51 protein-coding genes (1 of these 51 running past the window's edge) are annotated in these 57,671 nt (G+C 42.5%); 19 read left to right on the top strand and 32 right to left on the bottom strand.

Annotated elements, in window-relative coordinates; genetic code table 11:
• The 4 genes in view from EZJ28_RS00255 to EZJ28_RS00240 are tightly spaced (at most 6 nt apart) and all read right to left on the bottom strand, a layout consistent with a single transcriptional unit that may run on beyond the window.
• A protein-coding gene (locus tag EZJ28_RS00255; protein ID WP_131393686.1) for a proton-conducting transporter membrane subunit crosses the window boundary here: on the bottom strand, positions 1 to 615 show its start. 900 nt of this gene lie to the left of the window's left edge; the window shows 615 of its 1,515 coding nt (coding positions 1–615); it begins with the start codon at positions 613 to 615; the stop codon falls past the left edge of the window.
• Positions 612 to 965 carry a Na+/H+ antiporter subunit C gene (locus EZJ28_RS00250; protein ID WP_131393684.1) on the bottom strand — a complete coding sequence of 118 codons (354 nt, stop codon included), beginning with the start codon at positions 963 to 965 and terminating at the stop codon, positions 612 to 614. The genes EZJ28_RS00255 and EZJ28_RS00250 overlap by 4 nt, the downstream gene beginning before the upstream one ends.
• 1 nt (position 966) lies before the next feature.
• Positions 967 to 1,383 (bottom strand): Na+/H+ antiporter subunit B, encoded by a 417-nt coding sequence (locus EZJ28_RS00245; RefSeq protein WP_131393682.1) that lies wholly within the window; start codon positions 1,381 to 1,383, stop codon positions 967 to 969.
• A 6-nt stretch (positions 1,384 to 1,389) separates the two neighbouring features.
• Positions 1,390 to 3,717, bottom strand: a complete 2,328-nt coding sequence (locus EZJ28_RS00240) for a putative monovalent cation/H+ antiporter subunit A (RefSeq protein WP_131393680.1) — start codon at positions 3,715 to 3,717, stop codon at positions 1,390 to 1,392.
• A 237-nt stretch (positions 3,718 to 3,954) separates the two neighbouring features.
• Here EZJ28_RS00240 and EZJ28_RS00235 point away from each other — a divergent pair, with 237 nt between their 5' ends.
• The 3 genes from EZJ28_RS00235 to EZJ28_RS00225 all read left to right on the top strand — a co-directional run bounded on the left by EZJ28_RS00235 (position 3,955) and on the right by EZJ28_RS00225 (position 6,506).
• Complete coding sequence (locus EZJ28_RS00235; RefSeq protein ID WP_131393678.1) at positions 3,955 to 4,464, top strand: DUF2975 domain-containing protein; 510 nt, start codon at positions 3,955 to 3,957, stop codon at positions 4,462 to 4,464.
• A 2-nt stretch (positions 4,465 to 4,466) separates the two neighbouring features.
• The gene (locus tag EZJ28_RS00230) at positions 4,467 to 4,670 is read left to right on the top strand and encodes a helix-turn-helix transcriptional regulator (RefSeq protein ID WP_131393676.1); all 204 of its coding nucleotides are present in this window, start codon (positions 4,467 to 4,469) and stop codon (positions 4,668 to 4,670) included.
• 63 nt (positions 4,671 to 4,733) lie between these two features.
• Entirely contained in the window at positions 4,734 to 6,506 is a 1,773-nt protein-coding gene (locus EZJ28_RS00225; protein WP_131393674.1) for a M61 family metallopeptidase, read from the top strand.
• A gap of 101 nt (positions 6,507 to 6,607) precedes the next feature.
• On the opposite strand, the gene EZJ28_RS00220 is transcribed toward EZJ28_RS00225, so the two are convergent.
• The 5 genes from EZJ28_RS00220 to EZJ28_RS00200 form a co-directional block, all read right to left on the bottom strand.
• Positions 6,608 to 6,898 (bottom strand): F0F1 ATP synthase subunit epsilon, encoded by a 291-nt coding sequence (locus EZJ28_RS00220; RefSeq protein ID WP_131393672.1) that lies wholly within the window; start codon positions 6,896 to 6,898, stop codon positions 6,608 to 6,610.
• A gap of 10 nt (positions 6,899 to 6,908) precedes the next feature.
• Positions 6,909 to 8,420, bottom strand: coding sequence for a F0F1 ATP synthase subunit beta (gene atpD, locus EZJ28_RS00215; protein WP_131393670.1), 1,512 nt, complete (start codon positions 8,418 to 8,420; stop codon positions 6,909 to 6,911).
• Between the two features lie 267 nt (positions 8,421 to 8,687).
• Positions 8,688 to 10,535 (bottom strand): glutamine--fructose-6-phosphate transaminase (isomerizing), encoded by a 1,848-nt coding sequence (gene glmS / locus EZJ28_RS00210; RefSeq protein ID WP_131393668.1) that lies wholly within the window; start codon positions 10,533 to 10,535, stop codon positions 8,688 to 8,690.
• 12 nt (positions 10,536 to 10,547) lie between these two features.
• The gene (locus tag EZJ28_RS00205; RefSeq protein ID WP_131393666.1) at positions 10,548 to 12,077 is read right to left on the bottom strand and encodes a DUF4270 domain-containing protein; all 1,530 of its coding nucleotides are present in this window, start codon (positions 12,075 to 12,077) and stop codon (positions 10,548 to 10,550) included.
• Positions 12,078 to 12,093: 16 nt separating this feature from the next.
• Entirely contained in the window at positions 12,094 to 12,906 is an 813-nt protein-coding gene (locus EZJ28_RS00200) for a glycogen/starch synthase (protein ID WP_131393663.1), read from the bottom strand.
• 110 nt (positions 12,907 to 13,016) lie between these two features.
• Here EZJ28_RS00200 and panC point away from each other — a divergent pair, with 110 nt between their 5' ends.
• From panC to EZJ28_RS00170, 6 genes are read left to right on the top strand one after another with little or no spacing between them, the layout of a single operon-like run.
• The gene (panC, locus tag EZJ28_RS00195; RefSeq protein WP_131393661.1) at positions 13,017 to 13,868 is read left to right on the top strand and encodes a pantoate--beta-alanine ligase; all 852 of its coding nucleotides are present in this window, start codon (positions 13,017 to 13,019) and stop codon (positions 13,866 to 13,868) included.
• Between the two features lie 8 nt (positions 13,869 to 13,876).
• Positions 13,877 to 14,227 carry an aspartate 1-decarboxylase gene (panD, locus tag EZJ28_RS00190; protein ID WP_131393659.1) on the top strand — a complete coding sequence of 117 codons (351 nt, stop codon included), beginning with the start codon at positions 13,877 to 13,879 and terminating at the stop codon, positions 14,225 to 14,227.
• Positions 14,228 to 14,232: 5 nt separating this feature from the next.
• On the top strand, positions 14,233 to 15,198 hold the full coding sequence (locus EZJ28_RS00185) for a lysylphosphatidylglycerol synthase transmembrane domain-containing protein (RefSeq protein ID WP_131393657.1): 966 nt from the start codon (positions 14,233 to 14,235) through the stop codon (positions 15,196 to 15,198).
• Positions 15,199 to 15,232: 34 nt separating this feature from the next.
• The gene (locus tag EZJ28_RS00180; protein ID WP_131393655.1) at positions 15,233 to 16,378 is read left to right on the top strand and encodes an alpha/beta hydrolase; all 1,146 of its coding nucleotides are present in this window, start codon (positions 15,233 to 15,235) and stop codon (positions 16,376 to 16,378) included.
• A gap of 20 nt (positions 16,379 to 16,398) precedes the next feature.
• The gene (radA, locus tag EZJ28_RS00175; RefSeq protein WP_131393653.1) at positions 16,399 to 17,763 is read left to right on the top strand and encodes a DNA repair protein RadA; all 1,365 of its coding nucleotides are present in this window, start codon (positions 16,399 to 16,401) and stop codon (positions 17,761 to 17,763) included.
• Positions 17,764 to 17,807: 44 nt separating this feature from the next.
• A complete protein-coding gene (locus EZJ28_RS00170) occupies positions 17,808 to 18,944 on the top strand; it encodes a M23 family metallopeptidase (protein WP_131393651.1) in 1,137 nt (378 codons plus the stop codon).
• Here EZJ28_RS00170 and EZJ28_RS00165 read toward each other — a convergent pair.
• The 6 genes from EZJ28_RS00165 to EZJ28_RS00140 all read right to left on the bottom strand — a co-directional run bounded on the left by EZJ28_RS00165 (position 18,941) and on the right by EZJ28_RS00140 (position 27,401).
• Positions 18,941 to 19,975, bottom strand: coding sequence for an NADP(H)-dependent aldo-keto reductase (locus EZJ28_RS00165; protein ID WP_131393649.1), 1,035 nt, complete (start codon positions 19,973 to 19,975; stop codon positions 18,941 to 18,943). The genes EZJ28_RS00170 and EZJ28_RS00165 overlap by 4 nt on opposite strands.
• 3 nt (positions 19,976 to 19,978) lie before the next feature.
• Complete coding sequence (locus EZJ28_RS00160) at positions 19,979 to 20,941, bottom strand: OmpA family protein (RefSeq protein ID WP_131393647.1); 963 nt, start codon at positions 20,939 to 20,941, stop codon at positions 19,979 to 19,981.
• Between the two features lie 9 nt (positions 20,942 to 20,950).
• Positions 20,951 to 21,715 carry an exodeoxyribonuclease III gene (locus EZJ28_RS00155; RefSeq protein WP_131393645.1) on the bottom strand — a complete coding sequence of 255 codons (765 nt, stop codon included), beginning with the start codon at positions 21,713 to 21,715 and terminating at the stop codon, positions 20,951 to 20,953.
• A gap of 97 nt (positions 21,716 to 21,812) precedes the next feature.
• The gene (locus EZJ28_RS00150) at positions 21,813 to 24,785 is read right to left on the bottom strand and encodes a T9SS type A sorting domain-containing protein (protein ID WP_131393643.1); all 2,973 of its coding nucleotides are present in this window, start codon (positions 24,783 to 24,785) and stop codon (positions 21,813 to 21,815) included.
• Between the two features lie 122 nt (positions 24,786 to 24,907).
• On the bottom strand, positions 24,908 to 26,452 hold the full coding sequence (locus EZJ28_RS00145) for a glycine--tRNA ligase (protein ID WP_131393641.1): 1,545 nt from the start codon (positions 26,450 to 26,452) through the stop codon (positions 24,908 to 24,910).
• Between the two features lie 64 nt (positions 26,453 to 26,516).
• A complete protein-coding gene (locus EZJ28_RS00140; RefSeq protein ID WP_131393639.1) occupies positions 26,517 to 27,401 on the bottom strand; it encodes a hypothetical protein in 885 nt (294 codons plus the stop codon).
• A 69-nt stretch (positions 27,402 to 27,470) separates the two neighbouring features.
• On the opposite strand from EZJ28_RS00140, the gene EZJ28_RS00135 reads away from it, so the two are divergent.
• Together EZJ28_RS00135 and EZJ28_RS00130 are read left to right on the top strand one after the other, a co-directional pair.
• The gene (locus EZJ28_RS00135; protein WP_131393637.1) at positions 27,471 to 28,151 is read left to right on the top strand and encodes a ComF family protein; all 681 of its coding nucleotides are present in this window, start codon (positions 27,471 to 27,473) and stop codon (positions 28,149 to 28,151) included.
• A 54-nt stretch (positions 28,152 to 28,205) separates the two neighbouring features.
• On the top strand, positions 28,206 to 29,810 hold the full coding sequence (locus EZJ28_RS00130) for an Ig-like domain-containing protein (protein WP_131393635.1): 1,605 nt from the start codon (positions 28,206 to 28,208) through the stop codon (positions 29,808 to 29,810).
• On the opposite strand, the gene EZJ28_RS00125 is transcribed toward EZJ28_RS00130, so the two are convergent.
• Complete coding sequence (locus EZJ28_RS00125; RefSeq protein WP_131393633.1) at positions 29,794 to 30,576, bottom strand: amidohydrolase; 783 nt, start codon at positions 30,574 to 30,576, stop codon at positions 29,794 to 29,796. The two genes, EZJ28_RS00130 and EZJ28_RS00125, sit on opposite strands and share 17 nt — an antisense overlap.
• A gap of 103 nt (positions 30,577 to 30,679) precedes the next feature.
• Between EZJ28_RS00125 and EZJ28_RS00120 the strand changes: the two genes are divergently transcribed.
• Complete coding sequence (locus EZJ28_RS00120) at positions 30,680 to 31,183, top strand: DUF1440 domain-containing protein (protein ID WP_131393631.1); 504 nt, start codon at positions 30,680 to 30,682, stop codon at positions 31,181 to 31,183.
• Here the strand turns inward: EZJ28_RS00120 and EZJ28_RS00115 are convergent, their stop codons facing one another.
• The 3 genes from EZJ28_RS00115 to EZJ28_RS00105 form a co-directional block, all read right to left on the bottom strand.
• A complete protein-coding gene (locus EZJ28_RS00115) occupies positions 31,184 to 33,652 on the bottom strand; it encodes a ligase-associated DNA damage response DEXH box helicase (protein ID WP_131393629.1) in 2,469 nt (822 codons plus the stop codon).
• Positions 33,653 to 33,718: 66 nt separating this feature from the next.
• The gene (locus EZJ28_RS00110; protein WP_131393627.1) at positions 33,719 to 35,311 is read right to left on the bottom strand and encodes an ATP-dependent DNA ligase; all 1,593 of its coding nucleotides are present in this window, start codon (positions 35,309 to 35,311) and stop codon (positions 33,719 to 33,721) included.
• Entirely contained in the window at positions 35,308 to 36,330 is a 1,023-nt protein-coding gene (locus EZJ28_RS00105; protein ID WP_131393625.1) for a ligase-associated DNA damage response exonuclease, read from the bottom strand. The genes EZJ28_RS00110 and EZJ28_RS00105 overlap by 4 nt, the downstream gene beginning before the upstream one ends.
• A 153-nt stretch (positions 36,331 to 36,483) precedes the next feature.
• Between EZJ28_RS00105 and EZJ28_RS00100 the strand changes: the two genes are divergently transcribed.
• Positions 36,484 to 36,915, top strand: a complete 432-nt coding sequence (locus EZJ28_RS00100) for a TerB family tellurite resistance protein (RefSeq protein ID WP_131393623.1) — start codon at positions 36,484 to 36,486, stop codon at positions 36,913 to 36,915.
• On the opposite strand, the gene fbp is transcribed toward EZJ28_RS00100, so the two are convergent.
• Positions 36,888 to 37,934, bottom strand: coding sequence for a class 1 fructose-bisphosphatase (fbp, locus tag EZJ28_RS00095; protein ID WP_131393621.1), 1,047 nt, complete (start codon positions 37,932 to 37,934; stop codon positions 36,888 to 36,890). The two genes, EZJ28_RS00100 and fbp, sit on opposite strands and share 28 nt — an antisense overlap.
• Before the next feature lie 175 nt (positions 37,935 to 38,109).
• On the opposite strand from fbp, the gene EZJ28_RS00090 reads away from it, so the two are divergent.
• The 5 genes from EZJ28_RS00090 to EZJ28_RS00070 all read left to right on the top strand — a co-directional run bounded on the left by EZJ28_RS00090 (position 38,110) and on the right by EZJ28_RS00070 (position 43,086).
• Positions 38,110 to 38,598, top strand: a complete 489-nt coding sequence (locus tag EZJ28_RS00090) for a GNAT family N-acetyltransferase (protein ID WP_207388415.1) — start codon at positions 38,110 to 38,112, stop codon at positions 38,596 to 38,598.
• Positions 38,599 to 38,735: 137 nt separating this feature from the next.
• Positions 38,736 to 39,212 carry a GNAT family N-acetyltransferase gene (locus tag EZJ28_RS00085; protein WP_131393619.1) on the top strand — a complete coding sequence of 159 codons (477 nt, stop codon included), beginning with the start codon at positions 38,736 to 38,738 and terminating at the stop codon, positions 39,210 to 39,212.
• Positions 39,212 to 40,462 (top strand): aspartate kinase, encoded by a 1,251-nt coding sequence (locus EZJ28_RS00080; RefSeq protein WP_131394814.1) that lies wholly within the window; start codon positions 39,212 to 39,214, stop codon positions 40,460 to 40,462. Before EZJ28_RS00085 ends, EZJ28_RS00080 begins: the two co-directional genes overlap by 1 nt.
• A gap of 41 nt (positions 40,463 to 40,503) precedes the next feature.
• Positions 40,504 to 42,312, top strand: coding sequence for a lysophospholipid acyltransferase family protein (locus EZJ28_RS00075; RefSeq protein WP_131393617.1), 1,809 nt, complete (start codon positions 40,504 to 40,506; stop codon positions 42,310 to 42,312).
• Positions 42,313 to 42,438: 126 nt separating this feature from the next.
• Positions 42,439 to 43,086, top strand: a complete 648-nt coding sequence (locus EZJ28_RS00070; RefSeq protein ID WP_131393615.1) for an SDR family oxidoreductase — start codon at positions 42,439 to 42,441, stop codon at positions 43,084 to 43,086.
• Between the two features lie 6 nt (positions 43,087 to 43,092).
• Here the strand turns inward: EZJ28_RS00070 and EZJ28_RS00065 are convergent, their stop codons facing one another.
• From EZJ28_RS00065 to EZJ28_RS00015, 11 genes are all read right to left on the bottom strand, one after another.
• Positions 43,093 to 43,479 (bottom strand): VOC family protein, encoded by a 387-nt coding sequence (locus EZJ28_RS00065; protein WP_131393613.1) that lies wholly within the window; start codon positions 43,477 to 43,479, stop codon positions 43,093 to 43,095.
• Positions 43,480 to 43,484: 5 nt separating this feature from the next.
• Entirely contained in the window at positions 43,485 to 44,471 is a 987-nt protein-coding gene (locus tag EZJ28_RS00060) for a 2-hydroxyacid dehydrogenase (protein WP_131393611.1), read from the bottom strand.
• Between the two features lie 123 nt (positions 44,472 to 44,594).
• Complete coding sequence (gene mgtE / locus EZJ28_RS00055) at positions 44,595 to 45,944, bottom strand: magnesium transporter (protein WP_131393609.1); 1,350 nt, start codon at positions 45,942 to 45,944, stop codon at positions 44,595 to 44,597.
• The gene (gene rsmA, locus EZJ28_RS00050) at positions 45,925 to 46,746 is read right to left on the bottom strand and encodes a 16S rRNA (adenine(1518)-N(6)/adenine(1519)-N(6))-dimethyltransferase RsmA (RefSeq protein ID WP_131393607.1); all 822 of its coding nucleotides are present in this window, start codon (positions 46,744 to 46,746) and stop codon (positions 45,925 to 45,927) included. The genes mgtE and rsmA overlap by 20 nt, the downstream gene beginning before the upstream one ends.
• A gap of 44 nt (positions 46,747 to 46,790) precedes the next feature.
• Positions 46,791 to 47,099 carry a DUF4286 family protein gene (locus tag EZJ28_RS00045; protein ID WP_131393605.1) on the bottom strand — a complete coding sequence of 103 codons (309 nt, stop codon included), beginning with the start codon at positions 47,097 to 47,099 and terminating at the stop codon, positions 46,791 to 46,793.
• Positions 47,100 to 47,123: 24 nt separating this feature from the next.
• Entirely contained in the window at positions 47,124 to 48,908 is a 1,785-nt protein-coding gene (locus EZJ28_RS00040; RefSeq protein WP_131393603.1) for a tetratricopeptide repeat protein, read from the bottom strand.
• A gap of 72 nt (positions 48,909 to 48,980) precedes the next feature.
• Positions 48,981 to 50,252 carry a serine--tRNA ligase gene (serS, locus tag EZJ28_RS00035; RefSeq protein WP_131393601.1) on the bottom strand — a complete coding sequence of 424 codons (1,272 nt, stop codon included), beginning with the start codon at positions 50,250 to 50,252 and terminating at the stop codon, positions 48,981 to 48,983.
• Positions 50,253 to 50,322: 70 nt separating this feature from the next.
• On the bottom strand, positions 50,323 to 51,642 hold the full coding sequence (locus EZJ28_RS00030; protein ID WP_131393599.1) for an HTTM domain-containing protein: 1,320 nt from the start codon (positions 51,640 to 51,642) through the stop codon (positions 50,323 to 50,325).
• A complete protein-coding gene (locus EZJ28_RS00025) occupies positions 51,632 to 52,570 on the bottom strand; it encodes a bifunctional riboflavin kinase/FAD synthetase (protein WP_131393597.1) in 939 nt (312 codons plus the stop codon). The genes EZJ28_RS00030 and EZJ28_RS00025 overlap by 11 nt, the downstream gene beginning before the upstream one ends.
• Positions 52,571 to 52,651: 81 nt before the next feature.
• Positions 52,652 to 53,278, bottom strand: coding sequence for an aminoacyl-tRNA hydrolase (gene pth, locus EZJ28_RS00020; RefSeq protein WP_131393595.1), 627 nt, complete (start codon positions 53,276 to 53,278; stop codon positions 52,652 to 52,654).
• Between the two features lie 147 nt (positions 53,279 to 53,425).
• Positions 53,426 to 54,085, bottom strand: a complete 660-nt coding sequence (locus EZJ28_RS00015) for a 50S ribosomal protein L25/general stress protein Ctc (protein ID WP_131393593.1) — start codon at positions 54,083 to 54,085, stop codon at positions 53,426 to 53,428.
• Between the two features lie 312 nt (positions 54,086 to 54,397).
• Between EZJ28_RS00015 and EZJ28_RS00010 the strand changes: the two genes are divergently transcribed.
• Positions 54,398 to 55,996: a Ppx/GppA phosphatase family protein gene (locus EZJ28_RS00010; protein WP_131393591.1), complete on the top strand. Its 1,599-nt coding sequence runs from the start codon at positions 54,398 to 54,400 to the stop codon at positions 55,994 to 55,996.
• Between the two features lie 189 nt (positions 55,997 to 56,185).
• On the opposite strand, the gene EZJ28_RS00005 is transcribed toward EZJ28_RS00010, so the two are convergent.
• Positions 56,186 to 57,124 (bottom strand): ribose-phosphate pyrophosphokinase, encoded by a 939-nt coding sequence (locus EZJ28_RS00005; protein ID WP_131393589.1) that lies wholly within the window; start codon positions 57,122 to 57,124, stop codon positions 56,186 to 56,188.
• Positions 57,125 to 57,671: the final 547 nt, after the last annotated feature.

Raw genomic sequence — 57,671 nt, 5'->3', positions numbered from 1 at the left:
AAGCCCCCTGTTCTCAATCGCCGCGATCTTCCCTGCCAGATCAGCCATATTCAAACTTCCCGTCAAACCATACAGAACGGCTATAGCCGTAAGGAAGATCATGGATGCCAGAATATTAAGGGTAAAATACTTTACAGCCCCTTCCAGCTGTGCTTTTTCTCCTCCTATAGTAATAAGTACGAAGGAGCTAATAATGATAATTTCAAACCATACGTAAAGGTTAAAGATATCTCCCGTAAGGAATGCGCCATTTAGTCCCAATAGTAAAAAATGAAAAATAGGAAAATAGCCAAACCTTAACCTGTCCTTAAGCACAGAACCGGCTGAAAATATGGAAACCGCGAGTCCGGCTATCGAGGTTAAAAGTACTAGGGTAGCCGCCAGGGTATCAGCGACAAAGGTGATCCCAAAAGGAGCAGCCCAGTTCCCTGACTGAATGGTTTGAGTTCCATAATTCCAGATGTAGTAGAATAGCCAGCATGAAAGCCCAACACTAACAACACTTCCCAGAATACTGAAAATTTTCTGAAACTTTATTTTAGACCACGCAAATAGCAGGATAATACCTATGCCGATCTGAAGGAAAAGAGGATATAAAATTAATTGTTGTGTCATGAATCTTCGTCGGTTGCGTTCATTTCATCAAGATCATCAGTCCTTACCACGGTATGCGCACGTTTTACAAGAACAATGGCAAAAGACTGAAGACCAAAACTTATAACAATGGCTGTTAGAATCAGGGCCTGGGGTACCGGATCAGCGAAAGCTTCAGTGAATACCTTCGCATCGCCAGGAATGATTGGCGGTGCCCCCTTAGTTATTCTTCCAAGAAAGAATATTAAAAGGTTAGCACCATTTCCTAATAATATTATTCCTATGATAAGCTTAACAAGGCTACGCCTCAGCATCATGTATATGCCAGAAGCGTATAAAAAACCTATCATTATTGCTATGAGTATTTCCATATCAGGCCGATTCAGAAATTGTAAATATTATAGTAAGGGTAACCCCAACCACCACCAGATAGACTCCAATATCAAAAAATAATGCCGAACCTATATTTCCCAGAATAGCCACAGGATCGTGGGACCATAACCCGGTCATAAAAGGCAGGTCAAATAAAGCTACCGGAACGAGTCCGCTCAAAAATGATATTGCCAGCCCGGTTGGTATAAGATACCCAGGATGCATCATTAATAACTCCTTGGTTTTCTTAAGGCCATTGGCAAAAGAATGTAGTATAAAAGCAATAGCTGCTACCAGTCCCCCTACAAATCCTCCTCCTGGCAAGTAATGCCCCCGTAGTAGTATAAAAACGGAAAACAACAGCAATACCGGCAAGAGGTAGTTAGAAGCTGTCTTTAAAATTATAGTAGTTCGCATAGCTTTTTATTTTTGACTGTCCTGATATCTTTTTCTATCGGCCATCTTCAACCTCAATTTCATCAGTCCAAAAACCCCCACGGCTGCTATAGACAGTACCGATATTTCAATCAGGGTATCTACCCCTCTGAAATCCACCAGGATCACGTTCACCACATTCTTTCCGTGAGCTTCAAGATAGGCATTCTGGGCGTAGTATTCCCCTATCTCCTTATTCACCGGTTCTGCAATAACCTGCAGGGCCAGTGTGGCTACTAAAAGTCCAAATACCGCCGAGAGAATACCATCTCGCAGCCTCGTCTTATAATCTGACAGTTTTAGGTATTTTGGCAATTTATATAAAACCAGCACAAACAGGATCACAGTTAAAGTATCTATAGAGAACTGCGTCATTGCGAGATCTGGCGCACTGTAAAACACAAAGATCAAACATATAGCCAGACCTACAACACCCATGGCTACCACTGCCGCCAATCGTGACTGGGTAAACACAGTATAAAAGATACCAGCGATCAATATAAGAGTGGCAGTGATCTCATAGACCGTAATCCTTGACAGGGAATGATAATCTATCACAAAGTTTGTACTTCCAATCAGAATATAACCTACCAGCACCACCAGGAAAAGGATAATGATAGATATATAATTTCGCAAATAACCATTCTGAAAGAAATCTGTCCAGAAATTAGAAACATCAATAAAAATCCTGTTGAAACGTTCATACAGTGATTCGGGAGAAATAAATTCAAATCTGCCTGCCGCAGCCTCAAGTTTTTCTGAAGGTTTAATAATGAAATAAAGGGCTGTACCAATTCCAATGGTTATGAGACTAAGAATAAAAACTGTATTGAAGCCATGCCATAAAGCAAGATGAATTTCACTGGCATCGGCTCCCATGGCCTCCACAACCGGTTTTATGATCGGGGTGTCAATAATAAATGGTGCCACCCCAAATACAAGGCCTAAAATTGCAAGTAATAAAGGAGGAGTCCACAGAACAAAATCAGGACTTTTTACCTGAGCATGCTCTTCAGGTAATTTCCCAATAAAAGGTTTTATTCCGGCAACAAAACCGGCATACAATAAGAATATCTTAGTAAGTACGATCGCTACCATTAGCAGGATCATAAGGGTTTCAGAATGAAACGAAGCTTCGTATGTAAGTTCCTTACCCACGAAGCCAATGGTTGGCGGGATACCGGCGCTTGAAATGGCTGCAAGTATACCGGCAATTCCAACCGGTAACATAACTTTATTCAAACCGGCGAGACGGGTTACATCCCTTGTATGGGTCTGATGATCTATTATTCCCGTCACAAGGAATAAGGTAGCCTTATAAAGCGCGTGTACTATAATGAATACCGCCGCGGCAAGAAAGGCTTCCCGGGTACCAAGGCCCGTTAGAAAAACGAGTATTCCAAGTGCCGAAATGGTAGAATAAGCAAGAATACCTTTCAAGTCGGTTCTGAAGATTGTGTGTACAGCCGAATAAAGCATGGTAATCCCACCTACAACCAATAAACTTGTGTTCCAAATATTATCTCCTCCAAGCACAGGAGTAAATCTCATTAAGAGATAAACACCTGCTTTTACCATCGTGGCAGAATGCAGATAAGTAGACACCGGAGTTGGGGCTTTCATTGCGCCGGGTAGCCAGAAATGAAAAGGAAACTGGGCAGATTTGGTAAAAGCAGCACCAAAGATAAGCAGGACCACGGTCAGATAGTGTTCGTGATCACCAATCGCCTCACTCATACTTAACATTTCTGAAATACTGTAGGTTCCGCTTATATTATTAAGAAGAAGTGCTCCGGCAAGCAGCAACAGTCCTCCTATCCCGGTGATCCCAAGCGCAGTGAGTGCTGATCTTCGGGAAGCTCCACTTGTATTATTGAATCCGATAAGGAAAAATGAAGTAATACTGGTAAGTTCCCAGAATACAAATAAGGTGATCATATTATCTGAAAGAACAAGCCCTAGCATGGCTCCCATGAAAGATGCCAGATAACCATAAAATCTGTCCAGATACTGATGCCCTTTTAAATAGGAAGAAGTATAGAAAAAGACCAGAAATCCAATTCCGCTTATTAAAAGCGAGAATAGTAAAGACAGGCCATCCAGTTTAAAGCCAAGATCCACTCCGAAAGACGGAATCCACTGGTAAGATCGCATGATCACCTCGCCATTGGAAACAGGTCCAATGAATTGAAAGAAGTAGATAAACAGTCCAAGAGGGATCAGAGAAGCCAGAAGAGACAGCTTACCTTTAAAAAATCTCCCGGCAAAAACCAGGAAAATAGAAAACAAAAACCCTGTAAGGATAGCGGTAAGCATAGGTAGTTAATTCTGTTTCCCGCAAATATAAGAGTTATTATTGAAGATTAAGAAGAGGTAAACTATCACTCGAATAGTTTGAGATATTTTTTAATGGCCAGGGAAAGCAGGTATAAAGATTCATTTAGAAATTTATTGAGATAACATATCGTAAATTGAAATAGCAGTGCGTAAATAAAATTATTGTTTTTCAATAATTTATGTATATTTATTATTGATAAACAATAATTATTAAAAATGAAATCATCAGTTCTTCTAAGAAATATTATTAGTCTGGCATATTATTCATTCATCATCGTAGGCGTTGCTGTTTTTGGAATTTTAATTTTCACACTTATCTGGGATGAAAATATGGCTCTGGAAATATTTAAGAATTCTGATGATTTTAAGATCACCTCGGTCCGGGCTCTTATTAGCCTTTTAACTTATTCCTTAATATCTTTTGGATTCTGGATCTATCTTTTTCGATTGATCAGAAATTTAATGGACAGCCTAACATCCAAATCAATTTTTACAAAATTTCAAATAAGCAGTTTCAAGATCATAGGCCAGTTACTTATCCTGGTTACAGTAATAGATACCCTGTTTTCGTTCATATTTGAAATCATTTTTACCGATCAGGTACATATTAAAACTGGTTTTATGAATTTCTGGTTATTAATTGTCCTGGGATTGTTTTTCATTTTTATTTCCCAAATCTTTAACAAAGCAAGACTCTATAAAGAAGAAAACGAACTAACGATTTAGCCATGCCGATAATCATAAACCTCGATAAGGTTCTCGAAGAAAGGAACATGAAAAGCAACGAGCTGGCAGACATTGTCGGGATCACAACCGCTAATCTCTCTATTCTTAAAACTGGAAAAGCGAAGGCTGTTCGTTTTTCCACCCTGGAAGCTATCTGTGAAGCTCTGGAATGCCAGCCGGGCGATATCCTTGAATATCAACCTTAATAAATTCGTAGCTCTCTCAATCCTATAAAATTTTTACTTTAGGCCAAATCTCAAAAATCAACTATGCGAAAAATTCTAATTGCATTTCTATTAATAAGTTTCATGGGAAATGCACAGACCAACTCCTATAAAATTTCATTTGAAAATGCCGTTCACCATGAAGCAAGGATCAATATCACATTTCCTGAAATTAAAACAAGCTCATTAAATATAAGGATGAGTCGCACCTCTCCCGGACGCTATGCCTTGCACGAATTCGCCAAGAACGTTTACGGATTTAAGGCCACCAACAGCCAGGGCAAAACAATTAAGGTGGTAAGGCCCGATCCCTATTCGTGGAAAGTAAGCGGCCATGACGGAACCATAAATATCGAATATACCCTTTTTGCCAATCGTGGTGACGGCACCTATTCACAGATAGATGAAACCCATGCTCACCTCAATATTCCGGCTACATTTATGTACGCAGAAGATCTTGAGCATCGCCCTGTTTTAGTGAATTTTGATGTTAGAGAAGACCTTGACTGGAAAATTGCCACACAGCTGAAGGAGGAAGCGGGCACCACCTACTCTGCTCCCGATCTTTATTATTTTATGGACAGCCCAACCGAAATAAGCAATTTTTCTATGAAGGAGTTCGATCTTGACGGGCAGGAAATAAGATTCGTATTACATCACCAGGGTACGGAAGAGGAATTCAGTGAATATTTTGATCAGGTAAAACGCATTGTGGAACAGGAAAAAGCCGTCTATGGGGAACTTCCCGATTTCGACTATGGAAAATATACATTTCTGGCCTGCTATATGCCTAATGCTTCAGGTGACGGGATGGAACATAGAAACAGCACTATTCTCACCAGTACGAGAAGCCTTGCTGAAGGCGGAATGAAAGGCAATATAGGTACAGTCGCACATGAATTCTTTCATGCATGGAACGTTGAAAGATTAAGGCCTGATGAGCTGGAGCCATTCGATTTCGCCGAAGCTAACATGACCGGCTCTCTCTGGTTTGCTGAAGGCTTTACCAGTTATTATACAGGGCTTATGCTCTGCAGAGCTAATGTAATTAGCCAGGAAGATTATATAAATGGCCTTTCAGGAACTTTTAATTACGTCTGGAATTCACCTGCTCTTGAGTATTTTAATCCTATTGAAATGAGCTACCAGGCTCCTTTTGTAGATGCCGCAACCTCAGTGGACCCGGTTAATCGGGAAAATACTTTTATTTCCTATTATTCCTATGGAAGCGTTCTGGGATTGGCTCTGGATCTATCCCTGAGGCAGCACGAGCTTAACCTTGATGATTTTATGGAATTGATGTGGAAGAAATATGGTAAAAGTGAAGTGGCATATAAAGTGGAAGACATCGAGGAAACCCTTAAGGAATATGCCGGCAAGCAATTCGCTTCAGAGTTCTTCAAAGCCCATATATACAGCAGCAAAAGACCTGATTATCAGAAATTGTTCGAATCGGTAGGGGTGAAAATTGAGCAAAAGACCAATAAGGATTATTTCGGAGCTTCCTTAAGACCTTCTGAAGAAGGATTGGAAATAATCAGGAATACCTTCAAAGGCAGTCCGGCCTATAAATCAGGACTGGATTCAGGAGATATCATCCTCAGTATAGATGGAAATGAGGTAAATACGATTGACGATTTTCAATCTGCTATCCAGACCAATGCATCCGGAAATATAAAGCTTGTTTTTAAGAGATTCGGAAAAGAGCAGGAAACTGCGCTGAGCTTGGAGACTAATCCAGCCTATTCCATTAGCCTGGACGAAGAAGCTCCAAAAAAAGCTTTAAAGAACAGAAAAAACTGGCTTGAACCTAAATAAATTAAAGCCCCAGCAGGTTTCCGAAATCTGTAGGTATAATAAAACATAAAAAAAGGCCTTTCTAATGAAAGGCCTTTTAATTTATATAATGATTTCTGAAGTTAATCGGCTAAAATGATCGCCTTATTATCCTTCATTTCAAGAACTCCTCCCTTGATAGTGTAATATAGAACGTTAGGTTCAGAACCAGATTTAAACGGACTCTCTTTGAATTTCACCTCATTCTGACTTCCGGCTGCAAGATTGATCTTAACATCACCTTCTGTTAAGGTAGAAACGATGGGAGCGTGATTGTTCAGCATCTGGAATTCACCATCGTGCCCTGGAACTTTTACCGCATCCACTTCAGCTCTAAATACTACTGCTTCAGGAGTTACTATCTCTAAATACATCTAAATTATTTTAAGATTCAGCAAGCATTTTCTCACCGGCTTCGATAGCCTCTTCAATTGTTCCTTTAAGGTTGAAGGCAGCTTCCGGGAGGTGATCCAATTCACCGTCCATGATCATATTGAAACCTTTGATAGTATCCTTGATATCTACAAGCACTCCTTTAAGACCAGTAAACTGCTCGGCAACGTGGAATGGCTGAGAAAGGAAACGCTGAACACGTCTTGCACGCGATACCGCAAGTTTATCTTCTTCAGAAAGTTCCTCCATACCAAGAATGGCAATAATATCCTGAAGTTCCTTATATCTTTGAAGTAACTCTTTTACTCTCTGAGCACAATCGTAATGCTCTTTCCCAAGAATGTCTGGAGTAAGAATCCTTGAAGTAGAATCCAAAGGATCCACCGCAGGATAAATACCAAGCTCGGCAATCTTACGTGAAAGTACAGTTGTTGCATCAAGGTGAGCAAAAGTTGTAGCCGGTGCAGGGTCGGTCAAGTCATCCGCAGGTACATAAACCGCCTGTACAGATGTAATAGACCCATTCTTTGTAGAAGTAATACGCTCCTGCATCGCACCCATCTCGGTTGCAAGTGTTGGCTGATAACCTACCGCTGAAGGCATACGTCCAAGAAGTGCAGACACCTCAGAACCTGCCTGGGTAAATCGGAAAATGTTATCTACGAAGAAAAGAACGTCTTTCCCCTGACCTTCTCCAGCACCATCACGGAAGAATTCCGCAATTGTAAGACCAGAAAGAGCCACACGAGCACGTGCTCCTGGAGGTTCGTTCATCTGTCCGAATACGAAGGTAGCCTTAGACTCCTTCATAGCCGATTTATCAACTTTCTTAAGATCCCATCCACCTTCTTCCATAGAGTGCATGAAATCATCACCGTATTTTATAATTCCAGATTCCAACATCTCTCTAAGAAGGTCGTTCCCCTCACGAGTACGTTCACCAACTCCTGCAAATACAGAAAGTCCACCGTGACCTTTCGCGATGTTGTTAATCAATTCCTGGATAAGTACTGTTTTACCAACTCCGGCACCTCCAAAAAGACCAATCTTACCACCTTTTGCATAAGGCTCAATAAGGTCAATTACTTTAATACCTGTAAAAAGTACTTCTGTAGACACAGATAGATCCTCAAATTTTGGTGCTTCACGGTGAATTGGAAGTCCGTCTTCTCCTGCTTTGGGAAGATTTCCTAATCCATCGATCGCATCTCCCACTACATTGAATAATCGCCCGTAAATATCTTTACCAATTGGCATTTGAATAGGGTTTCCGGTAGCAAGAACCTCAACTCCACGGCTAAGACCGTCGGTAGAATCCATAGAAACTGTTCTTACAACATCCTCACCAATGTGCGACTGCACCTCAAGGACCAAAGTAGAACCATCTTTTCTGGTAATTTCCAAAGAATCGTAGATCTTTGGCAGTTCAGCATTTTCTGAGTCGAACACAACGTCAACTACAGGACCAATAATCTGGGCAACTTTACCTGTGACTTTAGACATTTATCTAATTCTTTAATTTTTAATAAAATTCAAAAACCTATTTCCCTGATTTAAAATTTCCTAAACAAGAAACAGGTCATTTTCAGGCTGCAAAGATAAATTTTTCTGGCAAAAAACATATTGAAATTTTGAGAAGTTTTGATTGTTTCCCGATTCAGCTAAAAAGCTGATTTAAAAGCATCCAAAATTATAGATTCCTGCCCTTCAGAAATAAAAAAGCCTTCCCGGAATCGCAGGAAGGCCATATATATTGAACAACTTTAAGTTCTATTCTACAGTAACCGATTTTGCCAGGTTTCGTGGCTGATCCACATTCTTACCAAGCATAACAGCTATATGGTAAGAGAGCAATTGTAACGGTATAGTAGTCAACAAAGGAGTTAATGCTTCAATAGTTTCAGGCACTTCGATCACGTAATCTGCAAGCTCCCGAACTTCTTCGTCACCTTTAGTAACTACGGCGATAATCTTTCCTTTTCTTGATTTGATCTCCTGGATGTTACTCACAACTTTTTCATAATGACCTTTTTTAGTGGCAATTACCACAACCGGCATCTGCTCATCAATAAGAGCAATAGGACCATGCTTCATTTCGGCCGCAGGATAACCTTCAGCATGGATATAAGATATCTCCTTAAGTTTCAGAGCTCCTTCAAGAGCCACAGGGAAGTTATACCCTCTACCTAAATAAAGACAGTTAGGAGCATATCTATATTTATATGCGATCTCCTGGATCAAATTATCAGACTTCAACGCCTCCTTTACCTTTTCAGGAATTCTTTCCATTTCCTGTAAATGGAACTGAAAATCACTTTGAGAAATAGTTCCTTTGAATTTACCAAGTTTCAACGCGATAAGGGTTAAAACCGTGATCTGCGTGGTAAAAGCCTTGGTGGACGCCACCCCAATTTCGGGTCCGGCGTGAGTATATGCGCCCGCATTTGTCTCCCTTGAAATAGAAGAACCTACAACGTTACATACTCCAAAAGCGAAAGCGCCTTTTTCTTTGGCAAGTTTTATAGCCGCCATGGTATCAGCCGTCTCTCCACTCTGAGAGATGGCGATCACAACATCATTTTCTGAGATGATCGGGTTCCTGTAACGAAATTCAGAAGCATATTCAACTTCCACGGGAATCCGCGCAATGTCTTCGAAGATATATTCAGCAACAAGCCCTGCATGCCATGAAGTTCCACAAGCAACGATAATTATACGCTTTGCATTGGCAATACGCTCCATATTATCATCAACTCCGGCCATCCTGATAATACCTTTATCTGCCAGCATCCTGCCACGGTAGGTATCGCTTATCGCATTAGGCTGTTCATGTATTTCTTTCAACATGAAATGCTCGTAACCTCCTTTTTCTATCTGCTCAAGGTTCAGCTGAAGTTCCTGAACATAAGGATCTACCAGCGAATCATCCTTTATCTTTCTTACCCTTACATCCTTGTGTCTACGAACAACCGCCATTTCACCGTCTTCCAGGTAAATGGCATTGTTGGTAAATTCTATAAAAGGAGAAGCATCAGAAGCGACAAAGAATTCATCTTCTCCAACCCCAATAGCCAATGGACTTCCCAGTCTGGCTACTACGATCTCATCTGGCTTAGATTTATTGAAAACAGCTATGGCATAAGCGCCAACCGTTTGGTTCAATGCAATCTGAACAGCTTTTCCAAGCTTCACATTCTCTTTCTTGATAACATCCTCAATAAGATTCACCAAAACTTCGGTATCGGTATCACTCTTAAAAGTATATCCTCTTTTCTTAAGTTCCTTCTTAAGGGCATCGTAATTTTCAATAATTCCGTTATGGATAATTACAAGTTCCCCCGAATTAGAATAATGAGGATGAGAATTCACATCATTTGGCTCACCATGAGTGGCCCATCGCGTATGCCCTAGGCCCACTGTACCATCGGTGGAAATTTCACTTTCCAGGCGAGCCTTCAAATCGGCCACCTTGCCTTTGGTTTTACTCATTTTAAGGTCACTCCCATCAAAAAGTGCTATTCCCGCACTGTCATAACCTCTGTACTCCAGTCTCTGAAGTCCTTTTAAAACTATGGGATAGGCTTCCCTATGCCCAATATATCCAACAATTCCACACATAAATCCTTCTTATTAATAGTCGGTATAATAAATTCTCAATTTCAATCTTTTTTCTTCATCGGCGGCTTCATCTCCATACAGAATCGTGCCATAAGGACTCTGGGTAGTAGCACGAGGCACTCTTTCCAGATCTTCTATTCCTCTAACAGCCGAGGAGCCAGCATCATTAATATTCCCTGTCACCACCAGTCCAAGCTTAACATTTTCAGAATCCTCACTTAAAATGGACGCAACATGCTGGGTAATTCGTATTTTGTAAAAAACACCTCTTTCATCTTCACCTCTCTCCAGAGGAGCAGAGAAGATCGTCCTGGATAATTCAGGGTTGCTCTCATTGAAGGATGCGTCATTTTGATAATCTGCCAGAATAGAATTATTTTCAAGGTCATAGAGATATAATCTCTCCGGCTCAATGGCATCTCCCATCTCATCCTGGTTCACATAAAAAATAAGGTTAGCTTCATTAACGAGCCAGTCGTTCTGCCGTAGCTCTTCTAATACTGTAGGATCGGGGAAGATATCTATAATAGCCATACTTCCTTCCTGACCCATCAAATAAAGATTATCGGCTTCAGCTGGAGTTTCGATTGCTTCTAAAATTTCCTGCGGAAATTCACCTGAATAGGTATTAAACCTGTTACCTCCGGAAAAATTAAGGTCTAAACTACCTCTTCTTTGCACTGTTTCACCCTCATCATCTATCTCATAACTATAATAAAGAGTTATTTTGGCATCACTATTAGAAAGATTAAAGAGAATCTGCGATCCTTCAGTCCCATTGTCTTCAGCCTTAATAAAAAGACTCCTGAAATAATTCTTGAAATTATTATTATTTAAAAGCTCATCGCTCCCCTCTTTATCTATGATCTTTCGCTGAAAATAACTTACCGGAAGCTTAATATACAGGGCCGGAGCATTTGTAATAGTATCACTAGCACCGGAATCGGCAACCTCGTAGGTCTCAAAAGAACTGGAAGAAGGCTCAAAACTATCGTCAACATATAAGGCTTCTCCCACTATATTTTCTTCGATCTCAGGTTGCTGATCTGAATAATATTTCTGTCTTTCCTCGAACCCGGCGTTTGGATCCAGGTCGTTAAGAAAATATGAAGTTTCATATACGGAAAGTTTGAAGGAACCCTCTCCAAAAACCGAATCAAGTACATATTCTACGTTCTCATCATTACCGGCTGATTCAGCCTCAGAAGAGAAATAAGGTATTCTCAGCACCACACTATCCAATTGAGTGTTATCTCCAAAATCAGGATCATTGCGTCCCAGATTTACCTGAGTAACGATACTTGCGGTACTTTCACCGTATACCGGATTCTTGTTTACTCCAAGAAAATAATTGAAAAGATTATTGGTCTGGATGGAATTGATCTTTTTAGAAGAAGCGTTTACATCAACTTCCCTTAATTCCACATTGGTGGGATTATTTATTATTTCTCCTCCAATATCGGTGTAGTCTTCGTCACATCCTACAAAAGCGAAAACAACAACCAGGACGGTCGTTATTTGTAACAATCCTTTTAACTTCATTTAATGTTTTTACTTACTATTCAGACAATACTTTAGTTGTGTAAAAATCCTGATAAGCCTGAGAGAAATTTTCTTTTTCGGTAAACGGAAGAACTGGTTTATTTAATTTATCTATGTATTTCTTCAAATCTTCAGGTACCTCATCCCCACCCAGGACCACAGCATCAGAATTATCAACAGCTGTTTTTAACAGGTTGACAAAAGTAGGGCTTTTTAAATGTTTAACACTAGAATTTTCCAGTCCGTCAAACAAGACCTTCTTATGCATGGTCTCATCTAACGTTCCTTCAAAACTTTGATTGTAAACCGAGGTAACAATTTTGGAATTTTTAAAAAGAGGCTCATTCCCGTAATAATTCCTTAGATATAATGGAAGCAGGGAAGAAAGCCATCCATGAACATGGATGATATCAGGCGACCAGTTAAGTTTTTTAACGGTTTCAATCACTCCTTTAGCAAAGAATATGGCTCGCTCATCATTATCAGAGAAGAGATTTCCATCTTCATCTGTCAGTGTCGCCTTCCTTTTAAAGTAATCTTCATTATCTATAAAATAAACCTGCATTCTTTCCTTTGGAATAGAGGCCACCTTAATAATAAGCGGCATATCCAGATCGTTTATCACCAGGTTCATCCCCGAAAGCCGTATTACTTCATGAAGCTGATGCCTGCGTTCGTTGATGTTTCCAAACCTGGGCATAAAAATCCTTATCTGACCTCCAAGGTTATTAACCATTTTGGCAGCTTCAAAAGATGTTGATGAGATATCGGTTTCAGGTAAGTAGGGTATAACTTCAGATGAGACGTATAATACTCTCTTATCTTTCATAAATTCTTTGCTTTAGTTGCGTTTCGGAATAAAAAACACGCAAAATTACAAAATTTTATGCAGATTGCCAGAGATATATTAAGTTTGCACGCTGTTAATTTTATAATAAAATGCAGGTTTTTAGGGAGAAAGAAGAAGTCAAAAAGGCCATTCAGAAAGCGAAATCTGAAGGTCGGAGCATTGGATTGGTCCCTACCATGGGTGCATTGCACGAAGGGCATCTTTCTCTGGTCGAGAATGCGATCAAGGAAACCGATCAGGTGATAGTAAGCATTTTCGTTAATCCCACACAGTTTGACAATCCCGAAGACCTCGAGAAATATCCCCGAACTCCGGATCAGGATCTGCAGCTCCTGGCCGACCGTTTTTCGAATATCTGGGTCTTTTTCCCAGAGGCGCAGGAGCTCTATGGAAATGAAATACTTTCTGAAAATTTCGATTTCGACGGATTGGAAACGGTGATGGAAGGCAAGTATCGAAGCGGACATTTTGACGGTGTGGGTACGGTAGTAAAACACCTTTTTGAGACCATTACTCCGCATAAGGCTTTTTTTGGAGAAAAAGATTTTCAGCAACTTCAAATAATTAGAAAACTAACCCATAAAACCGGTTTACCCGTAGAGATCGTTGGCTGCCCTATTTTGAGAGAGGATTCCGGACTTGCAAGGTCTTCCAGAAACGAACGTCTAAGTAGCCAAAACAGGGAAAAAGCTGCCTTTATCTATGAAACCCTTAAAGAAGTTCAGGGGCTATTTGGCACAGAAAGTGCAGAATATATAGAGAAGTGGGTAAAGGAACGATTTGAAGATCACCCCTATTTAAAACTGGAGTACTTTGAGATCGCCGATGCCCAGACATTAAAGAAGATAAACCGGAAACAAAGTGGAAATCAGTATCGGGCTTTTATCGCCGCTTATGCCGGAGATATTAGGCTCATTGATAATATTGCCCTAGATAATTAAATTAAAACATGCAGGTTCACGTAGTAAAATCAAAAATTCATCGTGTAAAAGTAACAGGTGCCGATTTAAATTATATTGGCAGCGTTACAATAGACGAAGACCTTATGGATGCCGCCAACATTATTGAAGGAGAAAAGGTTCAGATCGTCAACAACAATAATGGGGAGAGGCTGGAAACTTATGTAATTCCAGGTCCCAGAAACTCTGGTGAGATCACCCTGAACGGGGCCGCAGCCAGAAAAGTTGCCAAAGGAGACGTGCTTATCATTATCGCCTATGGAATTATGGAAATAGAAGAAGCCAAAAACTTTAAACCTTCTCTGGTATTTCCCGACGAAGAAACCAATTTACTGAAATAGCTTCTGTGAATAAAAAACTAACCAGGATATTAAAGATCAGTATTCCCCTTTTATTGGGGATTTTTTTGATCTGGTATTCCCTGGAAAGTTCAACTCCTGAAGAAAGAGAGAATTTATGGCAAAGTATTCTGGAAGCCAACAAATTCTGGATCCTGGTGTCTTTTGTCATGGGAACACTCTCTCACCTGTCCCGCGCCTATAGATGGAAATACATGCTGGAGCCCATGGGCCATAAAACCTCGTTTGCTAATAGGTTTATGGCCGTTATGGCCGCTTATCTGGCTAACTTCGGAATTCCAAGATCCGGGGAGGTGTTACGAGCCGTTACCATGTCTACCTATGAAGACGTCCCGTTTGAGAAAGGATTCGGAACTATTATATCCGAAAGAGTTGCAGACCTGTTGATCTTAATGCTTATTGTGGGAAGCGCTCTTTTGTTCCAAACAGATGATCTGCTGGCCTATCTGAAAGATCAAAACATCAACCCCCTTTATACTTTTTTCATTTTCATAGGCCTGGTAGGTATCATTATCCTTGGATTGAACCTTGTGAGAACTTCCAGCTGGTTACCCTTTAAAAAACTAAAAAAGCTGGCAAAGGGGCTACTGGAAGGGATGAAGAGTATCTTAAAGATGAAGCAGAAATGGGCTTTTATCTTCCATACTATTTTTATCTGGACCGCCTATTTGATCATGTTCTTCGTAATAAAACTGAGTATCCCTGAAACCATAGATACCTCATTACAAACAATCATGGCAGCATTTGTAGTAGGCTCATTTGCGGTTTCGGCCACAAATGGAGGAATTGGAGTTTATCCGCTTGCCGTAGGCGGTGTATTGATGTTTTTCGGGGTAGAGAAACATGGAGCCGAAGCCTTCGGATGGATCTCATGGGCCACTCAAACCGCTGTGGTACTGCTATTTGGAGCTTTGTCCTTTATTTTCCTTCCCCTTTTAAACAATAGGAAATAATTATATATTGTAGGTCCGAATCAATACTACACCTATGAAAAGATTATTACCTCTAATGGCAATATTATTGCCGTTATTAACCTACGCACAGATCAAGTACGAGAGTATTTCTTCAGAAAAACTCGGAGAGACCAGACAGATCAAAATTCAGCTTCCGCGAAATTATGATGAGAACACCGAAAAGAGATACCCTGTTGTGGTGGTGCTGGACGGTGATTATTTGTTTGAACCGGTGGCCGGAATGATAGATTATTATTCATACTGGGACGAAGTGCCCGAAATGATCGTGGTGGGAATTAACCAGGACGGAGTAAGAATAGATGACACCGCCTATGCAGAAAACAATTTCCTGCCTGTTGAAAAAGGTGCTAAGTTCTTCGAATTCCTTGGGATGGAATTACTGGCCCAGATGGATCAGAAGTATCGAACCGCGAATTTCAGAATTATAGTAGGCCACGACTTCACCTCTAATTTTATCAATTATTACCTGTTAAAACCCAACCCCATTTTCCAGGGTTACATCAATCTTAGTCCGGATTTCGCTCCTGAAATGGCTAACAGGATTGTCACGGCTCTGAACACTGCCGAAAGCAGGAAGTGGTTCTACCTGGCTACCGCAAGCGACGATATTCCCGCTTTAAAGGAGGGGATCCTGGGACTTGATAACCAGTTAAAGAATCTCCAGAACGAAAATGTTGATTACAAATTCGACAATTTCCCGGACGCTACACATTATTCTTTAGTGGGTAAGGCCATTCCCTCTGCCATTGAGAGCATGTTCAGCATCTATAGTCCTATTTCCAGAAAGGACTATAACGAGATCCTGCTTCAGACTTCGGTTTCACCTTCAGAATATCTTGCTGAGAAGTACAATTCCATAAAAGAATTGTACGGCATTGAGCGACAGATAAGCGTTAATGATTTCCTAGCGGTTTATAATGCCATTGAGAAGACCAGGAACTGGGAGGAATATAAGCCTCTTTATAAAATGGCTAATGATCATCATCCCGGCACTATGCTAGGCACTTTCTTTGAAGCGCGCTATGAGGAGGAAACCGGAAATCCCAAACGTGCCATGCGCATCTATCAGAATGCATACGGCCAGCAGAACATTGCATTTCTGAATACAGATTTTATGCTTGAAAAAGCCGAAGCGATTAAAAAAGATTTCGGTTATTAGCATAAAATTGAAAAGCTAGTATGGCTAAGGTCAAGACCACTTTTTATTGTCAGAAATGCGGCGCACAATATTCCAAATGGCAGGGAAAATGTAATTCCTGTGGCGACTGGAATACGATTGTGGAGGAACTTATTCAGAAAGCCTATCCAAAAGACTGGAAGACCTCTGCAAAAAAGGAGGCTAAAAAGGCATCAAAACCGCTCCTTATTGCCGAAATAGAAAACGGCCCACAGAACCGGATGAATACCGGTAATAATGAACTGGACAGGGTACTGGGAGGAGGCCTTGTCCCCGGATCTTTGACCTTACTTGGAGGAGAGCCGGGAATTGGAAAAAGTACTCTGCTGCTTCAGATCTCCCTGGGGCTGAAATATCGAGTTCTGTACGTCTCGGGAGAAGAAAGTCAGCAACAGATAAAAATGCGGGCAGAAAGGATAAATCCCAATCCCGCTAACTGTTTTATCCTTACCGAAACAAAGACCCAGAATATTTTCCGACAGGTAGAAGAAGTGGAACCGGAAGTAGTGATTATCGACTCCATCCAGACCCTTCATAGCGATTATATAGAAAGTTCCCCGGGTAGTATTTCTCAAATCAGAGAATGCACCGCAGAACTCATAAAATTTGCCAAGGAGAGTAATACTCCTGTCCTGCTGATAGGCCATATAACTAAAGAAGGAAGCATTGCCGGACCAAAAGTACTGGAACATATGGTGGACACCGTACTTCAGTTTGAGGGAGACAGGAACCATGTTTATCGTATACTCAGAGCTCATAAGAACAGGTTTGGTTCCACCCATGAACTTGGGATCTACGAGATGCAGGGCAGCGGATTAAGGGAAGTTACGAATCCTTCAGAAATTCTTATCTCCAAGAATGAAGAAGACCTGAGTGGTACTGCCATAGCTTCAACTCTGGAGGGAATGCGCCCCCTGATGATCGAGATCCAGGCACTTGTAAGTACAGCGGTGTATGGAACACCCCAGCGATCCACCACCGGTTATAACGCCAAAAGACTGAACATGCTTTTAGCCGTGCTGGAGAAAAGAGCAGGTTTCAGGCTTGGAGCCAAAGATGTCTTTCTAAATGTGACGGGGGGGATCACAGTAGACGACCCGGCAATAGATCTAGCCGTGATCGCAGCGATTCTTTCTTCTAATGAAGATATTTCTCTGGAAAAAGACACCTGTTTCGCTGCCGAAGTTGGTCTCGCAGGAGAGATAAGACCGGTAACCCGTGTGGAGCAACGTATCCTGGAGGCTGAAAAATTAGGCTTTGCCTCGATCATGGTTTCCAACCAAAGCAAAATCCCCAAAAATAATTTTCAAATCCGCATCATACGCGTAGCCAAAATCGAAGATGTGGTAAGCCATCTTTTTGGGTAAAATGGCATAATTGCTGCGTATATTTATCTCAATTTGAGACTTGTATGCGATCAACCAGGCTAATTTGCTTCTTTTTCAGTTTTTTTATCCTTTCCTGCTCACAGCTTGAGAAGGCAGAAGATCTTATTAAAGGTCTTTCGGAAAAAGAAAAGTATCAAAAGGAGCAGAATATTTCAGATGAGATCTTCCAGATCTGGGAAGCGAGAGTTGAAAAGGCGCTTCAGGACAGCATAGAAATAGAATTACCTTATTCCGAAAGCGGAGAACTAAAACCCAGGAGTTTTAATATCTATTCTTATGAAACCTACCTCATGCCCGGCGAGGTAGTGGAAGCCACTATGAAAACAGATAGTAATTCCACGTTAATCTTTTCTTCCCTTTATAAAAAGATCCCCGGGGCTACCAATGAATTTGAGGAAATTGCCTCCGGCGAAGCAGAACAGAAATACCTGAAATTTGAAATAGAGGAAAAAGGGCTATATAAACTTATACTGCAGCCCGAAATTGAAGCTCATACAGGTTTTAATATTCAGATACAGAAAACTCCCGCCTATATGTTTCCGGTGGTCAATGGCAGTAATTCCGATATCGGCAGTTACTGGGGTGATATACGTGATGGCGGAAGAAGGAATCACCAGGGTATCGATATTTTTGCTGAGAGAGGTACTCCCGTAATCGCTGCGACTTCTGGCAGAGTGGGGTTTACCGGTGAAAAGGGACTTGGAGGAAAACAAGTCTGGCTAAGAGACAGTAAAAGAAGGCTCTCTTTGTATTATGCCCACCTTGACAGCATAAAACCGGATTTAAAAAGGGTACAGGCCGGGGACACTCTAGGTTTTGTTGGTAACACCGGAAATGCGAGAACCACCCCTCCGCATTTACATTTCGGAATTTACAAAAGAAGATACGGAGCACTTGATCCCTTAGGTTTTGTATATCAGACCGAAGAGCTAGAAAAAACTACGGAAACAGACCCTGAATTTGCATCCCGGTTAATAGTAAATTCTCAAAAGGCCAATTTCCGGAATAAACCTGCTTCCAGTAATTCCGAAATACTAAAAACCGGAAAATTTGGTGAACTTTTACAGGTACAGGGAAAAACGGCCGACTGGTTTCATGTAAGAGACAGCCTGGACCGTTCCATGTTTATTCACGAGAGCCTGGTAAGATCAGCTTACTAAGGAGCAGGGTTTGGGATCGAATTGTGGATCTCATCGATCTCCTTAAGGATCTCTTCTGAAAGTTCCACGTTAATACTGTCTATATTCTCCTTTAGCTGATCCATAGTGGTAGCACCAATAATATTGCTGCTTACAAATGCTTGCTGATTCACAAATGCCAGGGCAAGATGGGTTAAGCTCAAACCATGTTTATCTGCCAACTTTTTGTATCTCCGGGTTGCTTCCAACGCTTCTTCATTAGAATATCTCTGGTACTGAGGAAAAAGATCCAACCTGCTGTTTTTCTGGATTCCATCAAGATGTTTCCCGGTAAGCGTTCCCATACCCAAAGGTGAATATGGCAGAAGACCAACCTTTTCCCGAAGACATACTTCCGTGAGACCAATCTCATCTTTACGATTCAAAAGATTATAAGGATTCTGAACACTAACCACTCTGGGCAGATCATTCTTACTCTCTTCCAGAAAACGCATGAGTCCGAAAGGAGTTTCATTGGAAAGGCCAATATATCCTATTTTCCCCTGCTGAATGAACTGTTTCAGATTTTCAAGCACTTCCTTAAAGTTATCCTCCCATTCCTCATCATGATCATGTTCATATCCAAGCTGCCCGAAATAGTTCGTATTCCTCTCCGGCCAGTGAAGCTGGTAAAGGTCTATATAATCTGTTTGTAATCTTTCAAGACTATTATGGATAGCATCTTCAATTGCCTTTTTATGGAACCCAAGATCAGGTCTAATATGAGAAACCATTTCTGCAGGACCGGCTACCTTGGAAGCGATCACCACCTCGTCCCTCCTGCCGGTCTTTTTTAACCAGCTTCCAATGATCTTTTCGGTACTACCCTGGGTTTCCGGTCTGGCCGGTACGCTATACATTTCGGCCGTATCTATAAAATTCACCCCTCTATCCAGGGCATATTCTATCTGTTCATGGCCTTCTGATTCTGTATTTTGCTGTCCCCAGGTCATTGAGCCCAGGCATATTTTACTTACTTCAAGATCTGTGTTCGGCAGTTTTGTATACTTCATCAATTATTCAATTTCATTTAGAACCCTTGTTATCTCATCCAATTTGGGAGTAAGAATAACTTCGATTCTTCTGTTTTTCGCTCTTCCTGTTTCAGAATCATTGGAAGCCACAGGAGCATATTCACCCCTTCCGGCAGCTGTTAGATTCTGTGGATCTATATTCGAATTTTCTCTCAATATCTGTACGATTGCAGTCGCTCTTTTGGTGGAAAGGTCCCAGTTATCCTTTAGCTGACCGCTTCCGCCGTAAGGAACATTATCGGTATGACCTTCTATCAACACAGCAATATCAGGATTTTGGGCAAGCACAGATCCAAGTTGCTGAACGGCCTTTCTTCCTTCAGAATTAACTGCCCAGCTACCTGAATCGAACAGTAGTTTATTTTCCATAGAAACATACACCTTCCCATCTCGCTGCTCCACACTAAGACCTTTGCCTTCAAAATTGGTAAGTGCATTGGAAACGGCTTCCCTGAGCGCATTCATTTTGGCATCTTTCGCTGCGATCACACTTTCCAGTTCATCTATTCTTTGTGACCTCACAGCAAGATCCTTTTCGAGCTTTTCCAGCCTGTTCTTTTCCTGTATCAGAGCTGCTTCCTTCTCATCCAATTGGGCTAATAGTTCCCTGTTCTGTCTTGAATTTTCGGCTATTGCAGCAGAACTGTTCTGCTCCAGGGCATCATAAGATTCTTCAAGACTCTCATAGTTATTTCTGAGCGTATTCAGCTTTTGCATAAGATCATTACGCTCTGTAGTGATGGTCTCGTAATCGGTACGAAGACCGGAAAGTTCCTTTTTAAGTTCCTCGTCTGTACGCCTGAATTCTTCAAGCTCACTACTCATTTCACGGTTATCGCGTTGTAAAGCCGCATTTCTGCTCTCCAGCTCATCATATTTCTTGGCCGAAACACAGGAATTCAGTACTAACAAGCCTGCTAAAAAAAATAATGCTTTTATTTTCATAATAATGATTTATTCGATTTCTACTAGAACGGGACAATGATCACTATGGTATGCTTCTGGTAAGATAACCGCTCTTTTAAGACGATCTTTCATCGAATCGGCCACCAGATTATAATCTATTCTCCAGCCTTTATTATTATTTCTTGCGTTTGCACGATAACTCCACCAGGAATATTGATGCGGTTCATCGTTGAAGTGCCTGAAAGAATCAATGAAGCCACTATTTTTCATGAAACCGTCTATCCAGGCTCTTTCTTCGGGCAGGAAACCGGATACATTCTTGAGTCTTACCGGGTCGTGAATATCTATTGCTTCATGACAAATATTGTAATCACCACAGATGATGAGATTGGGAATTTCCTGCTTCAATTCATCAATATATTCCTGAAAATCGTCCATGAACATGAACTTATGCTCCAGGCGTTTGATATTTGTACCGGAAGGCAGGTACAGACTCATTACCGAAAAATCTTCAAAATCGGCACGAATATTACGCCCTTCATGGTCCATATAATCGATGCCGGTGCCATATTCCACATTTTTAGGTTCGTGTTTGCTAAGGATAGCTACACCGGAATATCCCTTTTTCTGAGCCGGATGCCAGTAATGATACGGATAACCCGCTTTCTCAAATTCTTCAAGGTCCAGTTGCTCGGGATGAGCCTTGATCTCCTGAATACATACTATATCTGGATTAGCCTGCTGAAGCCAGTCTAAAAAACCTTTACGTATGGCGGCACGAATACCGTTAACGTTATAGGAAATAATGGTCATAAAATTTCAAATTTCCCCAAAAATAAGGCTATCTGAACTAAATACAAGTCCATTTGATATTATAAGAAGAAAAATTGGAAAGTGCTCTGAGGAAAGCCTACTTAACAATAAAGCGGACGACTTTACCAACCTTCCTCGTACCAACTCTAAGCAGATAAACCCCACGGGCTGCATAAGACATATCCAGTTCGTAGACATAACCATCACCATCATTGAATAGCTGATTTTCAATCATCTTCTGCCCCACTAAATTATGCACGGTTATCCTGAGAGGTTCATCAAAACTCGTTTCCATGATCACCCTGTACTGCCTATCCCTATCAGGCTCTGTAACCACGCGAAGATCGGCCTCATTAAGAATGAAATCTTCAATATCAAGGGTACTGTCAATAACGTTTACTGAATAATCATGTGTGGTGCCATATTGCATTACCGAACAGGGATCGTCAAGATCACCATCATAACGGGTATCCCCGGCCCGTATTCTCAATAAATGCTGACCTAACGGAGCATCATCAGGAATATTGAAATCGAAAGAAAGCCAGGTATTATCCTCGGTAATCACTTCAGAATTTATCAGGCGTTCGTCATCGTCAAATACACCGTTATCATCAAAATCTATCCACATGGAGAATTTTTCAGCATCCTCCTCGGCAAAATAAGATTGTACGCTTACTGTAAATTCGCTCTGAGACCTGTCCAGATCGGTTGATTCTCCAATAAAATCGATATACCCGTTTCCACAGGGGATGCGCTCATTCAGGATATCACCGAGTTCAAAATAAGAAATACCATCCCCAAAGGAACAGTCAGAATCTTCAGGTATACAATTTAGATTGGCTACAGACTTAGTCTTTGAATCATTAGATGGATCAAAATCGTCTTCAAGGCTTGTTCTTGCAGTAATTCTATACCGTCCCGATGGACCAAGATCAGCGCTTTCATTGAAAGTATAGACCGCCTGTTCTCCCACTGGAAGTACCTGGTTAAAGACCTCTCTTACCGGAGTATTATTTCCAATCTGGTAACTCACGGGAATATTTTGCTGGGGCTGCCCACCAAAATTTTCCAGGGTTATGGTCACTACTTCAGTATCGCCAAGGCTTTGATCGGTTTCCGGAGCATCAATAGAAGTTACTCCTACATCTCGAGGCGGCAGGTTCTTAACCTCTTCTTCGATACTATCATTGTTCGGATTAGTATCATTTTCAAGAAGCGTTGAAACGCTAATACTATAAATCTCTCCAACTTCAGATAGGTCTGCTGTCTGGTCAAACGTGAATTCGGCAAAGCTGGACTCGGCAATCGTACCTTCAAAAGTTTCAGTTATCTCGGGACCACCATTGATACTGTAGCTAACATCAAAATCAGATTGCGCATTAGTTCCAAAGTTTCTTATACGAACACTTATCACCTCATTAGTGGTTAATGTGGCATCTTGAGGGGTGAGCAATGCGGTCACTCCCAGATCATTTGGTTCATCTGCGGCTATCCTGAAAACACCTACTCTATTAACCCGTTCCACACCCTGAAAAACTTCCCCGTTATGCCAGAAGGTAACCCCGTCAACAGGATCTATACTCAAATGAGCATAATCTCCATATCTGGAATTAGGATTAGGGCTCTCACCCTCATAGATAGATTGCTCCTCGAGGGTCATCTGGCCTAAAGGATCATTCACAAAACGACCTGTATAGCGAAGCGAAGGAAAAACAGGATCTGCCGGACTATCGTCCAGCACCGTATATCCAAGACCTATATTACCTCGTGCATCTATTCCAATACTGCCGCTGAACCTGTCCCGTTTATCGGGAGCATAGGTGCCTTCCTGGTAAACACTCCAGGGCTCCCCATCCTTTTGTTGCCTTAGCTCATACCACCTTATTCCGGCATGTTCTGCAGCAGTAGGGTCTACATCCACCACAAAATTCATTACCACTGAGTTATGTGTGGAAAATCTCCTGTACTGGGTCATATACATCATGGTCGCCTGAAGCGCATCCACATCCGAAGCGTCTCCCGGCTGGGCAAGATTGGAAAAAGAGCCTCCGTCAAAGGTTGCGATAAAAGGGGATACTCCGCTGGCCGATGCCAGTTCCTGACTTTCCGAGATCGTGGAAGTAGCGAGATCGTTCCAGTCAACATTGATCAGCCATATCTTTAAATGATCTTCATTCACACCGGCCCAGGCATCATCCTGCATAAATACAATGGGTGAATTCCCTGGAGGAGGGAGATCGCTACCCACCGTCTGAAAACCTGCCGGGCTGTAAAACCCATTGGTTTCAATCCCAGGCAGGGGAAACGAAACTATTCTGGCCGTTTCTCCCTGAAGCATTCTGTCCCTTTCAACCACATAGACTACCGGATTTTCATCGGCAGTTCTTGAATTTTTATTGGTAGTAATATAATAACCATCCCCCCAGACCGACATTTTAGGATAATCCGGCAGGACGCCATTGGTAGTAAACCTATAAGTATACCATCCGTCGTTTACAGGATCGGGTCCCTGGGAGACAGCTATAAGAAAACTTTCCGGTGAATCACTAAACTGACTTATAATATATCTGTTTGCCGCCTGATCATACACAACAATCGGATCTCCAAGAACCTCTCCTTCAAACTCCCCTCCTATACTTGCCAGAGAGGCAGGTGGTACTATCTGGTTTCCACTTTTATCCCATATTGAAAAAGCAGAATTCCACGCGTTTAAATAGTGATTGGGTCCCACAACTCCCGTAGGATCGGTGGGAGTTGACCTTGAAACAGCAGCATCAAAGTTTAAAATGGGTGTTCTCGCTTTTATCTCCCCCATTTTACTTTGCAGTGCGGCGTCAGTAGTTTTAGGAAGCCCTTTACCGGGTACCACCCTGTTGATCCCTCTGTTACGGGGATTGTAAATTTTAAAATGGGTCGATGGCGGGACTAGTTTACCTTTTGTAAGAGAACCGGATAGAACAGCCCTGGCAGAATCAATAAATACAGGCCCGGCTTTCTCATGCTTTTGAGCAAAAGTATTAAGATGAAAAAGCACACCGATAGTAAAAAGGAAAAGTAATTTTTTCATCATGTAGGGATCTGCTTCAATGATTCTTTAAAAATAGGCAATCTTGTATTAATCCAAATAAAAAAGGCAATCAATAAATCAATTGCCTTTCATAAAAAATTCATAAATTATTGGTATTAGGACTATTATGAAAAGTCTTTCATCCAGGTCTTAAAATCGGTTTCCTTCCGTATTAGACTTTCCAGCTCACTAACAGAAACTCTCTTTTGCTCCATACTATCACGAAATCTAACAGTAACCGAGTTATCTTCAAGTGATTCATGGTCTACGGTAATACATAACGGAGTACCTGCAGCATCCTGACGGCGGTACCTTCTTCCAATAGCATCTTTTTCGTCATACTGAACCTTAAAGTCCCATTTAAGGTCATCAACTATCTTTTGAGCCATTTCGGGAAGGCCATCCTTTTTCACCAATGGAAGTACCGCAGCCTTGGTTGGCGCAAGTACGGCTGGTAACTTAAGTACTGTTCTTGTATTCCCGTCTTCAAGCTCTTCTTCTTTTAGCGAAGCCGAAAGCACCGCTAAAAACATTCTGTCCAGCCCGATCGAGGTTTCTATCACATAAGGCACATAGTTTTCCTTCAGCTCAGGATCGTAGAACCTTAATTTCTTTCCTGAAAATTCCTCATGAGCTTTCAGATCAAAATCCGTTCTTGAGTGAATTCCTTCAAGTTCTTTGAAGCCGAATGGAAAATCGAATTCTATATCGGCCGCGGCATTGGCATAGTGAGCCAGTTTTTCATGGTCGTGGAAACGATAGTTCTCTTCTCCAAGCCCCAGTGATTTATGCCATTTTAAGCGTGCTTCCTTCCACTTTTCATACCATTCCAGTTCTTCTCCGGGGCGCACAAAGAATTGCATCTCCATCTGTTCGAATTCCCGCATCCTGAAAATGAACTGTCTTGCAACGATCTCATTTCTGAAAGCTTTTCCTATCTGAGCAATCCCAAAAGGGATCTTCATTCTTCCTGTCTTCTGAACATTCAAAAAGTTCACGAATATCCCCTGAGCAGTTTCAGGACGAAGGTATAATTGAGTGGCTGAATCGGCCGAAGCTCCCAGTTTGGTACCAAACATCAGGTTGAATTGCCTTACCTCAGTCCAGTTCTTTGAGCCTGTCTCAGGATCGGCGATCTCCAATTCTTTGATTAGGGCTTTTACATCAGCAAGGTCCTCATTAGTAAGAGAACGTGCCAGGCGTTCCAGGATCTCTTTTCGATCCCCAAGATATCTTTTTACCCGCGGATTGGTTTCCCTGTACATCTCCTCATCAAAGTCATCCCCGAATCGCTTTTTGGCCTTAGCGATCTCCTTTTCGGCCTTCTGCAATAATTTCTCGGCATGATCTTCCACCAGGACATCTGCGCGATAACGTTTTTTAGAGTCCTTATTATCGATCAATGGATCGTTAAAAGCATCTACGTGACCAGAAGCTTTCCAGGTAGTAGGATGCATCAGGATCGCAGCATCTATCCCCACGATGTTCTGATGCAACTGCGTCATGCTTCTCCACCAGTATTCCTTGATGTTATTCTTTAATTCTGCTCCGTTCTGCCCATAATCATAAACGGCACTAAGTCCGTCATAGATTTCACTGGATGCGAAAATGTATCCATACTCTTTAGCATGGGAGATTACGTTCTTAAAAAGATCTTCTTGTTTTGCCATGGCGCAAAAATAAAAAAACCGCCCTGATTTATATCAAGGCGGCCCTCAAATTATAATATTAGGATTAATCTAAACTAAAACTAGCCGTTCCCAGAAGAATAGCATCGTTATAGACATACACTTTATAATTGCCTTCCAGCAATCTATCTTCTATCGTATTAGCAAGTATACATACATCCAGCTCTTCATTCTCATAATATACTTTAGAAGCGGCACTGTAGACCATGGTTCCGCCTTCATGCTGCACCACGATCTCGTCCCCTACAAGTTCATTTTCGGGATTATAAACCTGAACGTACATATTTTTCTCTCCAGATTCAGCCAGTTCATTGGCTGTTAAAGTGAAACAGGTCCTTATCTGGTCTACTCTTCTGTTATTATCATTTTCAACCAGTTTTCCACTGTTCCTTACTATCACACCTCCCCCTGAAAGGCTGGTCACTTTTAATCTCGATGCCTTATCAACCTTTGTTGAAAGACTCTGATTGGTAGTTTTTAAAGAATCAGATAGCCTGGTACGTTCCTGAAGGGCCACACTGGTACTGTCAAGAGAAGAAGTGAGCTGCTGGTTCTGGGCACTTAAACTGTCCACTACTCGGAACAATCTGTCCTTTTCTTCTTTAAGGTTTCCGATCTCCCTTCGGTATCGGGAAATAAGCACAAGGTTAGCTTCATTATCCTTAACAGAATCAAGCAACCTTGAGATACGGTCCCGTGCATTGACCAGGTCCTGATCCATGATCTCATTCTCCTCAATAGCCTCATCATATTTTACGATAAGCTCATTGAGTTCGTCTTCGATCACAGCCTTTTCCTTTTGAAGGATCTCTTTATTTTCTTTTTCCTCATTATAGAATTTAATGGTATAAATACTAAGCGCGACCAGGGCTACAGCAAGAATACCGGTTAAAACCTTCAATGCGGTATTGTTTTTCTTTTCTGTCATCATAAGTATAATTAACTATATTTAGTTTGTAAATTTATATGTTTAGAAAGCTAAGATACAAGCCCTTAACAAATGTTTCACGATTTCGTTAATCTTCTTTATCCTCCGGTGTGTCACATTTGCGAAGCTGCCTTATTAAAAAATGAACAATTAATTTGTACTTCCTGCCTCCATGACCTACCCGTTACCAGGTACCATCTTGATAACGAGAACCCTGTAAAAAAAGTATTTTATGGCCGCGTAAAGATAAAAAATGCAACGGCTTTAATGCATTTTCGCAAAAAAGCCGGGGTGCAGCGCCTTATTCACGATCTTAAATACAGAGGACACCGGGAGATAGGCAGCTATCTGGGAAAATGGCTGGGAGAAGAGCTATCTGCCGTTTCAGCATATCAGGATATTGACCTGGTTATCCCCGTACCTCTTCATAAAACCAAATTGAAGCAGAGAGGTTTCAATCAGGTAGAGGATTTTGGAAAGGAAATAGCGAAATCCATACATGCAGAATATTGTGATAAAATTCTGCTGAAGATCAGTAAGACCCAATCCCAGACTTTTAAGGACAGACTATCTCGCTGGGGCAGACTCGAGGAAACACTGGATATAAAGAACCCCGAAAAAGCTATAAATAAGCATATTCTAATAGTTGACGATCTGGTCACCACCGGGGCCACGCTGGAAGCCTGTGCACATAAGCTTTTGGAAATCCCAGGTGTAGAACTTAGCGTGGCTACCATGGCAATTACCGATTAAGCTTTGCTTTGTAATTCAAAATAATCGTTTCTTTGCTAAAAGTTTTCATCTTCTATGAAAAAAAAGGTACCCGGTTTTATAGTTGTCCTTATTTTACTGCTTACCCTGGTTCAGTGTGCCAAGAAGGGAATGCCCGAGGGTGGTCCTATAGACGAAGAACCTCCTAAATTCATAAAGGCGAATCCTGAAAATTATACTACCAATTTCGATGCGGAGGAAATAAGGATCTTTTTTGATGAATATATCAAGCTGGACAAACCTCAGCAACAGATCATAGTATCACCTCCCATGGATCCCAAGCCTAATATCATGCCCCTGGGAACAGCGAGGAAAGATGTAAAAATTGAGATTTTTGACACTCTTGAAGAAAATACTACCTATACGATCAACTTCGGAAAAAGCATCGTAGATAACAACGAAGGTAATCCCTTTGATTATTTCAAATATGTATTCTCCACCGGTGACTATATTGACTCTCTGGCAGTTTCCGGAACTGTTAAAGACGCCAGTCTGAAAGCCCCTAAGGAGCCCGTTACAGTGATGCTCTATGAAGTTGATACGGCTTTTATCGATTCTATCGTATTCAAAGAAACACCAAGATATGTAACTTATTCCCAGGACAGTACTTTTACCTTTTCGCTCGAAAATCTCAAGGAGGGAACCTACAGAATGGTGGGCATTATGGATAAGAACTCCAATTATCTCTATAATCCAAAAAGTGAAAAGATAGGCTTTGTTGAGCAGAGCATTACGATACCGACTGACAGTTCTTATGAGATCACGGTATTTAAAGAAGAACTGGAATTTGCACCCAAACGACCCGCTTATTTTAAGGGAAATCAGATCCTTTTTGGTTACGATGGGAGTCCGGATCTGGATAGCCTCTCCATAAATTTACTCAACCCTAAACCTGAAGGCTTCAGGTCCAGAGTGGTAAAGGACCCTAAGACCGACACTTTATATTACTGGTATAATATCAAACCCGAATCTGATAGCCTTTCGTTCGAGGTTGCAACGCCCAGGACACGGGATACTCTTTATGCAAGACTAAGTACACTGGACAGGGATTCCCTAACGGTCTCTACCGATGGTGGTGGAATGAACGAAGATTTCAAATTCAAAGCCAACACGCCTATTATAGATTACCGTGAAGATCTGGTGAAAATCCTTGATCAGGATTCGGCAGAGGTGCCCTTCACGACCTCTTTTTACCCAATGCGTAACGAGATCCGGGTTCAGTTTGAAAAGACTCCCGCAAACCGTTACCAGATCACTGCATTGCCTGGCGCTATTACCGATCTTTTTGAGGAAACCAACGATACGATCAGACAAAATGTTAGGACCAAGGCACTTTCAGACTATGGAACCATCATCCTTAATTTTCAGAATATTGAGGCATTCCCAATAATTGTTCAGTTAACCGACACTAAAGGAAAGGTACTTTCAGAACAATATTCAGAAAACTCAGGCAGCTTCAATTTCCAGTTCCTGCAGCCGGGGAATTATCTTGTTCGTGTGATCTTTGACAGCAACGAAAATCAAAAATGGGATACTGGAAATTACCTTAAAAAGAAACAGCCCGAACAGATCAAATATTTCTCAGACACTCTCGAAGTGCGTGCAAACTGGGATATCAACCAGGCTATAATTCTAGATTAAATTTATCCCTGTCCTGAAGGAATTTAAGTTTATTCCTTGTCTCATACAGGCTCTCCTTATCAAGGGTTATTTCAGCAGTGAATTCATCTTCCCTGTTTAGCTCGGTGAGTTCGTTACCCAGCACATCATAGGCTGCGGAATGTCCATTATATACATACCCATCACCATCTATACCGGTACGATTAAGGCCTACACAGTAGCACATATTTTCAATCGCCCGGGCCTTCAATAGAGCATCCCAGGCATTTACCCTTTTCTCGGGCCAGTTGGCGACATAGATCAAAAGATCGTAGTCTTCGGTGTTTCGTGCCCAAACCGGGAAACGCAGGTCATAACAGATAAGCGGGCAGATCTTCCAGTCCTTGTATTCAACTATAAGCCGTTCTTTACCGGCAGCATAGGTTTCATCTTCCTTTGCCAGCGTAAAAGTGTGTCTTTTATCATAGAGCTTATATGAACCATCCGGATACACAAAAAATAAGCGGTTATAGTAATTGCCATTTTCAGTTATTATCACACTTCCGGTAACAGCCGCATTTTTTGCCCTGGCTTTCTCCTTTAGCCAATCCAGAGTTTTGGATTCGGTAGGTTCAGCCAGCTTTTCAGCATTCATACTGAATCCCGTGGTGAACATTTCCGGCAAAATAATAAGATCCACATCGCTGGAAAGCTTATTTATTTCTTCTGAAAAAAGGCTTCTGTTGGCTTCAGGATCTTCCCATTCAAGGTTGGCCTGAATGAACGCAATGTTTAGTTTCTGACTCATATTCAAAAATATCGATTTTGAATGAGCAATGCCAAATACTTGTTAAATGATTGGAGAAAAACTGTTGAATAAATAGTTTTATAAGGCTAAAATGAAACAGCTTATGAGTACGAACAGCCTTCTGAAAAGTGATTCCTATGTCTCAAAAACCGGCCGCAGCCTGATCTCCGGATTTATTGGCGGTCTTGCCGGAACGGCAGTAAAAAGTCTTATCGAACAATTTTTACCAGTAAGAAAAGTGGAACAGCGATCGGCTCAAATAAAGATAGTAGACGATCTGTCCACCAAAATAACAGGCACTCCCATTAGCACACAAAATGAAGCCCTTGCAGAACAATTAGTCAGTCTGCCGGTTGGTGGCTCACTTGGTGCCGCATATGGATATGGAAAAAAAGACAGGCTCGGATTAAGACCTATGGACGGGGTGATCTTTGGAGCCACTACCTGGGCCTCCACTCATGAAACTTCCCTGCCAATCATGGGACTTGAACCAAAGCCTACCGATGTACCTATACGCATGCAAATGAACGAACTTTTCGCTCATGTCGCATTCGGGATCACCACCGAACTCGTAAGACATTACCTTGAAAAACAGCTAAGGGATTAATTAGTTCTCCAGTTGCCGGAGCATCTTCCTTATCCTGTCTTCCAGTTTTTCTGAAGTCAGTTTTTCCCGCAACCTGTCTGTAATTATCGGAAATGAAAATGGAGTAGGTTTTTCACATTCCTTCCAGACTATTTTCTGCGTAGCAATCCTTTCCAAAGCCTGCCTCAAACGACCTTCTTCCAGCTGGTGTTCAAAAGTTTCCCTGAAAGCCTGGCGGTAAAGCAGGTTATCTTCCTCATAATCCCTGAAAACGCTGAACAATAACTGCGAATTGGATTGAAGATGTTTGCTTTTAACAAGTTTATTGGGATAGCCTGTAAACACAAGCCCCGCGATCACCGCCACATCCCTGAACTTTCTCCGGGCCATTTCAGTTGCATTGAGACTTTTGTAAAGATCATCCATTAGGTATTCGGCACTAAAAAGATCGTTATCTATCACCTGCTGCATATCGATAGGCTGATCTGATAAAAGTTCAAATCCATAATCATTAAAAGCGATGGAAAAACTTATAGGCGATAAAAGGCTGATCCTGTATGCGAGCAGGCTTCCCAGAGCTTCATGTACAAATCTGCCTTCAAAAGGATAGAATATGGCGTGATAGCCTTCTCTCGTCTTAAAAGTTTCTATAAGGAACTCATTATTTTTAGGTATAATCGATTCCTTCTTCTGGCGTTTAAAGATCGGCCCCAGTGCAGAAAGCTCCCTGCTTCTCTTTTTTCCCTTTTTAAGTGTGGCAGCTGTATACATCTCCTCCCTTAATAACTCACTCATCTGTGCCGAAAAGGTCATTCTTCCTCCAACCCAGCTTGGAACCTTTGAAGTTTTTCTGGAAGATTTCCTCACCAGTACCTGCATATTCTTGATATGCACGAGTTCGAGATTTCTGCCTGCAAAGGTAAAGACGTCTCCAGGTTTCAGTTTGGAGATAAACCATTCTTCAATAGTGCCGATATAACCGCCTTTCATATATTTCACACTTAGCACGGCATCGCTTACTATGGTTCCAATCTGCAGGCGATGACGCATCGCCACTCCACGGTTGTTAATTTTAAAGCGGCCGTCCTCTTCTATCTCTACTTTTTTATACTCATCATAGGCCTGCAGACTCTGGCTACCCTTAGTGATAAAATTCAGGATCCATCTCCATTCCTTTTCAGTGATTCCCTGAAAACAGTAGGTAGAAGCTACCTCAGGAAAGATCTCTTTTGGATAGAATCCATCAGAAACCGCCAGCGTATTCAAATACTGGACCAGCACATCATAGCTCATCAGGTAAGGAATCCTGTCTTCCACCGCTTTTTTCTCTACCGCTTTCTGCAGGGCTGAAGCCTCAATAAGTTCTATCGCATGGGTTGGTAGAAAATAAATAAGGCTGACCTTCCCTGGCTGATGCCCACTTCGGCCGGCACGCTGAAGAAATCGGGCAACTCCTTTAGGCCCGCCTATCTGGATAATGGTTTCCACCGGGGCGAAATCCACTCCAAGGTCCAGGCTGGAAGTACAAACTACCGCTTTCAGGCTTTCATTTCTAATCGCCTGCTCAACCCATAAACGGGTTTCTTTATTTATACTTCCATGGTGCATGGCCACTTCCCCGGCAAATTCAGGATATTTATGCATCAGCTTCTGAAACCAGATCTCGCATTGAGACCTGGTATTGGTAAATAACAGAGTGGTCCGGGATTCCTTAATGATAGGCACTACCTCATCTATTAAATGAAGACCCAAATGACCCCGCCAGGGAAACTTCTCCATTTTCTCCGGAATGATGGACCTTACATCAATCTTTTTCTTAAGATCGGCCTTTATCATGACAGAATTCTCCAAAGCTTGAGATTCCGGGCCCAGCAATACTTCTCTAGCCTGCTGAAGATTTCCAATAGTGGCTGATATTCCCCAGATCCTGAGGTCTCTTGAAACAGTCTTCAGTCTTGACAATCCCAGTTCAATCTGTACACCTCGTTTGGTTCCGAGTAGTTCATGCCATTCATCAATGACGACAGCCTGCAGATCTTTGAATGTCTTCTGATAGTTCCTGGAAGAAAGCAAAAGGTGTAAACTTTCAGGGGTAGTGATAAGCAGATCTGGCATAGCTTTCTTTTGAGCCGCCCTTTCCTGTTGGGAGGTATCGCCAGTGCGTATCCCCACCGTAAATTGAGTCCCGAGCTCCTCTGCAAACCTGCTTGCGGCCTGTTCAATTTCTACCGATAGAGCCCTGAGCGGCGTGATCCATATCGCCTTCAGTCCCTTTTTGTGCTTTGTCCCGAAATCGGAATTTTTTTTGATATGATCAAGAACTATGGGAACCCAGAGCGCATAAGTCTTTCCGCTCCCTGTAGGCGCATTTAGCAAACCGTTCTTCTTCTGAAGATAGGCTTTCCAGGTATCACGCTGAAATTTGAAAGGTTTCCAGCCCTGATTGGCGAACCAATCTTCTGCAAGGTCTAATAGTTCTTTTTGATTCATTTAAGCTGATAAAAATTTTACTCTGCGCCTCTGGATTCTGAAACCTGTGAGGCTCTATTAAATGGGTTAGGGAATAAGGGCTTTTAATTCCTCCAAAGTGTTAGCTTCGTGTATATTCTTATCGGTTCTCCATCTGAGTATTCGCGGAAACCTTGTAGCTACTCCGCTCTTATGCCTTTTGGATTCCGCAATACCTTCAAAGGCGATCTCAAACACATGATGAGGCCTCACGCTTCTTACGGGACCAAATCGTTCAAGTGTGTTCCTCTTTATCCAGGCATCAAGCTCGCGGAATTCCTTATATGTAAGGCCGGAATAAGCTTTGGCAAAGGTTACCAGCTCTTCTTTTTCTTCGTCCCAAAGTCCAAAGGTGTAATCGGTGAAAAGATTACTTCTTCTTCCGTGACCTCTCATCGCGTAGGTGAGCACGGCATCAACTGTAAGTGGTTCCACCTTCCATTTCCACCAGTCTCCTTTTTTCCTTCCAACAAGATAAGGAGAGTCAAGCCGTTTCAGCATCAGCCCTTCAGACATCACTTCCCTGGCATTTTCCCTTTCCGCAGCCGCTTCCTCCCAGGTATTGAAACTGATGGTTTGAGACAGATGCAGGGGAAAATCTTCTGAAGAAATTTCCCGGTAAAGTCGCTCCAGGATCTCCCGGCGATTCCCAAAGACCATATCCCTGATATCCTCCCCATTCCATTCAAGAATGTCATAGACCTTAAGAATAACAGGGGTTTTTTCAAGTAGTTTTCTGGTGATATTCTTTCTTCCTATGCGGGTTTGAAGATCCTTGAAAGTTCCTATCTGTCCTTTTGGGAAAGGCAGGATCTCCCCATCCAGGACAGTCCCATTAGGAATGTTATCTACAAAAACTTCAAATTCAGGATATTTATCGGTAACAAGTTCCTCACCCCGGCTCCAGACAAAAAGTTCATCATTCCGTATAATCACCTGTGCCCTTATGCCATCCCATTTATGTTCAGCGCTCCACTCAGCCACATCTCCCAGGTTGGCCGGTTCATCTTCTATGGCATAGGCCAGATAGAACGGATATGGTTTCGAAAGAAAATCTTCCTCGTGTTCCTCCAGAATAAGCTTATTGAAAGATATTTTTGACGGATCCCAGTTCCCCATCATTTTATAGGCAAGTATATCCTCGTCAATATCGGTAGCCCTGGAAAGCGCCCTGGTCATTAGTTTCTGACTAACGCCTATCCTGAAACTTCCTGTGATCAGTTTTGTAAAAACGAAGCGCTCATAGTAATTCAGGTTAAGCCAGTTCTCGAACAGGTATTTCTTCTTTTCCTCATCGGGTTTCTTTTTGAGATTGATGATTTCCTGAAGAAACTGGTTCAGGCTTTTTTCAGTAGACTTTTCAGAACGCGGGATCACCAAAGCGATAGTCTCTGCAAGATCGCCTACTATATGATAGGATTCCTCGAAAAGCCACAATGGAATGCCGGCAAGTTCTGAAGCCCATTCTCTCATAAGAGTAGTATTTACAGGGCGGGGTGGTCTCCTGTGGCTCAGGATCGCGATGGTCCATACCTTATCTTCCGGAGGGGCCTGCCTGAAATATTCGGTGAGGGCCTCCACTTTCAATGTGGTCTTATTGGTACTGTCCAGCGTCTTAATTAATTCAGCGAATGCCTTCATGCCGATTCCCTTTCATTTTCTGACTCCATTTGACCAATTTCACCTTCATACTGGGTTTCTTCGGTACGCGCGTCATAACCCTGTTCTCTGAGAAACCTTGAAAAAATATCGGTATAACCGTGGGTACAGATCACTTTTTCGCAGCCAGTCTCTTTAATGGATGTAAGCAATCCCTGCCAGTCACAGTGATCGCTCAGCACGAACCCCTTGTCTATTGCCCTGCGCCTTCGCGCTCCCCTAAAGGTCATCCATCCACTTGCCGAGGCAGTAACAAACGGAACCATCTTTCGTATCCAGGCAGAACCATGTGCGCTGGGCGGTGCAAGCACGATATTGCCTTTAATTTCTTCCTTTTTCGTGTCGTGTGTTATCCGGGTCGTTTCCGGAAATTGTGCCTGATGTCTTAAAACTTCAGTCATGTTCTCGATAGCTCCATGAGTATAGATCTTTCCAATTGAAGTATCCAGGTTTTTCAGCAAACGTTGTGCTTTCCCTAAGGAATACCCGAATAATACCGAGGTCTTTCCATCATCTTGATTCTGCTGCCACCAGGTATTGATATCTTTCATCACCTGCTCCTGGGGAGTCCATTTAAAGGCTGGTAAACCAAAGGTGCATTCCGTAATAAAAGTGTGGCATTTTACAGGCTCATAAGGTATAGCTACGCCGTCATCCTCGGTCTTGTAATCCCCGGTAAAGACCCAAACCTCTCCCTTGTATTCCACCCTTATCTGCGAGGAACCAATGATATGACCTGCAGGATGCAAAGAGAATTTCACGCCATTAATGCTAAAAGTCTCATTCCATTCAACACCGCTTACCTCTATATCTCCCAAGCGGTGTTTAATAATGGGAACATTACTGCTATGAGTGATATATTGCCTGTGTCCCCATCGGGCATGATCGGCATGGCCATGTGAGATGATCGCCTTTTTTACCGGCTTCCACGGATCCAGGTAAACGTCAGCCTTTTCACAATAGATCCCCTTTTCATTAAAAGCGAGCAATGGTGTTTTCATAACAGTTTTGAAGATTCCTGAATTTAAATAATTGTAGTTTCAGCAAAAAGAGATTAAGAAAAGATTAGGGAATGATGAATATGATTTTAAATTTACATTGAGATTTAAACCTCAAGGTTTGCCTATATTTGTAGTAACAAAACCCAAAGAACAATGTCTTTTTCAGATCTATTCGGCTCAGGAGAGCACCTAAGGAATCTTAGTCACTTTGCGTCAATCGTGAACCTTGCTGCGATAGACGGCGAAATAAATAACGAGGAAGAAGTGCTTTTAAAACGTTTTGCGCGTAAACTGGATATAAGCGAAGACGAGTATGAAAAAGTGATAGAAAACCCACTCGCTTTCCCTTTAACCGGTTATAACAGCGTAGAAAAAAGACTGGAGCGCCTTCACGATCTTTTCAAGATAATCTTCGCAGATCATGAGATAGACGACGAAGAAACGGAACTTATCAAACGTTACGCCATAGGGCTTGGTTTCTCAAGCCAGGCTTCTGAAGGAATCATTAACCGTTCTATACAGATATTCAGCGGTCAGCTAAACTTTGAAGACTATCGTTATTTACTTGAAAAGGAAAATGACTGAGACTGAGCGTTAGACTCGGCGTTTTTCATAAATTCTTCAGCCTTTTCCACCATTTTTCTGCTTCCGCAGAAGAAAGGCACTCTCTGATGCAGTTCTGTAGGCTCAATATCCAGTATTCTTCGGAAACCGTCACTTGCCTTACCCCCGGCCTGTTCTGTAAGAAAAGCCATTGGATTGCATTCGTATAATAACCTTAATTTACCATCACTGGCCTTGGAGCTTTTGGGATACATAAATATCCCGCCTTTTATCATGTTCCGGTGAATATCGGAAACCATGGAACCAATATACCTAGATGTATATGGCCTGTCGCCTTTTTCTTCCTGGCAGTATTTAATGTAATCTTTCACTCCCTGGGGAAAATGCACGTAATTCCCTTCGTTGATGGAGTAAATTTTTCCTTCTTCAGGGAATTTCATATCCGGATGGGATAAATACCACGAACCTAATGCGGGGTTAAGCGTAAAACCATTCACTCCGTGCCCGGTAGTATAAACCAGCATTGTCGAAGTCCCATAGATAATATAACCCGCAGCAACCTGTTTGTTTCCAGGCTGGAGAAAATCTTCCAGTTGAACAGGGGTTCCCAGCGGTGTAACTCTTCGGTAAATTGAAAAGATGGTTCCCACCGATACATTTACATCTATGTTGGAACTACCGTCCAGCGGATCCATTAGTACCACATATTTATTCTGGTCATCCCCATTATGCCCTTCAATTCTTATAAAATCATCGTTCTCTTCAGAAGCTATTCCACAAACGATCTCCCTGTTGGTAAGGGTCTGGATGAATTTATTATTGGCATACACATCCAGTTTCTGCTGGTCTTCACCCTGAACATTGGTCTCACCATACGCCCCGATAATATCTACCAGTCCGGCTTTATTTACCTCGTGATTCACCACCTTAGCGGCTAGCCTGATGGAATTGATCAGTCTTGAAAGTTCTCCGGACGAGCCCGGAAAATCTGCCTGATTTTCAATTATGAATTCTCCAAGGGTCTGATTTTTCTTAGGCATGATATGAATTTGCGTTTCTGTCGGCTAAAATATCAAAATTCATACTTACTACAACGTTTTCGTGACAATCTTTAGCATTGTTTACATTTGTTTATAATACTTTTAAGAACGGCGAAAAGCCATTACTGGTTTTGCTGACGCCCTGAATAATGAACACAGATCAAAAATACTTTCAATGAAAATTAATATACGCAAGGCGCAAAAAGAGGATATGGGAGAGGTGCTGAAACTCATCAAGGAACTGGCCGTATTTGAAAAGGAACCTGAAGCAGTGATCATAGATGAAAATGACTTGATAAGGGATGGCTTTGGAAAGAATCCAGCCTTTCACTGTTTTGTAGCGGAAGCCAATGAAAAGATTGAGGGAATGGCACTGGTGTATTTCAGGTACTCTACCTGGAAAGGAAAGACAGTTCATCTTGAAGATCTTATCGTACGGGAGAAATTCAGAGGAAAGGGGCTTGGATCTGCGCTTTATACCGAAGTGATAAAATTTGCTGCTGAAGAAAAGGTAAAACGTACCGAATGGGTGGTCCTGAACTGGAATAAGACCGCGGCCGATTTTTACAGGCGAAGCGGAGCAGATGTAATGGAAGACTGGGATACCGTGCAGATGGATGAAGAGGCCATGCACAAATATCTACAGGAAAAAGGTCTTCTTTAAGAAGCTATTAATAGGCTTCTGGAATTCAATCCGTATTTTTGTTAATAATCATGCAATAAGCCATCCTGGTATTCTTTATCATAAAAGTGGGATTATTCTCGAATTGCATGGACCGTTAGAAAACAAATAATTGACCAATGGAATATACAATACGTGAAGCTCGTCGTGAAGATATGAAAGCCGTCCTGGAACTCATTAAGGAACTGGCCGAACATGAAAATCACCTGGAAGATGTAGAAGTCACCATTGAAGACCTGGAAAAAGAAGGTTTTGACAATGGCAATTTCAAATGTTTTGTGGCAGATGTTGCCGGAAAGATCGAAGGAATGGCCCTGGTGTATTTCAGATTCTCTACGTGGAAAGGCCGAACCGTTCACCTGGAAGACCTCATCGTACGAGAAAATATGAGAGGGACAGGACTTGGCGGAGCACTTTACCGGCAGGTTGTGAAATATGGCCACGATCATGGCGTTAAACGTATTGAATGGATAGTTTCTGAAGGCAATAAGAACGCGATCGAATTTTACGAAAACACCGGCGCGAAGATTAAGGAAAGCTGGAAGACCGTTCATATGGAAGAAAGCGGAATCAAGAAAAATATTAAAAAGAAGTGATCAAAGTCTTTAAGTTTGGAGGTGCATCTGTTAAAGATGCCGATGGTGTAAAAAATCTGATCAAAGTACTTAACGAAACTGGCAATAATAATAAACTGATAGTGGTCTCTGCCATGGGAAAAACCACTAATGCCCTGGAGGTCGTGGTTAAGGATTATCTGGAATCTGCCAAAGTCCCCGATAGTCTGGAAATTGTAAAGGACTATCATCGCAATATCATAGAAGGACTTTTCCACAGCGATCAGGCACCGGTATGGTTCAGGATAGAAACACTTTTCACCGAACTTGAAAATTTCCTTGAGCATAACAAATCAACTCAGTACGATTTCGTGTATGACCAGATAGTGAGCTACGGGGAGCTTATCTCCACAACTATCGTAAGCGAATACCTCAATTTCCAAAACATACCAACTAACTGGCTGGATGCCAGAGATCTTATTAAGACCGATAATACTTACAGGGACGCCCAGGTAGACTGGAATAGTACACAGGAACGCATACAGGCAACGGTAGACCCCAAAAAGCTGAATATAATTCAGGGTTTTATAGCCTCAGACCCCAATAATTTCACTACTACGCTTGGCAGGGAAGGCTCGGATTACTCGGCAGCCATTATGGCCTATTGCCTCAATGCTGAAAATGTTACTATCTGGAAGGATGTTCCCGGAGTGCTGAATGCCGATCCCAGATTTTTCAGCAAAGCACAACTACTAAACAAGATCTCGTATGAAGAAGCCATCGAGCTCGCATTTTACGGTGCTTCGGTAATTCACCCAAAGACCCTTCAGCCTTTGCAAAGAAAGGAGATCCCTCTTTTTGTACGCTCCTTCCTAAACCCTTCTGAAGAAGGAACCGCTGTTAGCAAGGGAAAGACCATACATCCGGAGATTCCCTGCTTCATTGTTAAGAAAGATCAGGTGTTAATCTCTCTTTCTTCGCTTGACTTCTCCTTTATGGTAGAAGAGAACATTTCTGAGATCTTCAGATTATTCCATCAGTACCAGATGAAAGTAGATCTTATCCAGAATTCGGCGATCAGCTTCAGGGTGTGTGTAGACAATAGGTTTAACCATCTGGAAGACCTTATACAGCATCTAAAAGCAAGATTTAAGGTGAGCTATAAGACAGGAGTCTCTTTATATACCATAAGGCATTTCAGTCAGCAGGCTATAGATGAATTAGAAAAGGATAAAAATGTGCTTTTAAAACAACTTACGCAGAATACGGTTCAGCTGGTTACTGAAAACTAAATTTTGATTTCTTATTTTTGGTTAACACAAACCAATCAACCATGGGAATCGTAAGTGCCAAAGAAGTTGCCAATGTAATGAACCTTCGTAAGTTTGGATTCCTTGGCACCGGTCTTGGATGGCTGGTCCTTAAAACGACAAAGCTTTCCAGGATCAACAAAGAATACGAAAAAAGAAAGCATCTAAAGGGTACACACTTCATTGAGTCTATTTTAAACGAATTTGAAATAGATTACGAGATCCCGGAAAAAGACCTTAAACGCATTCCCAAGGAAGGACCTTTTATCACCATTTCCAATCATCCACTGGGCGGGATAGACGGGATGATCCTCATGAAACTGGTCCTGGAAAAGCGACCGGATTATAAAGTTATCGCCAATTTTCTTTTACAGCGCCTGGAGCCTTTGAAACCGTATATTCTGCCAGTGAATCCGTTTGAAGATCACAAAGAAGTCAGTTCCAGCTTAAGCGGAATGAAAAAGTCCATAGCTCACCTAAAGGAAGGGAATGCCCTGGGAATTTTTCCGGCCGGGGAAGTCTCCACCTACCGGGATAAAAAAATCATTGTGGATAAACCCTGGGAGCCTTCAGCGATGAAACTAATTCAGAAGTCAAAAGTACCAGTTGTTCCTATCTATTTTCATGCTAAGAACAGCCTGTTCTTCTACAGGCTGGCATCTATTAGTGACCTTCTTCGCACGGCCAAACTACCCAGTGAAATGCTAAGCCAAAGGCGCAGAAAGATCAAAGTAAGGATCGGGCTTCCCATCTCTGTGGAAGATCAGCAGGAACATTCCAACCTTGAAGCTTATACTGCATTCCTGAGGCGTAAGACCTATATGCTCGCCAATGTATTTGAAAGAAAGAAGTTACTGGGAAGTCTTCCTAAATCGCTGAAGATCCCACGATCCCCAAAGGATATTGCACAGGAGACCAATGTTGAACTTATGTGTGCCGAAGTGGAGAGTTGCCGTAAGATGGATAAAAGGCTTCTTCAAAGTAAGAATTATGAAGTCTTCCTGGCAAAAAGAGAGGTTATTCCCAATATTCTGAATGAAATAGGACGACTGCGGGAGATCACCTTCAGGGAGGTTGGCGAAGGCACAAACAATAGCACAGACCTGGACAAATTCGATGAATATTACCACCATCTATTCCTTTGGGACAGCAATGCAAAGAAGATCGCAGGAGCTTACAGAATGGGAATGGGTCATGAGATATATAACACCTATGGAATTAACGGTTTTTATCTTCAGGACCTGTTCAGGTTCGAGCCGGAACTGCATAAAATGATGAGCCAGTCCATTGAAATGGGCAGAGCCTTCATTATTAAAGAATATCAGCAAAAGCCAATGCCTTTGTTCCTGCTTTGGAAAGGGATCGTGCATTGCACCCTCAGATTTCCCGAACATAACTATCTTATAGGCGGCGTGAGCATTAGTAATAAGTTCAGCAACTTCTCAAAATCGCTCATGATAGAATTCATGAAGTCCAACTATTACGATCCGTATATCGCCCAGTATGTTAGACCAAAAAAGGAGTTCAAGGTGAAACTGGAAGATGCCGATAAGGACCTGGTCTTTGATGAAAGTCAGTCAGATCTTAACAAGTTCGATAAGATCATCGACGAACTGGAAACCGAGAACCTGAGACTTCCGGTACTCATTAAAAAGTATATCAAGCAGAACGCGAAAGTGGTTGCCTTTAACGTTGATCCTCTTTTTAATGATGCCGTTGACGGATTGATGTACATTCGTATAGCCGATCTTCCCGAAAGCACCGTGAAGCCGGTCATGGAAGAATTTCAGAAAGAACTGGAGGAAAGAGCCGCGGGGAATGGTAATCAATGAGTAGCAGGAGAGGGAAAAATTTGATAAGTTGTTAACTTATTGTTATTCCCGGGATCTTACTGGAAATTCTTTTTAATCCTTCTTATCTTTCTTATCATTAGAAAATAAAAAATTCATTCAACAATTATGGAAAATATACTTATTGCCGGTGCTACGGGTGCTACCGGAAAAAGAGTAATAGAAATACTTAACAGTTCTGAAAGCTTTAATCCGCTGGCACTTATTCGCAAGGAAGAACAAAGGCAGATCTTTGACGATATGGAAGTGGAAAGCGTGATGGGAGATCTTGAAGGCGACGTGAGCCATGTGATGAAAGGCATAGATAAGGTGATCTTTGCCGCAGGCTCCGGCAGCAAGACGGGTCCTGACAAAACTATCGCCGTAGATCAGGAAGGAGCCAAGAAACTAATAGATGCTGCGAAAAAAGCCAAAGTAAAGAAATTCGTTATGCTGAGTGCAATGGGCACCGATAATCCTGAAGAGCATAAGGAACTGGAACATTATCTTAAAGCGAAAAAAGAGGCCGATGATTACCTGAGGGAAAGCGGACTTACCTATACGATCGTGCAACCCGGAAGACTTAGTGACGACCTGGGACTTGCAAAGGTCAAGGTAGCTGAAAAGTTAAACGAAAGAGGAGAGATCTCAAGGGATGATGTAGCATTTATCCTGGTGATGTCTCTTGCCGATCCGCTGGTAAAAAATATGTCTTTTGAGGCTCTTGAAGGTGAGGAATCTATCAAGGCTGCTCTAATAGATATTTCAAATCTGTAAAAGATCTTATAGGAAGGCTTTATCATTGGGCTCCCAAAGCTCAATTTTATTGCCTTCCGGATCTATGATCCAGCCGAATTTCCCGTAGTCGTAGGTTTCCATTTCACCCACCACCTGTACACCTTCTTCTTTTAAGGTTTCAAGCAGTTCCTCCAGGTTCTCAACCCTGAAATTCATCATGAATTGCTTTTCTGAAGGCTTATAGTAATCGGTATCCTCGTTCATGGGACTCCACTGGGTGGAACAATCATTACCTTCCTTATCCTTCCACCAGAAGGTACATCCATACTGATCTGTATTCAGACCTAAATGCCTGTTGTACCATTTTTTGATATTGTCAGGATCCTTTGATTTAAAGAAGAATCCACCCAGACCGGTCACACGTTTTTTCATATTTTCTATTTATTGCCGGCATCCCCCTCTCCAAACTCGGCTATGATCTTATCGGCGATCACCTCTGCCAGTTTTTGATGGGACTCCACCGTCCATCCCGCCACGTGAGGGCTTAAAATGGTATGTGGCATGAACATTAGTTCCCTTAGTGCTTCAGGGACAGGATCGGCTGCCCTTACCGCCACATTATTAGGATTGGAAAACAAACTTTCAAAAGATGACTTTTCATACTCCAGGACATCCAATCCGGCCCCGAGGATCTTTCCTTCTTTGAGAGCTTCCACAAGATCTGCGGTAACCGCATTCTTCCCCCTGGCCGTATTTATGAACCAGAAAGGTTTTTTGAACTTCCCGATAAATTCCCTGTTAACCATCTGGTCTGTCTCTTCGGTCCATGGCACATGTAAGCTCACCACATCAGCTTTTTCAAAGAATTCATCATAGTCTACCTGGCGGGCATTCTCATCGGCAATTCCATCTTTGATGTCATAGAAGATCACATCCACGTCAAAACCTTTCAGTTTTTTGGCAAATGCCTTTCCCATATTTCCGTAACCTATAAGACCAACCGTCTTACCATCGAGCTCTACTCCGCGGTTCTCTTCGCGTTGCCAAAGGCCTTCGCGCACTTCTTTATCGGCTTTGTTCAGTCGGTTAAAAAGGGACAGCAACATTCCCAGGGAATGTTCTCCAACAGCGTTCCTGTTACCTTCGGGGGCAGAGAATAATTTTATCCCTCTTTCCCTGGCATATTCAACATCTATACTTTCCAGCCCCGCCCCAACACGAGCGATGAATTTAAGATTGGGAGCCGCGTCTATGAATTCACGGTCTATCTTATACCGGCTTCGTATCACGATGCCATCGTAAAGATGCTGATTCTGTAATGTCTCTTCTCTCGTCTGTTCGTAACCTTCAATATTATGGTGTCCTGCTTCTTCCAGTTTCCTCATCAAAGTTGGATGATTGGTATCGGCATGCAGAATGATCATTTTTTATCTCTTTTTCTGTTATTAATATTTAGCAATTTCCTACCCCTCCAGAATCGTTCCGAAAAAGCATAAATCACAAATTTAAAGAATGATTTTTACCGACCGAAGAATCTTACAGGCTTTCTAAAAACCAAGGATGGTTTTGGCGATATAAAAGAAGATAAAAATTCCACAAATATCGTTGCTTGTGGTGATAAATGGTCCGGTGGCTATTGCCGGGTCTATTCCCTGTTTATCCAGAATAATGGGTACAAATGTACCTATAAGGGCAGCGATCACAATCACGGTTAACAAAGACAGTGCAATAGTAAAACTAACCAGCTGTGGTAAACCTACGATCAGCCCGAATACTATAACCAGTGCACCCAGGGCCATTCCGTTGATCAGGGTGAGGCCAACCTCTTTGAGAAGACGGTTGAACAAACTTCCCTTAAGGTTATCGTTTGCAAGTCCCTGTACAATGATCGCACTCGACTGTACCCCCACATTACCTGCCATCGCGGCGATAAGCGGAGTAAAGAAGAAAAGTTCCACATAGTTAGCAAGGGCTTCATCAAAGCCTTTCATCACATATACCGCACCGAGCCCTCCAAAAAGACCTAGAATAAGCCAGGGCAAACGTGCACGTGTAAGTCGCCAGATACTTGCATCGGCCTCAACATCTTCAGAGATACCCGCCGCCATCTGGTAATCCTTTTCGGCTTCTTCCTTGATAAAATCAACAATATCATCAATAGTGACACGACCTACCAGCCTGTTCATCTCATCAACCACCGGAATGGCTTCAAGATCATATTTTTGCATGATACGGGCCACTTCCTCGCCTTCGGTATGCACATTCACATAATCCACATTCGGGATATAGATATCGCTGATATTCGCATGGCTGGGAGCAGTGAGCAGGTCCTTCAATGAAAGGCGGCCTTTGAGCTTGTTCTTATCATCAACCACATAAATGGAATGTACGCGGGTAACGTTCTCGGCCTGTTTGCGCATTTCGGTCATACAGCCTGTAACGCTCCAGTTCTCATTCACCTTTACCAGCTCTTTTGCCATCAAACCACCGGCAGAATTCTCATCATAACGCAACAGCTCCACGATATCATCGGCGTGCTGCTCATCGGTCATTTCAGAGATAACGTCCTGCTGTAATTCCAGGGAAAGTTCAGAGATGATATCGGCCGCGTCATCGGTATCCATCTCGTTAAGCTCATCGGCTATTTCCTTTGGAGAAAGGGATTCCAGGATACGCTCCCGTCTGTCCACTTCAAGCTCCATAAGAGCCTCCGCTGTTTGCTGGCTATCCAGAAGCTTTACGATGAAGGTAGCCTGCTCAATATCCAGTTCCGTAAGAATTTCGGCAATATCGGCGTGGTGCACTTCTTCAAGGTGCAGCAACAATTCCTCATTGTTCTGTTCTTCAATGAGGTATTTGATCTTATCGATTAATTCTTCACTTATCTGAAACTGCATACGGCTCAATTTTTTGTGTCAGTTCTATAAACTGCTGGAAACTGAGTTGTTCCGGCCGACTGCCAAAGATAGCATCTTCCCTTAAATTATCGGGAAGATTAAGATTTTTTAAACTATTTCGTAGAGTTTTCCGCCGTTGGTTAAAGGCAGTTTTCACCACCCTGAAGAACAGTTTTTCATCACAGGGAAGACTGAAGTTTTCCTTTCTTTTTAACCTCAGCACCCCACTGTCAACTTTGGGAGGCGGATTAAAGACCGAAGGTGGAACGGTAAAGAGATATTCGGCTTCATAGAAAGCCTGTACGAGTACACTGAGGATGCCGTAGGTCTTACTTCCTTCTTTCTCGCAAATTCGTTTGGCCACCTCTTTCTGGAACATCCCCGAAAATTCAGGGATCTGATCCCTGAACTCAAGTACTTTGAAAACTATCTGTGTAGAGATATTATAGGGGAAATTGCCGATTATGGCGAATTGTTCATTGCTGAAGATCTGCCGGAGATCATGTTTTAAAAAATCCTTTTCGTGAATGCGCCCTCGCAAATGCAGATAATTGTTTTCAAGATATTCAACACTTTCGGTATCGATCTCGATCACATGTACCTCGGCATCCTTTTGCAGCAGGTATTTGGTAAGCACACCCATTCCAGGGCCTATCTCCAGGACTTTATCGTAACCCTCGTAGCTCAGGGTTTCAGCAATCTTTTCCGCTATATTCTCATCGGTGAGAAAATGCTGTCCCAAATGCTTCTTAGCCCTTACATCTGAAGAATCTCTCCTTGACTCCTGCCTTCTCTTTTTCATAATTTCTATTTATTCCCTTCCTGTGAGACGGGCGGGGTAGGTTTTTACTGCTCGGTGATCACTTCCAGTTCTGTCCTGAAAGCCACGAACTTGCCTTCAAAGGCCTTTGATCTTGACCTGAGATCTTCAGCATTCTCTTCATAGTATGACTGAAGCATCTCCCTGCTTTCGGTGGTATACTGAACAGAATAAGTGATACCACCCATAGGTTCCTGAACCATCACTTTGGTCATAAGAGCCTTACTGAACTTTTTAGTGTCCAGCATATCGGGAATATGTTCTTCTTTCATCCATTTCAGCCATTCATCATGAATATCTTCCTGAACGTTGATGGTAACGTTATAAATGATCATCGGTATAATTTTAAATTTTAGGAACTATTCTATGGTATCCCCGCGAAGCATTCGGTATTTCTTTCGAGCTTCTACAAAGTAGATACTGTCGGCAAAGTTAAAGATAATTTGCTCGTAAAAGCTTTTTGCCTTCCCGGGATCCTGAAGCTGGTTCGCATAGAGCTCTGCCAGAAAGTAGTAGGCATTATCTGCCAGGATATCCTCCCTAAAGGAATCTATGATCTTAAGATAATTAGCCTCGGCTTTTTTATAGTCATGCTCCTCTTCGTACAATTTCGCCTGCCGCAACAGAGCCTCATCTTCGATCTTCTCTCCCTTATGATTCACCAAAATGGAATCAAGTAGCTGAATAGCCTGAGAATTCTTCTTCTGAAAAGCCAGCAGATCAGCCTTGGCAAATTTTCTAAGTGCAGTTTGTGTGGAATCTTCCAGGGAATTATCGCTGATAAGCAGGCTTAGTTCCATGGCATCATTAGCGATAAGCTGGGAGGTGGAAGTCTTTAGAATATCCAGCTGGGTCTTCGCCCACTCAAAATCTCCCTTATAATAACTCGTCCTGGCCACTTTATACCTTGCATTCTGGGCCATTTCATCGTTCTTTACAATATTCTGGATCTGGGAATAATAGATCAACGCCTCATTGAATTTTTCCTGCATCACCAGGATATCGGCCAGCGCCATTTTTACCTTTGCCAGATCGAAGTTGGAAGAGGTAAGATCGGCGGTTTCTTTCAGGAGTTTTACGGCCAGCTCCTTTTTATCCTGACGGAAAGCCATGAAATTGGCATAGTCTATCTGAAGATCGAGCGTTTCCTGAGTATAACCATATTCTCCCAGCAGTGTCTGAAAATCATTTTCTATTTCAGAATAAGCTTCGGGGCGGGCCGTCTCCAGTTTCAGTTTAACCAGGAAATGTCTTGCCTGAAGGTTGAAGGTTCGGGAAGGAGATTCATCAATCGCGTAGCTAATGATCTCCCTTGCATCTTCATAGGCTTCACCATCCCGGGCCAAAAGGGCAAGGTTCAAAATGCCCTGCAGGTCTTTATCTCCTCTTTTATAGATGGCTCTCTGCTGGGCGAACGCCTTATCATACTCCTTCTGCTGCACAAAGAGCCAGCTAAGCATTTCGTTGTATAGCAGGATGGGATTTTCCTGTAATCTCTTTAGCAGTAATTTCCTGAAAATGGTGTTGGCCTCACTTTGTGAATCTTCGGAAATATAGCGATTGAATTCCCTGTTTGCCAGCCCGTAGAACTTCATATCATCTTCTATAAGGTCCAGGTAATTGCTGAACATCTCTTCGATCTTCCCCTGTTCCCCATAGATACGTGCAAGCTGAAGATTGTAATTCCTGTCGGTATTAAGGGCCATCGCTCTTTCGTATGCTTTGGCCGCATAGTCCAGGAGGCTGTACTGTTCAAAGCCGCGCGCGATAGAATAAGCATAATTGGGTCTGCCCTCTATGGATTGCAGGGCTTCATCATAGAATTGCGAAGCCTTCTCAATATTTTCCTGAAGTTCGAAATTATGACCTATCTCTATAAGCAGGGAGGGATTATTGGCTGAAGTGTTCAGTCTTTCAAAAAGCATCTTTTCAGCCTTTTCGAATTCCTCCATCTGCTGGTATGAAGAGACAACCCCATTGAAAAAAGCCATATTGGCGGGGTTCTCTTTATAAAGCTGCTGGTAGACTTTCAGGGCTTTCTCGTATTCACCCTGATCAAAGAAATTCCTTGCCAGTTGTTCGCTTTGTGCAAAAACTCCCCAACCAGCACATAACCACAGAGCTATAAATAAAAAACAGCGCATATGTAAATATAAACATTTGCACTGTTTTAAATAATGTGTTAAAGAATTTATGTGGCAGGCCTCAGCGAACTATCAGTCTATCTTATCAAAACCACAGTAAGGCACAAGTACCTCCGGGATCTTTATTCCGTCAGCGGTCTGGTAATTCTCAAGAATTCCAGCAAGTACCCGTGGCAGGGCCAGAGCACTTCCATTAAGGGTATGAACAAGCTCCTTTTTATTCTCCTTGTTCTTATATCTTAACTTAAGCCTGTTAGCCTGGAAATTCTCAAAGTTCGAAACTGAGCTTATCTCCAGCCAGCGATCCTGGGCAGTAGAGAACACTTCAAAGTCATAGGTGAGAGCAGAGGTAAACCCAAGATCCCCTCCACATAACCTCAATATTCTGTATGGCAATTTCAGCTCTTTTAAAAGACCCTTTATATGTTCCACCATATTATCCAGAGCTGCGTAAGAGTTTTCAGGTGTTTCAAGCCTTACGATCTCCACTTTATCGAACTGATGCAAACGGTTGAGTCCGCGAACATGAGCTCCGTAAGATCCCGCTTCCCTTCTGAAGCAGGGCGTATAGCCCGTACACAGTACCGGAAAATCCTTTTCGTTCATCAGGTTATCGCGGAACATATTTGTAATAGGCACCTCAGCGGTGGGGATCATATAAAGATCATCTTCCGCAATATGATACATCTGGCCTTCCTTATCGGGCAGCTGACCGGTACCATAGCCTGAAGCTTCGTTCACCATCAGCGGCATCTGGTATTCGGTATAACCGGCTTCGGTAGCCTTATCCAGGAACCACGTGATCAGGGCTCTTTGGAGTCTTGCGCCTTTCCCTTTGTACACGGGAAAACCAGCTCCGGTCACTTTGTTCCCAAGCTCAAAATCTATGATATCATATTTCTTCGCCAGCTCCCAGTGAGGCAATGCGTCTTCAGCCAGTGTTGGAACCTCCCCTTCTTTATAAACCTCTTCATTATCCTCCTCGGTCATTCCTGCAGGAACAGATTCATGCGGAATATTAGGGATGGTATAAAGCAGGTTCTGAAGATCGGCTATGGTCGAAGTAAGTTTTTCAGAGAGTTCTTTAGACTCTTCCTTTAAACGGCTGGTCCTTTCCTTTAGCATATTAGCCTTCTGGTGCTCCCCGTTCTTGAACATCAGGCCAATCTCTTTAGACATCTTGTTGGAGCTGGCCAGGGTATCGTCAAGTTTAGCCTGGGTAGACCTTCTGGTCTCGTCCAGTGTTAATACCTGTTCGAAGATATCTTCTGCATTAAAGTTCCTCTTTTTAAGGGCTTTTATATACTCTTCTTTATGTTCTGCAATTTTGGAAACCTGTAACATAAGGCCGGATTTTTATTAACCGTTTATAATTTTTTCTAAGCTGCAAATGTAACAAAAGCAGGGAAGAAAATCAGTCTGAATCTGAAGGCAAAATCCAGTCGTGATGCTTAAAATGCTGCCATTCTTCTGCAGCAAGATCCACTTTTGGGTCGATAAGGGTTTTATAAGGCCTGCCATTAACACTAACTTTACTTTCCACATAGACCTCTACCTCCTTGCCTTTTTCAGCATATTCTTCTTCCAGTCGCTGTGCGAACTGCCAGATCATATCAGGCTTGGAAGTTACTGCCCTTCTTTGTTTCCTGGTGAGATAATCAGAGTTTTTTATATAGATCGTATCGCTGGTCCCCTTTTCAACCACCTTGAATTCGGCCCGGCCACTCTTGCCCCTTAGCATCATTCTCCAGCTAAGACGATGACCTTCCTCGGTCCACAGCACATCATCGGTAAAGAACCAGTGGCGCAAAGGCAGGCATAACTGAATAGTAAACCATACGGCCATACTTACCAGGAGCAGGTTACGCCAGGATGGCACTATTACTTCAGCCTTATCATAAAATTCCTTTTTACCGCGCAGGAATATCCTATTGATCGCTTCAGCAGGAAAAAATAAGATACAGAAGGCTAAAGACATATACGGGAATATGCCGATATGGAAAATGAAGCTATTGAAAAGATGAAAGAATATGGCAGCCAGGAATGCAGGCAACCTTGTCTTTTTCCATAATAATAATGGAATGATTAGCAGGTCGAAGATCAGCCCGAAATAGGCGATCGCATATCTCACCCACCATTCCTGCAGAAATTCACCCACCAGCCAGTAATCATCCTTTGATTTCATTAAAAGCGCGGGAAAACTACCGTCCAGCCAGTCCGGGTACATCTTCGCCACCGAAGCGTAGGTATAGACGATCCAGAGTTGCAGAACGATCATCACCCATACCCACCGTGGCATGGAGATCCTCCTGATGGAGGGGTTCATCCTGGCATCCAGCGAGAACCACCTGTTTGCCGGCAGGAAACACATGATGAAATTCACCAGCATGAGCAGGTAGTAATGATTATTATAAGAGGATTTCTGCATCAGGTAAACACCGGCCCACATAATAGTGTAGGCTATCATGCTCATCCTGTATTTAAAGCCCAGCATCACGAAGACGCCAAAGACGCCCATAACCGCATAATACCAGATCATCCCGTTTCCCGGAAGGGGTTGAAGGAATTCAAAACCTATAAAATTAAAGGTGAAATCCGGTTCTACCATGGTGCGCCTTACCCATCCCGAGAAGATGGAACCAAAGGCCTCGACAGCTATCAACAAACCGAAAAAAACCCGGAAAACTACCAGTCCGGAATTATCGACCTGTTTGAAAAGCCATCTATTGACCATAATTATCCCTGATGTATTGTATTGAAAATGCCTGGTCCTGCCTCATGGCAAGCTTCAGTTCTTTCACCGACCCGAACTTCTTCTCATCCCTTATCCTTACCAGGAGCTGAATTTGCAGCTTCTTATCATAAAGGTCCTTGTCAAGATCAAAGAAATAGGATTCTATGGTCTTCTCTTTTCCGCCCACCGTAGGATTAGTACCTATGTTCATCATCCCATAGCACATTTCGCCATCTATTAAGGCTCTTATCACATACACACCGTTCTTGGGGATAAGCTTATAGTCTTCCTTTAATTCCAGATTGGCGGTGGGAAAACCCAGGTCCTTCCCAATCCCACGACCCTTTACGATAGTTCCTGTTAAGGTGAATGGATGCTGAAGGTACATATTGGCCCTTTCCACCCTGCCTTCCAGAAGAGCATTCCGTATCTTGGTAGAACTTACAGCCACCTGCTCCACATCCTGCTGACTTATCTCCTCTACTTCAAACCCGAATTCCTCTCCAAAATTCTTCAGATCATTGATATCTGCCGTACGATTTCTGCCAAACCGGTGGTCATACCCAATAATGATCTTTTTAGCCTTTAGTTTGGTTACCAGGATATCCCGAACGAATTCCAGGGCAGTAAGTCTTGAAAACTGGTGTGTGAAAGGATGTATCACCAGGTGATCTATCCCGGTTTCCTCAAGAAGTTGTTTTCTTTCTTCTATAGTGTTTATAAGCTGGATGCCGCTTTCCTTTTGCAGCACCATTCTTGGATGCGGAAAGAACGTGAGGACTACCGAGTCCAGATTATTGGCGCGTGCAGAATTCACCAGCCGTTCTATGATCTTCCTGTGTCCCGCATGAACCCCGTCAAAAGTACCAATGGTCACCACCGTTTGTCTTTCACTTATGAACGAGTTTGCTCCTTTATGTTCTTTCATTTAAATAAAATTCACCAATCAAAGGATCTGCTAAATTTAAAAAGATTGGTATTCAATATTCCTTTTTCTTGCTTTCAATTCCTATTTCCCGTTGTAGGCGTTCATTGTATTTGATACCCCTGCGGTTCCAAAGGAAAGGATAAGCTCTGCCGAGGTCTTTAAACGCTCTGCCAATTTTTCTTCTTCCCCGGGAGACCATTCGCCCAGTACATAGTTCACCTGCTGGCCCTGGGAAAACTCATCGCTTATCCCGAATCTGAACCGGTTGTATTTTGTGGTATTAAGCTGCGTCTGGATATCCTTGAGCCCGTTATGTCCTCCATCACTGCCCTTGGTCTTAAGCCTTAACGTACCAAAAGGCAAATTAAGGTCATCTGTAACCACCAGTAAGTTCTCGAGTGAAATCTTTTCTTTCTGCATCCAGTAGTTCACGGCCTTACCGCTAAGGTTCATATAGGTACTGGGTTTAAGCAGAACGAAGGTGCGGCCCTTGAATCTAAGGGTCGCCACATCTCCCAGCTTCTGAGTCTCAAAAGCTACTTCTTTTTCGCGGGCAAGTTCATCCAGGATCTTAAATCCTACATTATGCCTGGTATTCTCGTATTTAGGGCCGATATTTCCCAGACCAACGATCAAAAATTTCTTCATGGGATCTGTTTTCTTCCCGGTCTCCTTTTTTCCTAAAATCCTTCCAAAGAATGAAAGCATCCAATTTTGTTTTGGTAAAGATAAAATTTATCAGATACTTTTAAATCTTAATTACGAAGAGCGGGATCAAAATTCATATTAAATAAAAAAGCATTCCGAAATTGGAAAGATCCAATCAGGGAATGCTTAGTATATGCTAAAGAAAATTTATTCTTTATCTTCTCCTTCTTTCACTGCAGCTTCGCTATCAACTTCAGAAGCTGGTACTTCATCTGCTGCTACTTCATCTTCATCTTCGTCTTCAAGATCTTCAACGATGTTACGTGAAGTTCTTACCTGACAGATTACAGTGTTATCCGGATGCTGGATCTTATAGTCATCGCTGGCTACGGCAGTTACATATAACTTCTGACCGATCTTAAGTTTGGTCACGTTAGCTACGATATAATCTGGAAGATCTCCTGGCAATCCTCTTACTTTTAGACGACGAAGGTTGTAACGTAGTACACCACCGTTCTTAACCCCTCTTGCAACACCTTCAGTGTGGATTGGGATTTCCATGGTAATTGGCTTGTCGTCAAAGATCTGATAGAAATCCATGTGCTGGATCGCATCAGTTACAGGATGAAACTGGATATCCTGAAGGATCGCGGCATAAGACTCTCCATCTTTCAACTTGATTTTTACAGTGTGTACGTCTGGTGTATACACTAAACTCTGGAACGCTATTTCCTCTGCTGCAAAGTGTAGTGGATCACCTTCTACCCCGTACAATACGCAAGGAACCTGTCCAGCATTACGTAGTGCCTTAGTTGCCTTCTTGCCTACGCTTTCTCTTTTAGATCCGTTGATCGTAATTGATTTCATTATAAAATGAGTTTTGGTTAACAAATGTCGTCAAGTTCTGGTGTGAACCGCCTTCATTTGCGTAAAAATTTCAGGCTGCAAAAGTAAGCGTTTTTATTTATCTATAAAACCCTGAAGCAGAAAAAGTTCTGTAGAAGTACGAAATAAGAAGTTAGAATTTAGAAGCAGACCTTCGTAATTCCAAATTCTAACTTCTAACTTCCAACATTCACATAGTCTTATCATTTTTTCAGTCCAAAAATCCTTAAATTGAAGTGGATATGAAAATTAGTTCAGCTGAAGGTTACGCAAACCGGCTTCAGCTTTAAGATTATGAGCGAGATACCAGACAATTCAACTCCAACCAAAAGGATCGCGGCCATAGACCTTGGCACGAATTCCTTTCACGCCGTCCTGGTAGACCTGTATCCAGACGGCAGCTACAGGACCATAGACAAACTGAAGGAAATGGTGATCCTGGCCGAAAAAGGCATGAAAGATCACCTTAGTGAAGATGCCATGCAACGGGGGCTGGATGCTCTTAAACGCATCAAATTCCTGTGTGACAGCAAGGACGTGGAAGAGATCCTGGCCTTTGCCACCAGCGCCATAAGGGAGGCAAAGAACGGTGGTGATTTTATCCAGCGAATGATAGATGAAGTGGGGATCAAGGCCCGTGCGATCCCGGGAAAAAGGGAAGCCGAGATGATAGGTTACGCCGTTAGGCACAGCATCGCCATGGATGATGAGATGGTACTCATGGTGGATATCGGCGGGGGTAGCGTTGAATTTATAGTGGGTAACAATGAAGAGTTCATCTACTACAACAGCTTTAAACTTGGAGTGGCCAGGATGGCCGCACGATTCGTCAGAAACGACCCCATAACCCAGAAAGAGATAAAGGAGCTTTGGGAACACTACCGGGAAACCCTGAAGGAAATTTCAGAAGTGGTCAGCGAACATTCGGTGAAGACGATCATTGGTTCTTCGGGGACCATGGAGAATATCGCGGCGATGATAGCCCAGCGCAATTCCATCAGTTCGGCCATGACGCTTAACGAACTGGTGTACCATGATGACGAATTCCTTCCGTTCTATGAGAACTTTATAAAGCTCAACCGGAAAGAACGGGCAAAAGAAAAGGAGCTGGACGAAAAACGCATAGACATCATCAACCCGGGAATGGTGCTGGTGAAATTCCTTATCGAGGAATTCAATATTCAGAATATAAAGATCTCTGAAGCTGCCTTGCGGGACGGGATCATCCTCAACTATATAAACAAGGAAAGATCCAGCTTACCTCTTATGGCGAGATTTTCGGATCCGCGGAAAAGGAGTGTGTTCGAGCTGCTTCGCAAGTGCAACTGGATGAAGGAACATTCTACCCACGTTGCGCAGCTGGCCCTGCAGATCTTCGATGAATTCCGGAAGGAGCTGAAGCTAAAGAAAGAAGACCGGGAACTGCTGGAATATGCCACGTATATGCATGATATTGGTTATTATATCTCCCACCGCAAACACCATAAACATGCGCTTTACCTCATCATGCATGCCGATCTTCGGGGCTTTACGGCTGATGAAATAAGCCTTATGGCCAATGTGGCGAGGTACCATCGCAGGTCCGTACCCAGGAAACGACATAAATTCTACCGGAAACTGGACAGTGACCTGAAACAAAGGGTGAAAAGATTATCGGGTATCTTAAGGGTGGCCGACGGACTGGACCGCAGCCATTACCAGAACGTGCAGGAACTGGAAATAGAAAAAGGCGCCGAAGTTATAAAATTCTATATCACCACCCAGGGAGATCCCGAACTGGAGATATGGGGTGCGATGAGGAAAAAGGAACTCTTTGAGGAAATCACCGGGAAGGAACTTGAGATCTATGCCGTGGAGCAGGACGCGAATATTCCCGTCGAAACCGGTAAGTAAACTGCTCGTTAAGATCCTGAAACAAGTTCAGGATGACGTGGCTATCACTGAAACCAATCGCCCTTCGACAGGCTCAGGACGGTAGCAAAAAAAGAAAATCATTGCGAACACAGGCAAACAGATCACTTTGCTCGCAATGATCTAAAGGATCTGCCACACTTCGACTCCGCTCAGTGTGACAGGTATAAATTACATAATGAATTTCGAGCTTATGGAACGGTTCTCGTTCACACGGTTCATCACATCGGCGAAAAGTCCGGCACAGCTAACCACTTTGATCTTATTGCTTTCCTGTTTTAGCGGAATTGAATCTGTAACGATAAGCTCCTGTAGTTTTGATTTTTCTATCCTGTCGTAGGCCTCTCCCGAAAGTACCGGGTGGGTACAGATGGCACGTACGCTAAGCGCGCCACGCTCCATCATCACATCGGCAGCCTTGGTAAGAGTTCCGGCGGTATCTACCATATCGTCTACCAGTACCACGTTCTTTCCTGTCACGTCACCAATAAGTTCCATATGGGAGATCACGTTGGCCTTGGCTCTTTGCTTGTAGCAGATCACCACATCACTTTCAAGGGCCTTTGAATAGGCATAGGCTCTTTTTGAACCACCCATATCCGGTGAAGCTATGGTAAGGTTATCAAGTCCCAGCTCTCTAAGGTGAGGCAGGAAGATGGTACTTGCGTAAAGATGATCCACGGGTCTTTCAAAGAATCCCTGGATCTGGTCGGCATGAAGGTCCATGGTGATGATCCTTGTAGCGCCGGCAGTTTCCAGGATGCTGGCGATCATCTTGGCCGCGATAGGCACACGGGGTTTATCCTTTCGGTCCTGTCTTGCCCAGCCAAAATAAGGGATCACCGCGGTGATATGCCTGGCAGAAGCTCTTTTGGCGGCATCCAGCATAAGGAGCATTTCCATAAGGTGATCGCTTCCCGGGTGCGTGGAGCCTATGATAAAGACCCTGGAACCGCGAACGGATTCTTCAAAAGAGGGCTGGAACTCACCGTCGCTATAGGTGGAGGTGATCACATTTCCCAGTTTGGAACCGTACTTCGCGGCGATATTCTCGGCCAGTTCCCGGCTTTGCGTACAGTTAAAGATCTTGGCTTCTGTAGTTGCAGACATGTTGTGTTGTTTTGTTGTGTGTGTTTACGTTTAGTCAATGCAAATTTAAAAATTATTCCTTGCGGTTGAGAATAAAACAGGGCAGTTGGAAGGATTCTTAAGGAGGAAAGAGAAATTTCCCTTTTTTAACCCAATTTATTACACAGCTAACCGTAAGATCTTAATTAAAAATATTAGCTTTATAATCCAATTTTCGTTATCTGGAATTCTATGAGTTAATCCTATAGTTTTTTGGGGAATATAACGAGTTGGCAACAAGCCGGAAGATGAAAAATATTGATACGAAAATATTGGTAGCAATTCCATTTTTGGCTTTCTTACTTTGCATTTTCTTTATTGCAACAGATCAAGGAGGATCAGCATTTGGAAATATTATTGATACACTGAGAATAACTTCAGTGATATTATTCATTTATTGTCTTCTACTTCTAATTGTTTCTTTTAAGAAAAATATCAAAAGAATTGAAGTTTGGTTTGTAATACTTATTAGTTCACCATTTGCACTAATTCTCATTTCAAGTAAAATCAATAAATGAATAATATCACT

The organism is Gramella sp. KN1008 (assembly GCF_004332155.1).
Classification (GTDB): domain Bacteria; phylum Bacteroidota; class Bacteroidia; order Flavobacteriales; family Flavobacteriaceae; genus Christiangramia.
Note: the sequence above shows the minus strand (reverse complement) of the source record. Positions and strands in the feature narration are given on the sequence as shown.

Coding starts and splice junctions, on each gene's coding strand:
- EZJ28_RS00220 (WP_131393672.1), bottom strand. CDS start 6,898: ATGTATTTAGAGATAGTAACTCCTGAAGCAGTAGTATTTAGAGCTGAA.
- EZJ28_RS00040 (WP_131393603.1), bottom strand. CDS start 48,908: ATGCGCTGTTTTTTATTTATAGCTCTGTGGTTATGTGCTGGTTGGGGA.
- rsmA (WP_131393607.1), bottom strand. CDS start 46,746: ATGAAAAAGAGAAGGCAGGAGTCAAGGAGAGATTCTTCAGATGTAAGG.
- EZJ28_RS00250 (WP_131393684.1), bottom strand. CDS start 965: ATGGAAATACTCATAGCAATAATGATAGGTTTTTTATACGCTTCTGGC.
- EZJ28_RS00140 (WP_131393639.1), bottom strand. CDS start 27,401: ATGATGACAGAAAAGAAAAACAATACCGCATTGAAGGTTTTAACCGGT.
- pth (WP_131393595.1), bottom strand. CDS start 53,278: ATGCTTTCATTCTTTGGAAGGATTTTAGGAAAAAAGGAGACCGGGAAG.
- EZJ28_RS00240 (WP_131393680.1), bottom strand. CDS start 3,717: ATGCTTACCGCTATCCTTACAGGGTTTTTGTTTTCTATTTTCCTGGTT.
- EZJ28_RS00135 (WP_131393637.1), top strand. CDS start 27,471: ATGTTTCACGATTTCGTTAATCTTCTTTATCCTCCGGTGTGTCACATT.
- EZJ28_RS00100 (WP_131393623.1), top strand. CDS start 36,484: ATGTCTTTTTCAGATCTATTCGGCTCAGGAGAGCACCTAAGGAATCTT.
- EZJ28_RS00005 (WP_131393589.1), bottom strand. CDS start 57,124: ATGTCTGCAACTACAGAAGCCAAGATCTTTAACTGTACGCAAAGCCGG.
- EZJ28_RS00120 (WP_131393631.1), top strand. CDS start 30,680: ATGAGTACGAACAGCCTTCTGAAAAGTGATTCCTATGTCTCAAAAACC.
- EZJ28_RS00230 (WP_131393676.1), top strand. CDS start 4,467: ATGCCGATAATCATAAACCTCGATAAGGTTCTCGAAGAAAGGAACATG.
- EZJ28_RS00180 (WP_131393655.1), top strand. CDS start 15,233: ATGAAAAGATTATTACCTCTAATGGCAATATTATTGCCGTTATTAACC.
- EZJ28_RS00170 (WP_131393651.1), top strand. CDS start 17,808: ATGCGATCAACCAGGCTAATTTGCTTCTTTTTCAGTTTTTTTATCCTT.
- EZJ28_RS00130 (WP_131393635.1), top strand. CDS start 28,206: ATGAAAAAAAAGGTACCCGGTTTTATAGTTGTCCTTATTTTACTGCTT.
- EZJ28_RS00060 (WP_131393611.1), bottom strand. CDS start 44,471: ATGATCATTCTGCATGCCGATACCAATCATCCAACTTTGATGAGGAAA.
- EZJ28_RS00025 (WP_131393597.1), bottom strand. CDS start 52,570: ATGAAAGAACATAAAGGAGCAAACTCGTTCATAAGTGAAAGACAAACG.
- mgtE (WP_131393609.1), bottom strand. CDS start 45,944: ATGCAGTTTCAGATAAGTGAAGAATTAATCGATAAGATCAAATACCTC.
- serS (WP_131393601.1), bottom strand. CDS start 50,252: ATGTTACAGGTTTCCAAAATTGCAGAACATAAAGAAGAGTATATAAAA.
- EZJ28_RS00235 (WP_131393678.1), top strand. CDS start 3,955: ATGAAATCATCAGTTCTTCTAAGAAATATTATTAGTCTGGCATATTAT.
- fbp (WP_131393621.1), bottom strand. CDS start 37,934: ATGCCTAAGAAAAATCAGACCCTTGGAGAATTCATAATTGAAAATCAG.
- EZJ28_RS00070 (WP_131393615.1), top strand. CDS start 42,439: ATGGAAAATATACTTATTGCCGGTGCTACGGGTGCTACCGGAAAAAGA.
- panC (WP_131393661.1), top strand. CDS start 13,017: ATGCAGGTTTTTAGGGAGAAAGAAGAAGTCAAAAAGGCCATTCAGAAA.
- EZJ28_RS00200 (WP_131393663.1), bottom strand. CDS start 12,906: ATGAAAGATAAGAGAGTATTATACGTCTCATCTGAAGTTATACCCTAC.
- radA (WP_131393653.1), top strand. CDS start 16,399: ATGGCTAAGGTCAAGACCACTTTTTATTGTCAGAAATGCGGCGCACAA.
- EZJ28_RS00155 (WP_131393645.1), bottom strand. CDS start 21,715: ATGACCATTATTTCCTATAACGTTAACGGTATTCGTGCCGCCATACGT.
- glmS (WP_131393668.1), bottom strand. CDS start 10,535: ATGTGTGGAATTGTTGGATATATTGGGCATAGGGAAGCCTATCCCATA.
- EZJ28_RS00075 (WP_131393617.1), top strand. CDS start 40,504: ATGGGAATCGTAAGTGCCAAAGAAGTTGCCAATGTAATGAACCTTCGT.
- EZJ28_RS00105 (WP_131393625.1), bottom strand. CDS start 36,330: ATGAAAACACCATTGCTCGCTTTTAATGAAAAGGGGATCTATTGTGAA.
- EZJ28_RS00065 (WP_131393613.1), bottom strand. CDS start 43,479: ATGAAAAAACGTGTGACCGGTCTGGGTGGATTCTTCTTTAAATCAAAG.
- EZJ28_RS00160 (WP_131393647.1), bottom strand. CDS start 20,941: ATGAAAATAAAAGCATTATTTTTTTTAGCAGGCTTGTTAGTACTGAAT.
- EZJ28_RS00150 (WP_131393643.1), bottom strand. CDS start 24,785: ATGATGAAAAAATTACTTTTCCTTTTTACTATCGGTGTGCTTTTTCAT.
- EZJ28_RS00245 (WP_131393682.1), bottom strand. CDS start 1,383: ATGCGAACTACTATAATTTTAAAGACAGCTTCTAACTACCTCTTGCCG.
- EZJ28_RS00145 (WP_131393641.1), bottom strand. CDS start 26,452: ATGGCAAAACAAGAAGATCTTTTTAAGAACGTAATCTCCCATGCTAAA.
- EZJ28_RS00085 (WP_131393619.1), top strand. CDS start 38,736: ATGGAATATACAATACGTGAAGCTCGTCGTGAAGATATGAAAGCCGTC.
- EZJ28_RS00090 (WP_207388415.1), top strand. CDS start 38,110: ATGAAAATTAATATACGCAAGGCGCAAAAAGAGGATATGGGAGAGGTG.
- atpD (WP_131393670.1), bottom strand. CDS start 8,420: ATGTCTAAAGTCACAGGTAAAGTTGCCCAGATTATTGGTCCTGTAGTT.
- EZJ28_RS00165 (WP_131393649.1), bottom strand. CDS start 19,975: ATGAAGTATACAAAACTGCCGAACACAGATCTTGAAGTAAGTAAAATA.
- EZJ28_RS00125 (WP_131393633.1), bottom strand. CDS start 30,576: ATGAGTCAGAAACTAAACATTGCGTTCATTCAGGCCAACCTTGAATGG.
- EZJ28_RS00110 (WP_131393627.1), bottom strand. CDS start 35,311: ATGAAGGCATTCGCTGAATTAATTAAGACGCTGGACAGTACCAATAAG.
- EZJ28_RS00225 (WP_131393674.1), top strand. CDS start 4,734: ATGCGAAAAATTCTAATTGCATTTCTATTAATAAGTTTCATGGGAAAT.
- EZJ28_RS00010 (WP_131393591.1), top strand. CDS start 54,398: ATGAGCGAGATACCAGACAATTCAACTCCAACCAAAAGGATCGCGGCC.
- EZJ28_RS00115 (WP_131393629.1), bottom strand. CDS start 33,652: ATGAATCAAAAAGAACTATTAGACCTTGCAGAAGATTGGTTCGCCAAT.
- EZJ28_RS00045 (WP_131393605.1), bottom strand. CDS start 47,099: ATGATCATTTATAACGTTACCATCAACGTTCAGGAAGATATTCATGAT.
- EZJ28_RS00205 (WP_131393666.1), bottom strand. CDS start 12,077: ATGAAGTTAAAAGGATTGTTACAAATAACGACCGTCCTGGTTGTTGTT.
- EZJ28_RS00030 (WP_131393599.1), bottom strand. CDS start 51,642: ATGGTCAATAGATGGCTTTTCAAACAGGTCGATAATTCCGGACTGGTA.
- EZJ28_RS00015 (WP_131393593.1), bottom strand. CDS start 54,085: ATGAAATCAATTACGATCAACGGATCTAAAAGAGAAAGCGTAGGCAAG.
- panD (WP_131393659.1), top strand. CDS start 13,877: ATGCAGGTTCACGTAGTAAAATCAAAAATTCATCGTGTAAAAGTAACA.